The 57,671-nt window shown below is 64.4% G+C and carries 54 protein-coding genes and 1 pseudogene (2 of these 55 running past the window's edge); 31 read left to right on the top strand and 24 right to left on the bottom strand.

What is annotated here, in order from left to right; all coding sequences use genetic code 11:
• From OG430_RS33560 to OG430_RS33545, 4 genes are all read right to left on the bottom strand, one after another.
• Positions 1–491, bottom strand: partial view of a hypothetical protein gene (locus tag OG430_RS33560; RefSeq protein WP_327356400.1) — the start only. It extends 2,104 nt beyond the left edge of the window; the window shows 491 of its 2,595 coding nt (coding positions 1–491); the start codon lies at positions 489–491; the stop codon falls past the left edge of the window.
• A 32-nt stretch (positions 492–523) separates the two neighbouring features.
• Positions 524–982 carry a DUF6507 family protein gene (locus tag OG430_RS33555; RefSeq protein ID WP_327356399.1) on the bottom strand — a complete coding sequence of 153 codons (459 nt, stop codon included), beginning with the start codon at positions 980–982 and terminating at the stop codon, positions 524–526.
• A 92-nt stretch (positions 983–1,074) separates the two neighbouring features.
• Positions 1,075–1,383: a pore-forming ESAT-6 family protein gene (locus tag OG430_RS33550; RefSeq protein ID WP_327356398.1), complete on the bottom strand. Its 309-nt coding sequence runs from the start codon at positions 1,381–1,383 to the stop codon at positions 1,075–1,077.
• A gap of 18 nt (positions 1,384–1,401) precedes the next feature.
• The gene (locus tag OG430_RS33545) at positions 1,402–1,734 is read right to left on the bottom strand and encodes a hypothetical protein (protein WP_327356397.1); all 333 of its coding nucleotides are present in this window, start codon (positions 1,732–1,734) and stop codon (positions 1,402–1,404) included.
• Positions 1,735–2,442: 708 nt separating this feature from the next.
• Between OG430_RS33545 and OG430_RS33540 the strand changes: the two genes are divergently transcribed.
• Positions 2,443–2,727 carry a hypothetical protein gene (locus OG430_RS33540; RefSeq protein ID WP_327356396.1) on the top strand — a complete coding sequence of 95 codons (285 nt, stop codon included), beginning with the start codon at positions 2,443–2,445 and terminating at the stop codon, positions 2,725–2,727.
• Between the two features lie 192 nt (positions 2,728–2,919).
• Positions 2,920–3,633: a hypothetical protein gene (locus OG430_RS33535; protein ID WP_327356395.1), complete on the top strand. Its 714-nt coding sequence runs from the start codon at positions 2,920–2,922 to the stop codon at positions 3,631–3,633.
• A 217-nt stretch (positions 3,634–3,850) separates the two neighbouring features.
• On the opposite strand, the gene OG430_RS33530 is transcribed toward OG430_RS33535, so the two are convergent.
• Complete coding sequence (locus tag OG430_RS33530) at positions 3,851–4,270, bottom strand: MmcQ/YjbR family DNA-binding protein (protein WP_327352811.1); 420 nt, start codon at positions 4,268–4,270, stop codon at positions 3,851–3,853.
• Between the two features lie 159 nt (positions 4,271–4,429).
• Between OG430_RS33530 and OG430_RS33525 the strand changes: the two genes are divergently transcribed.
• From OG430_RS33525 to OG430_RS33505, 5 genes are all read left to right on the top strand, one after another.
• Positions 4,430–4,762: a hypothetical protein gene (locus OG430_RS33525; protein ID WP_327356394.1), complete on the top strand. Its 333-nt coding sequence runs from the start codon at positions 4,430–4,432 to the stop codon at positions 4,760–4,762.
• 18 nt (positions 4,763–4,780) lie between these two features.
• Positions 4,781–5,080 (top strand): hypothetical protein, encoded by a 300-nt coding sequence (locus OG430_RS33520; protein WP_327356393.1) that lies wholly within the window; start codon positions 4,781–4,783, stop codon positions 5,078–5,080.
• 216 nt (positions 5,081–5,296) lie between these two features.
• Positions 5,297–6,814, top strand: a complete 1,518-nt coding sequence (locus OG430_RS33515) for a methionine--tRNA ligase (RefSeq protein ID WP_327356392.1) — start codon at positions 5,297–5,299, stop codon at positions 6,812–6,814.
• Between the two features lie 224 nt (positions 6,815–7,038).
• Positions 7,039–7,590 (top strand): hypothetical protein, encoded by a 552-nt coding sequence (locus OG430_RS33510; RefSeq protein WP_327356391.1) that lies wholly within the window; start codon positions 7,039–7,041, stop codon positions 7,588–7,590.
• On the top strand, positions 7,577–9,112 hold the full coding sequence (locus OG430_RS33505; RefSeq protein ID WP_327356390.1) for a terminase large subunit domain-containing protein: 1,536 nt from the start codon (positions 7,577–7,579) through the stop codon (positions 9,110–9,112). Before OG430_RS33510 ends, OG430_RS33505 begins: the two co-directional genes overlap by 14 nt.
• 17 nt (positions 9,113–9,129) lie before the next feature.
• Here the strand turns inward: OG430_RS33505 and OG430_RS49530 are convergent, their stop codons facing one another.
• From OG430_RS49530 to dndB, 10 genes are all read right to left on the bottom strand, one after another.
• Entirely contained in the window at positions 9,130–9,663 is a 534-nt protein-coding gene (locus OG430_RS49530) for an HNH endonuclease (RefSeq protein WP_442816748.1), read from the bottom strand.
• Positions 9,664–10,083: 420 nt separating this feature from the next.
• Positions 10,084–11,778 (bottom strand): hypothetical protein, encoded by a 1,695-nt coding sequence (locus OG430_RS33500; RefSeq protein WP_327356389.1) that lies wholly within the window; start codon positions 11,776–11,778, stop codon positions 10,084–10,086.
• Between the two features lie 154 nt (positions 11,779–11,932).
• Positions 11,933–13,195: a restriction endonuclease gene (locus OG430_RS33495; protein ID WP_327356388.1), complete on the bottom strand. Its 1,263-nt coding sequence runs from the start codon at positions 13,193–13,195 to the stop codon at positions 11,933–11,935.
• Between the two features lie 226 nt (positions 13,196–13,421).
• Entirely contained in the window at positions 13,422–15,500 is a 2,079-nt protein-coding gene (locus tag OG430_RS33490) for a DNA sulfur modification protein DndB (protein ID WP_327356387.1), read from the bottom strand.
• 312 nt (positions 15,501–15,812) lie between these two features.
• Positions 15,813–17,552, bottom strand: a complete 1,740-nt coding sequence (locus OG430_RS33485; protein ID WP_327356386.1) for an ATP-binding protein — start codon at positions 17,550–17,552, stop codon at positions 15,813–15,815.
• 400 nt (positions 17,553–17,952) lie between these two features.
• The gene (locus tag OG430_RS33480) at positions 17,953–18,423 is read right to left on the bottom strand and encodes a hypothetical protein (protein WP_327356385.1); all 471 of its coding nucleotides are present in this window, start codon (positions 18,421–18,423) and stop codon (positions 17,953–17,955) included.
• 296 nt (positions 18,424–18,719) lie between these two features.
• Positions 18,720–19,097, bottom strand: coding sequence for a DNA sulfur modification protein DndE (gene dndE, locus OG430_RS33475; protein ID WP_327356384.1), 378 nt, complete (start codon positions 19,095–19,097; stop codon positions 18,720–18,722).
• Complete coding sequence (gene dndD, locus OG430_RS33470) at positions 19,087–21,078, bottom strand: DNA sulfur modification protein DndD (RefSeq protein ID WP_327356383.1); 1,992 nt, start codon at positions 21,076–21,078, stop codon at positions 19,087–19,089. Before dndD ends, dndE begins: the two co-directional genes overlap by 11 nt.
• Positions 21,065–22,558, bottom strand: coding sequence for a DNA phosphorothioation system sulfurtransferase DndC (dndC, locus tag OG430_RS33465; protein WP_327356382.1), 1,494 nt, complete (start codon positions 22,556–22,558; stop codon positions 21,065–21,067). The genes dndD and dndC overlap by 14 nt, the downstream gene beginning before the upstream one ends.
• Complete coding sequence (dndB, locus tag OG430_RS33460; protein WP_327356381.1) at positions 22,555–23,685, bottom strand: DNA sulfur modification protein DndB; 1,131 nt, start codon at positions 23,683–23,685, stop codon at positions 22,555–22,557. Before dndB ends, dndC begins: the two co-directional genes overlap by 4 nt.
• A gap of 125 nt (positions 23,686–23,810) precedes the next feature.
• Here dndB and dndA point away from each other — a divergent pair, with 125 nt between their 5' ends.
• Positions 23,811–24,905, top strand: a complete 1,095-nt coding sequence (dndA, locus tag OG430_RS33455; protein WP_442816598.1) for a cysteine desulfurase DndA — start codon at positions 23,811–23,813, stop codon at positions 24,903–24,905.
• Between the two features lie 4 nt (positions 24,906–24,909).
• On the opposite strand, the gene OG430_RS33450 is transcribed toward dndA, so the two are convergent.
• Positions 24,910–26,349 (bottom strand): DNA phosphorothioation-associated putative methyltransferase, encoded by a 1,440-nt coding sequence (locus OG430_RS33450; RefSeq protein WP_327356379.1) that lies wholly within the window; start codon positions 26,347–26,349, stop codon positions 24,910–24,912.
• Between the two features lie 176 nt (positions 26,350–26,525).
• Between OG430_RS33450 and OG430_RS33445 the strand changes: the two genes are divergently transcribed.
• From OG430_RS33445 to OG430_RS33425, 5 genes are all read left to right on the top strand, one after another.
• Positions 26,526–28,325, top strand: a complete 1,800-nt coding sequence (locus OG430_RS33445; protein ID WP_327356378.1) for a hypothetical protein — start codon at positions 26,526–26,528, stop codon at positions 28,323–28,325.
• A 151-nt stretch (positions 28,326–28,476) separates the two neighbouring features.
• Positions 28,477–29,148: a hypothetical protein gene (locus tag OG430_RS33440; RefSeq protein ID WP_327356377.1), complete on the top strand. Its 672-nt coding sequence runs from the start codon at positions 28,477–28,479 to the stop codon at positions 29,146–29,148.
• Positions 29,149–29,291: 143 nt separating this feature from the next.
• Entirely contained in the window at positions 29,292–29,690 is a 399-nt protein-coding gene (locus OG430_RS33435; protein ID WP_327359327.1) for a head decoration protein, read from the top strand.
• Entirely contained in the window at positions 29,687–30,736 is a 1,050-nt protein-coding gene (locus OG430_RS33430; RefSeq protein ID WP_327356376.1) for a major capsid protein, read from the top strand. Before OG430_RS33435 ends, OG430_RS33430 begins: the two co-directional genes overlap by 4 nt.
• 284 nt (positions 30,737–31,020) lie before the next feature.
• Positions 31,021–31,338 (top strand): hypothetical protein, encoded by a 318-nt coding sequence (locus OG430_RS33425; protein ID WP_327356375.1) that lies wholly within the window; start codon positions 31,021–31,023, stop codon positions 31,336–31,338.
• A gap of 17 nt (positions 31,339–31,355) precedes the next feature.
• On the opposite strand, the gene OG430_RS33420 is transcribed toward OG430_RS33425, so the two are convergent.
• Complete coding sequence (locus OG430_RS33420; protein WP_327356374.1) at positions 31,356–31,913, bottom strand: GNAT family N-acetyltransferase; 558 nt, start codon at positions 31,911–31,913, stop codon at positions 31,356–31,358.
• 145 nt (positions 31,914–32,058) lie between these two features.
• Positions 32,059–32,958 carry a replicative DNA helicase gene (locus tag OG430_RS33415; RefSeq protein ID WP_327356373.1) on the bottom strand — a complete coding sequence of 300 codons (900 nt, stop codon included), beginning with the start codon at positions 32,956–32,958 and terminating at the stop codon, positions 32,059–32,061.
• Between the two features lie 196 nt (positions 32,959–33,154).
• On the opposite strand from OG430_RS33415, the gene argS reads away from it, so the two are divergent.
• The 3 genes from argS to OG430_RS33400 all read left to right on the top strand — a co-directional run bounded on the left by argS (position 33,155) and on the right by OG430_RS33400 (position 36,442).
• The gene (argS, locus tag OG430_RS33410) at positions 33,155–34,879 is read left to right on the top strand and encodes an arginine--tRNA ligase (protein ID WP_327356372.1); all 1,725 of its coding nucleotides are present in this window, start codon (positions 33,155–33,157) and stop codon (positions 34,877–34,879) included.
• A 60-nt stretch (positions 34,880–34,939) separates the two neighbouring features.
• Positions 34,940–35,761: a serine/threonine protein kinase gene (locus OG430_RS33405; protein ID WP_327356371.1), complete on the top strand. Its 822-nt coding sequence runs from the start codon at positions 34,940–34,942 to the stop codon at positions 35,759–35,761.
• A 204-nt stretch (positions 35,762–35,965) separates the two neighbouring features.
• Complete coding sequence (locus tag OG430_RS33400; protein WP_327356370.1) at positions 35,966–36,442, top strand: NUDIX domain-containing protein; 477 nt, start codon at positions 35,966–35,968, stop codon at positions 36,440–36,442.
• A gap of 238 nt (positions 36,443–36,680) precedes the next feature.
• Here the strand turns inward: OG430_RS33400 and OG430_RS33395 are convergent, their stop codons facing one another.
• A complete protein-coding gene (locus OG430_RS33395; RefSeq protein ID WP_327356369.1) occupies positions 36,681–37,265 on the bottom strand; it encodes a hypothetical protein in 585 nt (194 codons plus the stop codon).
• Between the two features lie 235 nt (positions 37,266–37,500).
• Here OG430_RS33395 and OG430_RS33390 point away from each other — a divergent pair, with 235 nt between their 5' ends.
• Positions 37,501–38,289, top strand: a complete 789-nt coding sequence (locus tag OG430_RS33390; protein WP_327356368.1) for a phytanoyl-CoA dioxygenase family protein — start codon at positions 37,501–37,503, stop codon at positions 38,287–38,289.
• Between the two features lie 144 nt (positions 38,290–38,433).
• Complete coding sequence (locus OG430_RS33385; RefSeq protein WP_327356367.1) at positions 38,434–38,856, top strand: HIT family protein; 423 nt, start codon at positions 38,434–38,436, stop codon at positions 38,854–38,856.
• Between the two features lie 117 nt (positions 38,857–38,973).
• Here the strand turns inward: OG430_RS33385 and OG430_RS33380 are convergent, their stop codons facing one another.
• On the bottom strand, positions 38,974–39,636 hold the full coding sequence (locus OG430_RS33380) for a TMEM175 family protein (RefSeq protein ID WP_327356366.1): 663 nt from the start codon (positions 39,634–39,636) through the stop codon (positions 38,974–38,976).
• 645 nt (positions 39,637–40,281) lie between these two features.
• On the opposite strand from OG430_RS33380, the gene aspS reads away from it, so the two are divergent.
• Entirely contained in the window at positions 40,282–41,604 is a 1,323-nt protein-coding gene (aspS, locus tag OG430_RS33375) for an aspartate--tRNA(Asn) ligase (protein ID WP_327356365.1), read from the top strand.
• A gap of 41 nt (positions 41,605–41,645) precedes the next feature.
• Here the strand turns inward: aspS and OG430_RS33370 are convergent, their stop codons facing one another.
• Together OG430_RS33370 and OG430_RS33365 are read right to left on the bottom strand one after the other, a co-directional pair.
• The gene (locus OG430_RS33370; RefSeq protein WP_327359501.1) at positions 41,646–41,999 is read right to left on the bottom strand and encodes a hypothetical protein; all 354 of its coding nucleotides are present in this window, start codon (positions 41,997–41,999) and stop codon (positions 41,646–41,648) included.
• Positions 42,000–42,003: 4 nt separating this feature from the next.
• Positions 42,004–42,123, bottom strand: a pseudogene (locus tag OG430_RS33365) (restriction endonuclease); the annotation flags it as partial.
• Positions 42,124–42,559: 436 nt separating this feature from the next.
• Here OG430_RS33365 and OG430_RS33360 point away from each other — a divergent pair.
• From OG430_RS33360 to add, 8 genes are read left to right on the top strand one after another with little or no spacing between them, the layout of a single operon-like run.
• Positions 42,560–43,849 (top strand): hypothetical protein, encoded by a 1,290-nt coding sequence (locus OG430_RS33360; protein WP_327356364.1) that lies wholly within the window; start codon positions 42,560–42,562, stop codon positions 43,847–43,849.
• Positions 43,850–43,854: 5 nt separating this feature from the next.
• The gene (locus tag OG430_RS33355) at positions 43,855–44,937 is read left to right on the top strand and encodes a hypothetical protein (protein ID WP_327356363.1); all 1,083 of its coding nucleotides are present in this window, start codon (positions 43,855–43,857) and stop codon (positions 44,935–44,937) included.
• A gap of 5 nt (positions 44,938–44,942) precedes the next feature.
• Positions 44,943–46,637, top strand: a complete 1,695-nt coding sequence (locus OG430_RS33350; protein ID WP_327356362.1) for a carbamoyltransferase family protein — start codon at positions 44,943–44,945, stop codon at positions 46,635–46,637.
• An 8-nt stretch (positions 46,638–46,645) separates the two neighbouring features.
• Positions 46,646–47,596 (top strand): phosphotransferase, encoded by a 951-nt coding sequence (locus OG430_RS33345; RefSeq protein ID WP_327356361.1) that lies wholly within the window; start codon positions 46,646–46,648, stop codon positions 47,594–47,596.
• On the top strand, positions 47,593–48,888 hold the full coding sequence (locus OG430_RS33340) for a DegT/DnrJ/EryC1/StrS family aminotransferase (protein ID WP_327356360.1): 1,296 nt from the start codon (positions 47,593–47,595) through the stop codon (positions 48,886–48,888). Before OG430_RS33345 ends, OG430_RS33340 begins: the two co-directional genes overlap by 4 nt.
• The gene (locus OG430_RS33335) at positions 48,885–49,349 is read left to right on the top strand and encodes an NUDIX hydrolase (protein WP_327356359.1); all 465 of its coding nucleotides are present in this window, start codon (positions 48,885–48,887) and stop codon (positions 49,347–49,349) included. The genes OG430_RS33340 and OG430_RS33335 overlap by 4 nt, the downstream gene beginning before the upstream one ends.
• Before the next feature lie 6 nt (positions 49,350–49,355).
• Complete coding sequence (locus OG430_RS33330; RefSeq protein ID WP_327356358.1) at positions 49,356–50,636, top strand: nucleotide sugar dehydrogenase; 1,281 nt, start codon at positions 49,356–49,358, stop codon at positions 50,634–50,636.
• Between the two features lie 40 nt (positions 50,637–50,676).
• Positions 50,677–51,699 carry an adenosine deaminase gene (gene add / locus OG430_RS33325; RefSeq protein WP_327356357.1) on the top strand — a complete coding sequence of 341 codons (1,023 nt, stop codon included), beginning with the start codon at positions 50,677–50,679 and terminating at the stop codon, positions 51,697–51,699.
• Positions 51,700–51,774: 75 nt separating this feature from the next.
• Here add and OG430_RS33320 read toward each other — a convergent pair whose 3' ends face one another.
• Together OG430_RS33320 and OG430_RS33315 are read right to left on the bottom strand one after the other, a co-directional pair.
• Positions 51,775–52,503 carry an HAD family hydrolase gene (locus OG430_RS33320; RefSeq protein ID WP_327356356.1) on the bottom strand — a complete coding sequence of 243 codons (729 nt, stop codon included), beginning with the start codon at positions 52,501–52,503 and terminating at the stop codon, positions 51,775–51,777.
• Positions 52,500–53,555 (bottom strand): XRE family transcriptional regulator, encoded by a 1,056-nt coding sequence (locus tag OG430_RS33315; RefSeq protein ID WP_327356355.1) that lies wholly within the window; start codon positions 53,553–53,555, stop codon positions 52,500–52,502. The genes OG430_RS33320 and OG430_RS33315 overlap by 4 nt, the downstream gene beginning before the upstream one ends.
• A gap of 1,007 nt (positions 53,556–54,562) precedes the next feature.
• On the opposite strand from OG430_RS33315, the gene OG430_RS33310 reads away from it, so the two are divergent.
• The 4 genes from OG430_RS33310 to OG430_RS33295 form a co-directional block, all read left to right on the top strand.
• Positions 54,563–55,114, top strand: coding sequence for a class IV adenylate cyclase (locus OG430_RS33310; protein ID WP_327356354.1), 552 nt, complete (start codon positions 54,563–54,565; stop codon positions 55,112–55,114).
• Positions 55,115–55,682: 568 nt separating this feature from the next.
• Positions 55,683–55,877: a hypothetical protein gene (locus OG430_RS33305; protein ID WP_327356353.1), complete on the top strand. Its 195-nt coding sequence runs from the start codon at positions 55,683–55,685 to the stop codon at positions 55,875–55,877.
• 250 nt (positions 55,878–56,127) lie between these two features.
• Positions 56,128–56,991 carry a hypothetical protein gene (locus tag OG430_RS33300; protein WP_327356352.1) on the top strand — a complete coding sequence of 288 codons (864 nt, stop codon included), beginning with the start codon at positions 56,128–56,130 and terminating at the stop codon, positions 56,989–56,991.
• A gap of 71 nt (positions 56,992–57,062) precedes the next feature.
• Positions 57,063–57,671, top strand: partial view of an amino acid permease gene (locus OG430_RS33295; protein ID WP_327356351.1) — the 5' portion only. Its footprint extends 918 nt past the window's final position; 609 of the gene's 1,527 nt are visible here — the first part of the coding sequence; it begins with the start codon at positions 57,063–57,065; its stop codon lies off the right edge, out of view.

The raw sequence follows: 57,671 nt of genomic DNA, 5'->3' as shown, positions 1-57,671 counted from the left end.
GGCTTCTTGCCCTGGCCGTCGTCTGGGACGAGACGGAAGCCGGTGTACAAGGCGTAGATCTTGTTGGAGCAGGCCCGCTCGGCATCGGTGAACGCCTCCCACACCCGCTGCATCTCGGAGCGGCGGGCGGCGTTCTCATTCGCCTTGGACTCGTCGTCCTTCCAGTGCTCGTCGCCCGCGATGCTCGTCCGGAACGCCCGCGCCTCTTCCTGGAGTTCCTCCAGCCTCTTCACCAGTGGCCGGACCTCGGCGGCGTAGGCGGCCAGGGCCGTGCCCACCGTCTCCAGCTCGGTGGCGAAGTCGTCGCCGACGGTGGCAACCGGACCGGTGGTGGCGAACAGCTGCTCCGCCTCCGGGGCGCTGTAGTAGGAGTCCAGGCCGCGGAAACTGGAGTCGATCAAGTTGCCGGCCGACCACAGTGCGCTGCCATCAAAGATCAGATCGGAGGCGTCGGTCTCCAGCTCTTCGAGATTGCCGGTGAACTCCAGCATCTCCTCCGGGCGCAGGGCCTCCCCGCTGGGGCTCACTTCGTAGCCCCCTGGCCCCCGGCAGCGGGCGGCTGATACAGGCCGGGCCCCTGCGGCATATCAGGCATGCGCGGCGCCCGCACTGCCTCGCTTTGCGCGTTGGCCGCCTGCTCCAGGTTGCCCTGGCTGTAGGCGTTGACCGCCTCAACGGCCCCCTTGTAGGAGTTCAGGGTCCTGGTCGCCATGAACTCCAGCTTCGGCCGCCGGTTCTCCATCCATCGGGACAGCGCGACGGCGATGGGCCCCATCGGTGAGCCGGGCCGGGCCTGGCCCGGGGCCACCGGACCGGTGAAGTCGAAGTGCGCGGAGCCCGGCACGACCGTCCCTGCATTGGCGGCCGCGCTGGCAAGATGCTTGAGCAGGTCCCCGGCGGCCTTCTCGAGCTGCTCGGCGCCCTGCTTAGTCACGCTCAACGAGCCCTGCACCCCGAGGGGCTGAATGTCCCAACGCGTCACGAAAATCCCCCTACTGACTGCCGTCCATCAATCCGGGACAGCGTGCAGCCATATCCGGCTGCCGAGGCCCGTTCATCTGCTGCCCTCGGCGATCAGCCGATGTTGTCGACCGCGGCCTTGGCTCGCGCGAGCGTGGACCGGGCGGTCTCGTCGTTCTTCTCCAGCGCCGAGCGCACCAGCTTGATGATTTCGCGTACCTCGTTGGCCGCCTTGTTCCAGCGGACTTCCTTGCCGTGGTACTCCTCGGAGACCCCGTCGGCCTGGAACTCGGCCATCGCGGCCTTCACCGCGGCATCGCGGTCGCCGAGCACCAGCTCGAGGCGGCCGACGATCGCGAGCAGGCTGCCCTGCACTTCGGTCGAGGCGGCGATGTCGTACGAATTACGGTCCTGGTTAGCCATGTTGGAAGTCCCCCTCGCTTAGCGCGCGCCGAACCGGGCAGCGTCGAAGTTGGCAGCACCCATGTGCTGGTTGACGACGTCGGCCTGCTCCTGCATGCCCGTGTTGAAGGACTCGTTCATGCCGCCCTGGCCGCCCAGGATCGCGGACAGCGACCCGTTCAGCGCGGCCGTGATCTCGTCCGAATTGTCTTTGAACGCGTCGAACGCGGCCCGGCCGGCCCCGTTGAACTTGCCCTCCAGCGGCTGCGCCGCGGCGACCAGCTGCTGGATCAGCGCACCCAGGTCGTCGCTGGATCCCACCGTGCTCTTGCCGAGCTGGGCCAGCGTCGTCGACCCCATGTCGAACTTCATGCAGCCACCCCCGTAACTGAGTTGTGAACCGAGACTGTTCACTCGTCCCTCCTGTGTCATGTGTTCACAGAGGTCACGAGTCTGGCCAGTTCTACCAGTGAGACATTGCGACCGCAATCCGTTTCCAGCCAGACCCCGTACCTGCCACACGCGAGGACTCGGCATGACGGCGGTAAACGGACGTTCCCCCTGTTAGCGGGAAGCCCCAGCAGCATGAGCCACCAGCGCGTCGAACCCTCCCTGACTCAGACGGGACGCAGCGACTCTGTTTCCTTTCGCATCGTGGAAACTCTCGGGGTCGGCCACCACGCCAGGTGTGCCCCGTCGGCCTGAATGATCGCTGTACGCTGCCTCTCGGGGCGGCCGCGTCGCTCATCATCAAGTGCGAACCTCATCCGCGGCCGCCCCTACTGTCACTAGTCCTCGCCGACTTGGATGAGGATGGCAAAGCGTTCGCCGCCGGTGCCGACGATCACACTGTCGCAGGTGCAGGCCGTGACCCACCGCCAGGAGTGATGTCCGCTTGTGGTTCATTCCGGCCGTGGCGGCGGACTTCACCGACTACGGCGTACTCATCACCCCCGCGACCCGACCGCGGCGGTCCAGGCGGAGCGGATGAGCATTGTGAGCGGGACATACGCTGCCGCTGCCCACGGGGCGTCAGCCGCTCCTGTCCACTGGGTACACGAGGCACCTGAGGGAGAACCCATGATCTGGCCCGAGATCGAAGACGTCCCACACCCTTGGATACCAATGCCCTTTGCTCTTATGGAGGAGGTGTACGGAACGCCGGCCAAGTGGGCGGAGGCGTGGGCCCCCGTACTTCAGGAGGTCTCAGAGGCCGCCCGGTGGGCAGAGACCACCGTCGAGAGCCTGACCGAGGTCCTGCTCGCCTACTACGAGTGGTACGCCCAGCAGGACGCCCCAGGCGAAGAGGTCTACCTCTGGTGCCCCTTGGGTCATCACCCCGAAGCTGTCGTCGAACTCACCTAGTGGCCAGTTCTCGACGAGTCGGATACCGACGCGCGCGAGGCCGTCGGCGCCAGCGACCCCGAGGCCCTCAAAGCCCCGCTCGTCAGCGACTTCCACACGGAGGAACTGGGAGTCGGCCTGCGATGTGTGCGCCTGCACGCCCTCCGCCCCAACCGCACCACGATCCGCGCCCACGTGGATTACGCCTGGCACGTGAAAGAGCATGACTCGGTGGTGCACCTGGCCACTTCCCGCAACGTCCCAGCTGATGAACTTCCGTCCCTAGTAGGCGACTTGGACGAGCTCGCCCGCTGCATCCGGTTGGACGTCATCGACGACGCCGACGAAGAGCAGGACGCTCCGGAAGGAGACGAGCCTGCCGACGCCTCCCTGATGAGACCGCCGCCCTCGCGCCACAGCCTGCTCGAAGGCAGTGCGCAGGCCTGGCACCGGGCCCTGGTGGAGAGTGCCCTCGACCATGACGGTGCAGGATTCGTCCCCGTCCTAGGACGGCTCTGGGCGCGTCGCCTCGTCTGGTCTTGGCTCTGGGAGACGGCTCTGTTGGTGGCAGGCGTACTGGTCTTCGCGATCCTCAGCATTGTGCCCTTCGTGCTCATCGAGGCCCTGTTGCATCCTCAACTTCCCGCCGGTGCAGGGCTTTACCTCCACATCGGCTACTCAGCCTGGTGCATCTCCGTCTTCGCGCTCGTACTCGCGATGACCTTCCGCCAGGGCATCCCCGGACCATCCGCCCTCCGCTACTGGAAGACCACCAGGGCAGCCAAGGCCGGACTCCTCCTCGCCCTGCTCACTGCCTACCCCGGGGCGGCACTGGCCCTGCTAACCAAAGCCTGCGGGAACTTCCCTGGCCTGCGTCAAGCAGAGGCTCTGCGCGACGCGTTGCGGGCGGAAGCAGCCATCGAGTGAGGCCTGCTGTCGGATCCTGCCGAGCCGGCCGCGTCCGACTGCCCATGGCTCAGACATCAATCCTGTGGTGTTTGGAGGACGGTGCGGCGACGATACGCAGGCGGGCCATCTATCGGTCGTGACCTGTCGCAATGAAGGTTGAGTGATTCTCGGCGAAGGTTGAGCGGCTGCTTCTGCGGATTCGGTCCTTGTGGCGGGAGACGAGGCCCACCGCCGGTCAGCTGATCGGTGGCAGGAGGGGGACCCGCGCGGCGAGGAACTTCGGGGCCATCTTGCGGTAGCTGTCGGTGATCAGTTCCGCAAGCTCGGTCCAGTCGGTGTGGTCACCGAGAACGGCGGCGACGACGTTATGGCCCCAGTCGGCACGGAGGAACGGGAACCCACCGGCGGTCAGGCCGAGCAGGTCGTCGACGGGTACCCGAAAAGTCATCACGACCAGTTCCTGATCTGCGGTCGCATACGAGGCGTAGACCGGGTAGCGATCCACGTCCGGCGTGTAGACATGGACGAACGTCCGCGTACGGATCCGCCAGCGCACGCCGATCCAGGCTGGTTCCTCGTACGACTCGGGCAGTTGCCGGCAGATCGACCGCGACCGGTTCAGGATCTCCGGCGGCACGTCTCCAGGACTGGACATGGGCCGACACTAGCGACCGCCGGAAAATTCCGCGCCGGAAGCGGCTGGGCAGGGAAGCCTGCGGTCACCAACCTTCGCTGAGAATCACTCAACCTTCATTGCGACAGGTCAGGTCGTCGTCACATCGCGTAGCACGACACTTCACCTATCATCGCACTCATGTTCTATTTGGAGCCGCCGGGCACCGCCCCTGCCATCGACCCCATCGAGGCCCCAACTCGCGATGAGCACGAGGCTCACGGCGTGCGCACGGATGTGTACCCGGCCGGGCACGAGCCCGCTGCCTGGATCTGGAACGACGGCGCCTGGCGCTGGGCGTCGATTCACGCTCGCCACAGGCACCCGGACGGCGCTGTCGAACTCAGGGTCCGTATGACTTCCGGCATGGTGCCTGCCCGGGAGCTCACCTACCGATGGGGTCCCGGCATCGTCCTGGCCCACCCCGGCCATCGCGCCACCGACACGGCCCGAGCCGGGTCCAGGCGAAGCTGACGGTCCGGGTGCGCAGGGGTGGATGACGCACAACTCGCCAGGGTCAGACAGCACATGGCCGGCTGGGAGCATCGAGCTGGTCTACTGATCGGCGTCTTCGTCATGGAGCGTGACGACGTGCTGCGGTTCCTCGGCGACATCGTGGCTTGCGAGGACAAGACCTCGTATTACGCGAGCTACACCGTCAGCCAGGACTCGATCGAGATCACCGTGGGTGGCAGCAGCGACGACGGCTCCATCACGGACACCGAATATCTGCTGGCCTTGCGCATCTCTGCCGCGGCCGCGGTGCGAGGAGTGCGACTGCTCGGCTCGTAAATCACCGAGAGATACAGCGCCGCATCTCGGGAAATAATCCCTGCCGTGGAGCCTGGAGCCGCTGCTAGCATCGGCGCATGATCGCGCCTTCATTCCGAATCGAGATGATGCCCCGCCAGCGGGGCTGCTGATACCGGACGCGCATTTCCGAGGCCCCGAGACGGGGCCTCGATCTGTTTTCGGACTCGGAGCTCCGCCTCGCAACTGGAGGTTCCGATGACCGCACCACAGCACTACATCACCACGACGATCCCGTACGTCAACGCCCGCCCCCACCTGGGCTTCGCCCTGGAACTGGTGCAGGCGGACGTCCTCGCCCGGCATCGCCGCCACCGTGGCGATCAGGTCCGGTTCCTCAGCGGCACCGACGACAACTCACTCAAGAACGTCCTGGCCGCCGAGGCCGAAGGCATCGACGTCCAGACCCTCGTCGACCGCAACGCCGAAGCCTTCGCCGCACTACGCGAACCACTGGCGCTGTCCTTCGACGACTTCATCCGCACCAGCCGCGACCCACGCCACCGCATCGGCGTGGAGCGGCTCTGGCGCCAGTGCGCCACGGCCGGAGACCTGTACCGCAAGCACTACGAAGGCCTGTACTGCGTCGGCTGCGAGCAGTTCTACACCCCGGCCGACCTCGTCGACGGCCGATGTACCGAGCACGGCACCGAACCCCAACTGGTCGCCGAGGAGAACTGGTTCTTCCGCCTATCCCGCTATGCCGACACCCTGCACGATCTGATCTCCAGCGGGACCCTACGGATCGAACCGGCTGCCCGCCGCAACGAAGTCCTCGCCCTCATTAATAGCGGGCTGCACGACTTCTCCATCTCCCGGTCCCACACCCGGGCCCGTGGCTGGGGCATCCCTGTACCGGGCGACGCCAGCCAGGTCATCTACGTGTGGTGGGACGCGCTCGGCAACTACGTCACGAGCCTCGGATACGGCGACAGCGACGAGGCCTATGCGCAGTGGTGGGTACGGAGCGAGCGGCGCGTCCACCTGGTCGGCAAGGGGGTGGTGCGCTTCCACGCCGTGTACTGGCCGGCCATGCTCCTCTCCGCAGGGCTGCCGCTGCCCACCGACATCCTCGTCCACGACTACCTCACCGTCGACGGACGCAAGATCAGCAAGTCCAGCGGCAGCACCGTCGACCCTGCCGACCTGGTCGAAGAGTTCGGCACGGACGCGGTGCGCTGGTGGCTCCTGCGGGAAGTCCCCAGAGTCGGTGACGCCGACTTCACCCGGGAGCGGCTCATTGCCCGAGCCAACGCCGACCTGGCAGGCGGTCTTGGGAATCTCGTCAACCGGGTCGTGACCATGGTCCACCGCTACCGCAACGGCCATGCACCCCTGGCTGACGCTCCGGCCACCGAACCTCTAGCTGCGGCCTGCCGCGATGTCCCGGGCCAAGTGGATGCAGCCTTGTACGACTTCGACTTCCGCCGAGCAGCCGCCGCAGTCTGGACGATCGTGGAGGAAGCCAACCGCTGCATCGACAACGCCCGCCCCTGGGAGCTGGCCAAAGCCGAGCAGGGCGGCGACCACGAAGCCGGGGAACGTCTCGACGCAGTTCTCGCCACCCTCGTTCAGGCATGCCGCGCACTGGGCGACCAGTTGCAGCCGTTCCTCCCGGATGCCGCCTCCCGAATCGCCAGGCAGTGCACAGAGATCGATGGGAGTCTCCCTCCCGCGAACCCGCTGTTCCCTCGCATTGCCGAGGACAGCGCGTAGGGCGGCATCCAACCTCACCAGATGGCACTCCGGCGTGAGCGGCACCTCCGTCACTCACGCCAACACACCCCGATCTCTCTCTGACGCCACGTCCCGTGCCCGCGTGTGTCCGCTGTGTTCCTCCCCGCACCCCTGCTTGTGCTTTTGTGAACCAACAGGTCAAAGCGGTTCGCGGTTGGGTCAGGGATCATGGACAGCAGGCGCGGGGCCCAGGGAGTTGTGTCATGGGCCGCCCCAACCGCGCCACCCGGGCCGCCATCACCCAGCGCCGCGCCGACGCGATCGACCTGAAGCTCGCCGGCGTCGACTGGCTGACCATCGGCCGCAAGCTCGCCGCCGACCCAGCGATCAACTCTGACGGTGTCGCGTACCCGCAGGGGTATGGCATCGACAAGTACAAACGCGGCCTGGAGCCCCCCACCGACAAGCGGCTCATCGAGCTGGCCTGCAAGGACGTCTCCAAGGCCCTCGTCGAGCGCACCACCGCCCTGGACTCCAACACTGATGAGCTGCGTCAGCTCATGGTCGAGCGACTCGAGCGACTCTTCTTCGGCGTCTACCGCGCCGCGATCCGCAACGGCGACTACCAAGCCGTAGACCGCGCGGTACGAATCATCGAACGCAGCAGCCGCCTGCTCGGCCTGGACCGACCCGCCCGCACGGAACTGTCCGGGCCGGACGGCGGCGCCGTCCAGGTGGAGACCGCGGGCCTGGACGAACTGGAACGGCTGATCAACCTCGCCGGAGGCGATGCGGGCGAGGGTGACAAGAGCTGACGAGGCCGCGGTCCTCCACACCTACCGGTCGCTTCCCGCTCAGCGCCGCCGTGAGATAGCCGCAGCCTCCACCCCCGAACTGCGCGCCCGGCTCGTACGCATCGAGCGTGAACTGGCGATGGACCGCTCCCCCGGCGCGATGGCCTCCGTCCTCACGGACGGGCGGGAGATGCAGGCCCCGCACCTCGCCAAGATCGACGCTGCCTTCGAGCAAGTCGCAGCCGGTCATCCGACGAGGCTGCTCCTGACGATGCCGCCGCGGCATGGCAAGAGCCGCCGAGCCGCCCGCTGGGCACCCCTCTGGTACCTGCGGCGCCGCCCGGAACATCGGGTGATGATCGCCTCCTACTCCTCTGATCTCGCTGATGATCACGGCCGGTGGATCCGCGACGCAATCCTCAACTACGGGCCACAGCTTGGCATCAGCCTGCGCCCCGGCTCTTCTGCCGCCAATCGCTTCGACCTCACCGGCACCGAAGGCGGAGCCGTCATGGCCGGTGTCGGCGGCGGCCTCACCGGCAAGGGCGCCCACCTCGCGGTAGTGGACGACCCGATCAAGGACGCTGCCGAAGCCTCCTCCCCCACCATGCGCAAACGCCTGTGGGAGTGGTGGCAGGCCGTCCTGCTCACCCGCATCGAGCCCGGCGGCTCCGTCATCCTGATTCAGACCCGCTGGGACGAGGACGACCTTGCCGGCCGCGTTCTCGCCGATGAGGGCGACCGGTGGACAGTCATCGACCTGCCCGCCCTCGCCCTGTCCGAGGACGACGCGCTCGGCCGCGAGGTCGGGGCTCCTCTGTGGCCCGAGCGGTATGACGCCGACGCACTCTCCGAGATCCGTCGATCCGTGGGTGAACGCGTCTGGTGGTCGTTGTACATGCAGCAGCCCCGCCCGCAGGACGGCGGTGTATGGCAGTGGCCATGGATCACCAACAACCGCATCAGCGCCGCCCAGTTCCGGGGCATCGACCTCGCACGGATCGTCGTCGCCGTCGACCCCGCTGGCGGAGAATCCGCTGTCGGTGACGAGACCGGCATCGTGGCTGCCGCCAGCGACCGTGAGGGACACCTATACGTCCTGGACGACCGCTCCGGTAATCGCGGCGCCGACTCCTGGGGCCGGGAGACGTGTCTACTCGCCATCGAGTTGAGGGCCGACGCGATCGTCGTCGAGTCCAACTATGGCGGAGACATGAGCCGTCAAATCCTGCACCAGGCGTGGCAGGAACTGGGGCGGGAGCACCGCACCGAGAACATGGTCATGCCCGCCGTCTTGCCCGTCACGGCCAAGCACGGAAAACGATTGAGGGCTGAGCCGATAGCCCAGCTCTACGAACAGGGGCGCATCCACCACGTAGGCGAGTGGCCCACATTGGAGCAGCAGATGGTGACATGGGTCGCCGGCATGGACTCGCCGGACCGCATGGACGCGGCCGTACACGCTCTGACGCAGCTCGCTGCTCCCGGCGCCACCACCATGGCAGAGTCTTATACCGACGGTCGCCTGCATGGGCGGCGATAGCCCGGCAGAGCACGCCGCTACCTCCTCCTCGCTAGCAAGGTGGGGCTGATGAGGCGGTGCGCCGCCCAGGGGTCGTGCTGCCGACAGACGACCATGAGATTGGTTGGCGTCAACGCTCCTTTGAGGTTGCGAGGAGCAACGAAGAGTTCGTTTGTGGTCAGACGTGCACTACACCCCCCGGCCGACTCGCATCGCGCGCGCGTTGCCACTATGCGGAGCATCCAGAGTGGTTGGGGCACTGAAGTGAGGCCGAGAGACGGGTGATCTATCACTCCCGCTGACCAAGCCTTAGCGTCGTAGACACTCCACAGACTGCTCTTGACAATGTTGCACCAGCCACACGCCAGCTTGAGATTATCTTCATCCGTTCTGCCACCTTCAGCGACAGGGATTACATGATCCAGCTCCACACCCAGATGTCTCGGCTTTACCCCTCTTGGGCGAGTGAAGTCGACCAGGTTGTGGGTCTTCAAAGGAATAGCAGATCTCCCCAGAAATCGATCCTTCGCATGCGTCGAGAATCTATACCCGCACAGATAGCAACGCTGCATAGGCTCATCTCGGAACCAGACAGCATTCTTAAGCGCACGATCAATATTTGGCCGCCCCGCCGCCCGCCTGGCTTCGACTTCCCTCCATGCAAACGACGCAAGCTGACGTGCAGTCGCCTTGACTTCGTCCTGTGGCGCGCTTGGGTCGAGCTCCCTCAGACAGGCAGACATCTCTTTAAATAGATGCCCAATGTTCTCGCTATTGCGCGCATACCTCCCGAGGTCGACAAGTCCCTCGATGAACCAGCGCCCTACAGTCATAGAGTAGTCGGCTCGGAGAATCCATTCATTCTTTCCTAGCAGACCCTCGGGGGTGGCCAGATGGGAAATCTTTCGCACGCCATCTTCTGACCACCGATTCGGCAGCGCCTCACCGAGCGCACCGTAGAAGTTTTTAATTCCCCGAGTATCCATATCGCGCTAGGGCTTAAATTTCCTAGGCAGGACATTCGACGGGACTTTTCGATATTCATGCCAGTTCTGCGACCACAGCTGCTTCACTATCAACTGATCCTTCTTCGCCCCTTCCAGCTTCCAATCCCTATTGAAGTATGATGCATTCACTCGCCCACCCATCAACCATTTGTCGAGCGAAGCTTCAAAATCTTCAAGACTCGCAAGCGGTTCACCCTGCGTATAGATGAAGTCGAAGTAGTCGCACGCCAGAATGGTCAATGAAATCTTATTGAACAGATTACTCTCGGATGTGCTACCCCATCCGTTGAACGTATCAACGTCGACGGGATCCCCAAAGTAGTCGCGGATCTTGGAATAGAAGCGAATGAACACTTCCCGCCATGGGCCGTCAGGACGCGACCAGTCTTCAAGGCGTTCCGATTCCGAATCTCCGGACACCAGGCCGCATTCAGGGAAGTAGTTCTCCCTCCATGCCTTCGCGTAGTCAACCTTCGCATGGTAAGGCCGGCCTCCCTGCAACTTCCGGAAAATCGACACAAGCCCTTGAAGGACACTCCACTTGAGCAGGTCGGGGCGATCGCCGCCCATTCCAGTCTGAACAACGTTCCGGAACGGACTCGCTTCGTCCCTCGTCAAGTAGGCGACAGCTTGGGAGTCCTCTAGCTCGATGCCCGCACCTTGAAGACGCTTAGCAACCTGTTGAAGCTCGTCGCGACTGAGGCTGGTCGAGACAATGGTCCCAAGCAGCGCCTTCCCCATGGGAATCGCCTTCTGGTTCACGACAACAAATTGAAACACGTGCTCGCTCGGACTCTCATCCATGAGGAGTGAGACTGGCAGCTTCCGCGACAACTCACGGATTACCTGCCGCTCGGCCTCGGCCGGATCCAAGCCATCCTCAACTGCGTTGAGAATGTTGTCCTCTCCCTGAGCGGTCTTCGACAAGGAACGCGCCGACATAACGGCCCCGCGCAGCCTGTGCTGCCCGTCAACAAGCACCACAGGCTTCAGGTATCCCAGCAGGGCGCTCTTCGTGAATCCCTGGACGGCATCGGCATCTTCGATGCCCAAATGCTCCAATACCTTAATTCTCCCCTTGAGCTCGGTATAGAATTCTACGATGCGCGTCTCTTCGGCAAGCAACACTGTGGCGGCGTCATCGCCATCATCGCCACCAGTGTATTCATTTGTGACATCTCCGTTTAGCTCTTCGCCCTCATCGCCGTTCTCCGCATCGATGCGCTGACTCTCCAGTTCGAGCAGTCTGGCCACCCGAGTCTGATCCACGACGCTATCGTTAAGCGAGTCAACTCGCTCTTCAAGGCGAACAACAAGCCGCTTTAGGAGTTTCAACATGGACACCTTCGAGTAGTCCTCGTAGGTAATCCTCAACTCGCCAAACGGAGAGCCTGGCTCAAGCTCTTCGAACACAATTCTCTTAGAGTCTTGGAGCGCGGCAAGGAGTGGATTCTGCGCAACATTATGCCGGTCACCGAAGAACCTGGTCAGTTCTCGAATCCGACGCGGGTCTTCTTCACGCTGGAATCCGGAAGTCTCTTCATCTCCGAGTCTGCGGCGCTGGGGGACCCCTACCCATTCGTCAATGTCTACAGCCGGGGCAGCGAACAGCACCAACGGCTTACTCTCAGAGGTCTGTAGTGTACGAAACGCCTGATAGGTGCGAGTTATCTCGCTCACCTATTCCCCCTACCCGTGCTCCGACCGTGATTCAAACAGGTCCGATGCTAGCAGTTTCACCATCCTGCTCGTTTTGCCTCGAACTACTCATATGGCCGCCAATACGCCCCTGCCGCCTCGGATCAGCCGTGCCTGACATCCGCGCCGGCGCGCTTCACAAGCCGAGTTGAGTGAGCCACCTGAGCACCAGTGCGGCTTGGGTTGAGCTGAGCCCGGCGGGCGGATCATCAAGGACTCGCTGCCTTCTTGCTCGGTCGTCGGCAGCGTCTGCGACGAGCGCCCGCACCTCGGCCGCCCCCGCGATCCGGGCCAAGAAGGCTTCGCGCAGCAGTCGCGGATCTCTGTCGTCGAGGAAGCGTCGTCCAAGGAAGGTGAGTGTGACGTGATTGCTCTCGACCTCGGCCAGGCCCAGGGAGAGGAGGACTCGCATCCGGCGTCGTGCTTCATCCACCCGCGAGATGTTTGGGAAGTGCTCTTGGAATACTGCGATGTATTCGTCTAGCGTCGGCTGCTCCTCCGCCAGCTGAGCCATGATCGCCAGTGTGGACAGGTAGTCGGCGTTTCGGCCTCCTGGCAGTTGGGCTAGGAAGTACATCTGGCTCCCTTGCCGAAGTCCAGGCGATACCTGGTCACCTTCAGCGGTTGCCCTAGCCGCGGCCGCAGGTGAACCGCCCGTCAGGCGTTGCTCGTCCAGGGAGAAGAACGCAACTCGAGCTGTCTGGACCCCCAGACCGTGTTCGACCATCAAGTCTGCGAGCATTTGTCCGTCAATCAGATGGACTGGGCTACCGTCCTGGCGGGCTGCATCCTCAAGGGCAGGTCTCGAGAAGCTGCTGGTCGTGACTATGACGCCTTGCTGGGTGGATTTGAGGGAGCCGCGCAGTTGTTGTACGTCCGGCCGCCCCACAGGCTTCCGCCACCGCTTCACCTGCAACGCAGTGGGGACACGCGTCACGCCGCGGGCAGACAGGATGGCGTGCACATCGACGCCGCCGTCGTTCGATCGCTTGGTGACACGGACCTCTTCGTATCCGATCGCGATGAGTAGCTGCGCCACGATGTGTTCGAACACGATCGGGTCGCACTCCCTGAGCTGCTCAAGGAGGTCCAGCTTGACCCTCTCGTTCCACTCTTCTACCGCGGCTTCTGCCGGGTTGCCCGGTGGACGAAGACGCACCGATTCCCCGTCGGTGATACCGAAACGGGGGCGCTTGCCGCGCGCCGCGCGCCTGAGCTCGTCTTCTCGGAGGGCCTGAACCAATTGATGTTCTGCTGCCAGGGTCGTGGCGGAGGTGTCTGTCTCCGGACCGAGTTCCGTAATGAGCTCTTTCACTGAGAGCGGGCCAAGTTGGCGTTTCCTCAACACGTGTTCAACGCGGTCGGCAAGTGTTTCGATGAACCGTGCGGGCTCGGCCATTGCTTCTCTCCCCGGTACTGAGGTGGCGGGTCGAGTACATGACGCGCGGGGCCGCGTACTCGACACCAAAGGTGGTCTTTCACCTCACGAGACTCGGACGTCACGGTGAGGGGGGTATGTAAGGCCCGCCGATGGACGGACCTGCGGGCTGGGCAGCTGCGGCACGCGGAATGGCCGAACCTGGCCGACGTGCCGCTTCGGACCTGCCGTCTCGGGCGTGCTCCGGCTACTCCGCTTCCCTACCAGCATCGTCCAGGTCGAGTTCCCCCTGCTTGCTGCGGCGGATCGGCTCGCTCAGCCACGCTTCGAAGTCGTCCTCCGACACCTCGAACCAGTCCTTGAGGGCCTTCTTGAGCGCGGTGTTCGCTTGCTTCTCGGCTACAGGTCGGAGATCGCTCTCCTGCGCGGTGGGCTGGTTCGTCTTGAGGGCCTTCAGCTGCTGCTTGATGCACAAGTCCAGGTACATGCGCCGGGCTTCGCCGAGCTTAATGTCGAACTCTTCGCGGTCCGGCAGCCACTGGGCCACGTGGGGCCATGCTGTGGGGACCGCCAGTGCCTGCAGCCAGAAGTAGCGGAAGTAGACCGCTTGGGCGGACTCCATGCTCCCGATCTGGTTGATCGGGTTCGAGATGCCAGTCTTGTTGAAAGCGACCTTTCGGTCACGAGTCCGGCTGTGCTCGATCTGGAAGAAGGCGTTCCATGCCTCGACAAGGGCTTCCGCGAATGCCGGGAGATCCTTGAGTTCGACACCGCCGGGTTGCGTCTTTCGCACTTCCCAGAGTGAGCCCATCGTCATGACGAGGCCGAGCTGGCAGGCGTGAGTGTTGAGGACTCCGTACGCATCTTTGCAACGCTTGACGCGCTCGGGACGGGTCGACCGCAGATACTCTTGCGCACGGTACTGGTCGAAGTCCTCCTCTTTGCCTTTGAGTGCTTCCCAGGCGCGGATGACGTCCGACTTGGGCAGCCGGCGATCCGCGTTGTCCCTGTGCTCCATGTAGTGGTCGTAGCTGTCACGCAGGGTCCAGAACACGCCCACCCCGCCGAAGAGTGCATCGTGAGCCAGAGCCGCAAACGTATCGGCGACATGCCAGTCATCTTTCAGCTTGGTCAGCGCGCTGGCGTGTGCCGCATACGGGGTGGTCCTCGACAACAGCGTCAGGATCGCCCTGCCCCACGTCTCCTTGAACCTCGCGCTGATCGCTTCCATCTTGCCGAGGGGGAACTGCTTGTCTCCGAGAGAGTCCCGGTCGAAGGGGATGCCTCCGTCTTCGAAGTACCTCTCGAGAAGGGTGTCCACCTCAAGCTGACTGCGCATGAAGTCATCGCGCTGTTGCTCGCTCTCCTTGCCCGAGATCCCCTGCGCGACGTTGGTGAGGTACTTCGACGGCCCGAAGATGCAGCGATTTACGGCCATCTTGAGCAGGTTGATGTTGGTGAGCACCGACCATCGTGCCGGGCGGTGGCTGTTGACTTCCGGGTTGTCGTACTCCACCGCGTACAGCGGAACGTAGGAGGCATCGTTACGGCTGCGCAGCTCGCTGAGCATGCTTCGTGTGAGGACGTTGGAGAGTTCAGCGTCCGAGAGCAGGATGATGCGGGACTCGCTCGGCGGGCGCGCCTCCTTGTTGACATCAACGAATAGCTTCCGCGCAGCTTCGTGGGGCCGGGAACCGGCCCCGGTTTGATCCGGGAACCAGCAAACAGTGACCGGTACTTCGACCTTCGACAGGTCAGGTTCGCCAGCCCCGTGTTGCTCCAGCACGCGCCGTACCTGATGTTCGTAGAAGGAGCGGTACTTGACCGCGGAGGTGTCCTGCCACGAGTTGGTCAGGGTGCGCTCGATCGCAAGAAGTGCCATGGCACGGTGCTGCCCGTCAAGAACAACGAGACTTGACTCGGCACGGTTCCACCACAGCTTGCCCACATTTGCCCCGTGCGGTTGTCCATCGGAGCCGAGGAGACGGTGGACCTGGAACGCAGTTCCCGCACGTTGCTCCTGCCAGTTGGCGTCATCGGCGCTTATGGACGTCACCTCCCCCAGCATGGGAAACGCTGTGGGGCGCTTGTTGTGGAAGGGAAGCACCACGGCCACGATCGGCGGGAAGAACGCGGGCCCTGTGGTCTGGGGTTTGAGCAGGTAGGGGATCAGATTGACGGCTACGCGGTGGTCATCGAGGTCGCGTTGTAGGAGCTGATTGAAGTCAAGATCGCCGGCATCCATGACTTCTCGAACAGGGGCCAGGTTCTTGGTGAGTTGCCGCTCGGGGGTGTTGGCATCACCACCAAGTCGCGCCTTCGTCATGATGTAGTCGACCCTCCCCGCCGGAGTGTCGAAGCTCCCCCACGTTCCCTGCACGTAGTCGCGGAACGTGAGTCCATTGCCCGAGCCAAACATCCTTCACTGCCTTCCTACGCTGCTTCAGTTGCGATGCCAGCGGCCGTCGCGCCGGCTTACGGCGCGATGCTTGCTGCGCCCTCCCACGACATCCTGCAGGTCGCCCCGCGCCTCCGGGACCTGATGCAGAAAATGAAACGATCTCCGCCACAGAACACGCCAAGGTAGACGCGCCCCAGAGCGGTGACGGATGGCGCCAGGCCGTCCGTCACCACGGAGTCACTGATCCTTAAGTTCTTCCTTGAGCATCGCCTCGGTGAACATGCCCCAGTGGGTGCGCAGTTGGCTGTAGTCCTCTTCTGGGTTCTGCGACATGGATTCCGCGCGTGCGTAGCCCATGAAGAGCAGGTCGATGGCAGTCTCGGCGCGACGAGCCAGGTCGAGCATGTCCTCGGGGGTCATCCCTTCTGTACCTTGATCGGCGAGCTTCTTCAGGGGAACGTAGACCTCTTTGAAGAACGCATGCCGAAGGTTGAACTTGACCAGTGCCTTGCCGTTGAGGTGTTGGACCACGATGAACTCTTTGCCGGGCCAACTCGCATCGAAGAGGGTGATGGGCTTAGTCCGGATCTGTTCGCGTAGTGCGTCGACCTTCGCTACATCGACCTCGGGGTCGAGCCCCATGTCCTCCGCGGCGTCCAGGACGATCTGCTCTTCTTGTTCCGGAGTGACTGTCCGGCCGGCAAGCCCGTGAGGAAGGCTTGGATTCGCCCGCGCCGCGGTAGCCATGCTTGCGTCGTGAGGGCCACTCTCGAGCCGCTTGCGTGTGTCCACCTCAATCCAGTGCTCGTGGATCTGCTTGCGGGCTACGCGGACGGGCCTCTTCAACCAGTCCTTCAGTTGATTCCGAAGCTTGGTTACCGGCTCGGCTCCGCGCTTGACGTTGCGAACCTGGAAGTACTCGTCCAGCTCCGCAGGGAACGTCACTTCAATGGCGACATACCGGATGGCCTTGTCGTTCCGTGTCGCGTCAAGGAACCGAGGGATGGTGTCGTAGAAGATCTCGCGGCCGTTGCGCAGAATGCTGATCTTGCCCGCGTTCTCGGCGTTGATCTGGAAGTCCCGGATGTCATCGCCCCGGTGGTCTACCGCACCGCCTGCTCCAGCCCAGGGCCGGAATTCCACGGGGACCAAGGCGACTGTTACGTGGACCTTGTGGCCGTCGATCTCGATATCTTCGTCCTCGATGATCGTGCCTCGAGGGTCAAGCTTCTGCGACTTGTACTTGCTGATGATGCGGGGGTTGTCTCGCTGGAAGAGGGGGTCGTGGAGCGTGACCTCCTTGCCTTCGAGTTCGATGGTGCGCCCCGTGTCGATGTAGGTCCGGAATGCGCGTGCGATGAACTTGCGAAGGTCAGAGATCTTCTCTTCCAGCGACGTGCCGTACGTGCCGCCGGTGGAGAGTCGGTCGATCTTGCTGAAGATCACAACTGTGCCGGATGCGAGTGGGCGGCTGTCCCTGCCGACCATCTGCCTGGCAGCCTCTTCAGGCCAGCTCTGGACCTCGTCAGTGCTGATGTACTGCTGCTTACCTTCGCGGACCTCTTCGAGGTCTACGTAGCTGTGGTGGATCGTGGGGCTGTTGGCGCGCTTGCTGTAGATGTCGATGCGCTTGCCCAGGCTCAGGCCGGCGAGCTTCAGCCCCATGCCGAAGCGTCCCAGGCCGTCCCGTTCGTTGTATCGGGCGCTGTAGCCGATGGACAGCACGTTGTGCATGATCGATGGATCGATACCGACGCCGTTATCGGAGATGATGAGCTTCTCGATGCTCTTCTTGCGAGCGCCGTACACCGGGATGACACGCATCAGAGTGGCTTCCGCCTGGATGGAGTTGTCCAAGGGCTCGCCGATGGCAGCTGTGAGATCAAAGCCGGCATCACGCATGGATTCCAGGGCACGGTCAACCTGGATGATGTTGCCGCGGTGGTCATCTGGGGCCAAGAACAGGGGGGATGTCATCGGAGGTCCTCACTCGGGCGTTTAGATGGATCGGTCTTTGGTGCCTGGGGTGCAAGGCGATGGCGACGCACGGTGCGCTGCGTGGCACGGCAGTACACGCAGCAGACCTTTTGGTGGGCGGGGCGGTCCGGGTGTATGCGATTGGTGATCGCGGGCGCCAGCGTGTGGAACAGGGCGCATTCCACCTCGAAGGCGTTCAGGGCGCTGTGGTGGACGTCGTAGGTGAAGTACGTGCCTCGCCGGTTTGTACAGTGCCGGAGAAGCCGTCGCCTGAGGTCTGTATCGCTGCGGCCGATGTAGCTCGGGACGCCATCCGCCGTGTAGAGCACGTACGTACCAATGTGCTGCGGCGGAATGAGTGCGCGTACAAGCCATGGGCGCAGACCGATGAGTCTCGGTTTCATGCAGCCAGCACCGACGTCTTCCAGAGCTGACGGCCTGCTCTGCGGGCGCGGCTGATCCGTTCTCGTACTCGAGCTACAGGAAGCCCCTCACGCTGCGCGAGGGTCGTGGCGTCCTCGCCACGTGCGAGCGCCTGGAGCAGAGCTCGCTGCTCCAGGGAGATTCCGGGTTCGCTGCACAGCCATTCGTTGATCTCGATCAGCGAATAGTCCCAGTCGAGCACACCCTGATCGGTGTGCTCTGCGCAGAGGGAGACGAGAGGTGTGATGGTCTTGCGGCGCTCGAGTACCTCGTATGCGTGTCCCATGGCTGACCGAACGCGGTACTCCGCCGGCGTCGATTCATCAGAGGGGTTGCGCAGAAGCTCGTCGAGGGCTCGGTCGATCCTGTCGAGTTGATAGCTGTCGAAGGTGCGGAGCGCGCTCTCTTGCAGCGCGGCAATAGCCCCCTCGACGGGGTGGCTGATCATGATCGCTCCAGAGTGTCTGGTGGCGAACCCCATACGGTGGCTCGCGTCCGTGTGTTGAAGCGGTGCTCATTCAGTTGTCCTGCGAGGCTACTGGACGCCACTGACAGGCGTGGCGAAACTGCTGAATCTGTCAGGCGCCCGGCTGCCCTCACATAGATAGGTCGGCCAACTGGGCCTGATGTTGCAGGCGGTTGCTGGGAAAATTTGCCAACACTGCGCAGCGTTGGCCTCACCCATACCGACGTGCAGAAGCCCGCCCCGCCTGCAGGCGGGGCGGGCCATCCATCAACCAGGCGCTATCCCGTGGCGGTGGAGACGAGCTGTTCGACGGACCGAAGGTCGGGACGACCGTGCAGGTAGCCGATACCACGGTGCAGATGCACCGTCAGCGTCCGCGCGATGGCTTCGTCCGACAGCTCTTCACCGTCCATGAGGCATCGCTGCTTGAGCAGGGCGAGGTAGATATCTCCGTACGGGTGAGTGAACGTCTTCCAGGTCATCTCGACGTTGGAGTCGGTCACGACTTCCTTTACCAAGGGCGTGGACGAGTCTCGAAGTGACAGCGCCAGAGCCCACCTGCACAGGTCGTTCCACTGAGTCATGCCGGTGTTGCGCTTCAACCAGACGAGTTGGTCCTTCGCCGTCTGCGAGAGGCGAACTGTCTCAAGCGACATGCGGGGCTCCTGCTGTCCACCAGTACCCAGCCTCGACGGTGGTGGTGAACGACGTGTCGTCGTGAACAAGGGTGTAGGTGTGTGCGAGGGATGGCTTCAGACGGCTGAGGAGATTCTCGTCGATCTCCTCATCTGTGGACAGCAGGAGTACCTGCCGACCAGCGTTCGGGAAGTAGCGGTCGACCAGGTGCTGACGGTGTTGGCTGTCGAGGCGTCCCAGAGGCGTGTCGATCACACTGGGCAGCTTGTTCCCGGCAACCTTGGCCAGGCCCCAGAGCAGCGAGATGGCAAGTAGCTGCCGTTCGCCCGCGCTGAGCCGTCCGGGGTCGACGGGTTCCCCGTCAGCGTCCGCGAGGGTGAGGTTGGACTTGGCGGTGTCGATCCGCAGATCGTGGATGAGGCCGCTCTTGCGCATCAACGTCTTGAAGCTTTGGAGGACAGCGACTTCGAGACGGCTGATGTGGCGCCGCAGCAGAGCCTCGCCGAACTTCTCCAGCGTGTCTCGTGCCTTCCCAGCGAACGTGACGATTCGCTCGAGCTCCTCGATCTCAATGAGCGTCTTGACCCGCTTCTGCTGCGCTCGCTCCAGGTCGGCACCGATTCGAGCGTGTCGGGTCTTGAGCTCCTCCAACTGCTCTTCGCCACGCCGGAGTTTGTCCTTCTCAACGGCGAGGGCGTCAATCGCTTCGTTGCGCTCCTCAACAAGATCCTTGATCAGCTTCTTGTCCGGGACACCAGCCAAGAGACGATCGGCGTCGTCGAGACGGTCAGTCGTGTCCGCGGACTCCTTGAGGAGCTCGCGAGCTCGGGATGCATCCCGGGAGAGTGCTTCATCGAGAGCCGAAAGCTGCTCAAGCGCGTCACTCGGAAGGTCGAGGCTCTGCTTGAGTTCCGCTGCGCTCTCGCGCTTCTGACGATCCGATGCCAGCTTCTTCTTCAATGCCGTGCGTGCGGCAGCCGTCACAGACGCAGGAAGGTGGTCGAGAAGCCACGCATCGCGATCCTCCAGGACGCCTACGACCCGCGTGGCATCGTCAGCATCCTTCTCGCGGCCGGCCTGCTCGCGGAGCTTGGCCAACTGCTGCGGAAGCATCAGAAGAGGCAACGGTCCTGCAGCAAGGGACCGCAGGGCAGCACGCTGGGCTGCCAGACGCTCATCAATTGCTTTCCGATTGCTCTCGAGTTCCTTCTGGCGCTCAAAGAGCTTTCCGCCAGCGCGCTCGAATGCCTTCTCTACCTTGTCGAGTTGCACCTGCAGCCGATCACACCGGGACCGGACACTGCCCAAGGTTTGCTTCCGGTCCGCGATTTCCTGCCTAGCCGCTTCGTGCTCGGCTTCCTGGGCGCGGATCTGGTCGAGGACGGCCTGGTCCTCGCTGGAAAGCCGCTGTCGTCGTACTAGCGCGACAAGATCTGTTCGCAGCTGCTCCACTGTGCTCACGCCAAGTAGCGAGTGAACAGCAGATTCGATGACGCTAGCTGCCCGCTCAGGGTCTGCGAGCGACTCAATCTTTTCGCCATCAAAGAAGAACAGCGAGGCTACTTCGAGCGGAAGGATGTCTTCTACGTGGTCAGCCCAGCCCTCACTGAGGATCCGGTCATACTGGCCATCGACGATGACGTTCAGGAATTCTTTGAGCTGCTTACCACTGATGTGCCAACTGCGGACAACCCGGTAGTGCCGCTCCTGAGCATCCACAACGACGGAAAACTCCAGGGCGATCTCCGCGCCCTCAGCTGCGTTCGCCTTGCGGTTGATGCTCTCGCGTAGGTAGGCGTCGTAGGAGCGATTCCCGCGTCCGCTACACCTTGCCCGATGGCCGTACAGCACCAACTGGATGGCATCCAGCAAGGTTGTCTTGCCGCACCCGTTGAGGCCTCCGATCAAGACGATCGGCCTCCCGGGCTTAACGCTCAGGTCGAGGGACTGCTTGCCGCGGTAGGCGCCAAAGTCATGAAGTGCAATGTTATGAAGGAGCATCGGTGGTCTCTTCGTCCAGCGTCACGTAGGTCGGGGCGGTGTCTCGGATCTCCTGCTTACGCTTCGCGAACTGAAGGGCGTCGTCTTCGTTTTCGTAGAACCCCTTCTTAACCGTCTTCTCCAGTTCCTTGAAGAGCCCAGAGCGGCGCGTCATGGTCCGGTGCTTCCGCTCGACTGCGAGGAGTTCACGCGTCATCGTGAAGTGGATATCGTCGCCGTCGCACACTTCCTTGAGGAGGTCGATCTCCTCCGCCCCGAGCACCAGTTGCTCGTCAAGAGGTCGTCCGGGAAACTTCTCGCTCGTCTCTGCCTCATAGATCGCCGGCAGCGTGTCTTCGACTTCATGCTTGTCGAACACCCAGATGCGGCGGATCTCATGCAGCTCTGCCTCCGAGATCAGCTCGATACCCTTGACGCTCTCCGGTGCGGTCTGCCTCACGCGGGTCTGAGCGTTCAGAAGCTTCGTCAGCCACTTCTGACGTGCTTCCTGCGTGTATGGGCCCTGAATAACTCCGTCGTGGAAGAGTTGAACGTTGCCGTTCATCCGCCGGAAGTCGCGGTCCTCCTTCTCTGTCGACACGTCGTCCAGCAGATTTCGGAGTTCCAGGAGGGGACGCATCCACTCCTTCTCCTCATCGTTGCGGATCATGGCAGTCATCGACTTGTCCTTGTCCACAAGGGTGCAAGTCCAGCATCCAAAGCGACTGTCGCCACAGGAAGGCGTGGTGTCGTCCACTACCAAGGGGCACTCCGAGTCCTCGGAGGCGCCCTGGTACATGGTCAGCAGATCCTTGTTCCGATGCCCCCACGCGTTGGAGTACTGCATCAAGAACATCCAGACCTCTTCTGTACCCCACGCTTCGATAGGGCTGTAGACGAGGGAGTTCGGCAGATTGCCGTTGGGAGAGAGCCGGTCACGCACACGGCGCTTCTCGTGCTTCGCCATGGCGCGGGCACGAGCCTGACTCTCGGTCTTTCGAATGCCGAGGACGAGGATCGCCTCACCGTGCCGGCGCACGACTCGACGAATGAACGCGTTGGACGGCTTGATCTTCAATCGTTCCGTGCACCACCGGAACTTGGGGCGGGGAGCTGGGTAGCCCTTGCCAATGAGGTTGACCCAGAAGGTGTCCTTCACCTCAGGGATCAGGCGGTGCGGCTCAATCGGCAGCCCTTGCTCCTTCGCTGCCTTCCCCATCGTGTCGAGGGACTGGGAGACCCAGGCGGCCACCACCGGATTTTCGACCAGTGTGTCCGTACTGATGACGTGCACGGGCTTGGTGCGCTGTTCATCAGTCAGCCCCTGAAGGGCAAGCCAAACGAGTTGGAGTACAGCAGTGGAGTCTTTGCCTCCGCTGTAGCCGATGACCCAAGGCACCTCGTCAGCCGTATAGAGCTCACGGATCTCTTCCGTGAGCTCGTTGACCACTTCGGCGAGAGCCCTGCCCTGGAAGGGGGCCGACGGCTTCGGGGTGCTCATGCATCTCCTCGCGAGTATGCGTCCTCAACACGCTGCTCCTCTGGGCTGAGTTGGAGCTTCATGTGACGGCGCAGGTAGTTCACAGTCAGGGTCAGGTTCTGGTGGCTCTTCGACACACGTCCACCGATCAGCGCGCGCCCTTCCCAATCTGGGTTGATACGGGACCAGTCAACCGAAGTCAGGAGCTTGAGCTTCGAATGCCACACCTGGGGCGATTCGGAATTCCGCAGGAGCGAGTTCCCGATCCGGCCAAGTGCGTGCAAGGCGATGCCGTGGCTGTGGATGTAGTCCTTGCGTACCTCGGGAGCCGCGAGCTCACGCTTGCGTACCATCCCCCACTCTGGGACCACAAGGTCGACAGCCTCCCAGTATGCCTCTGCCAGCTCCTGCGCCTTCTCCTTCTTGATCTCCAGCCCTTGCAGGAGGGACTGGGTGGCGGAGTAGACGGCACTCAGGGTGAACAGCTTGCGGGATCGTTGAGCAAGGGTGCTGCTCTCCATCTCGACGTGCCCTTTGAAGACAGGGGACTTCATCGCCAGGAGTCGGGCCATGATCGCCAGGTCGTCTCGATGGTCATACAGGACGCCAATGGAACGGGGTGGGCGTACTGCGTGCCGGTTGAGGTCGGCGAACATCTGCTGGCAGCGAGCCAGCCCTGCGTCGTGGAAGAAGACGACGGCGATCGTCTCCTCTCCGAGGTCGGGGTTCTCCTTCAGGGCCTCTTCGATGGCTGCCCGTCGATGTTGCCCGTCGTTGATCAGGAAGCGGGCAGCCATGGGGATGCGGATCTGGCCAGCACGCATGCCCATGCCAGTGTCGGCGATGCTCTCGAAGTACATCTCGCCATCGACAGATGCAGTGAGGGCGCTGAAGACGTAGTCGTCTGGGTTCTCGACGATGTAGCGGGTGAGGGCTGGAAGTCGCCCCTTGTTCAAGACACGTTGGGCGCGAACCTCTGGCGCCAGCTCGTCCTCATCGAAGAGGAAGATCTTCGGGATGAGCCGCAGCGGGCACATGGACACGTAGAACTCGCGACCCGCCTGAACGCCCCGGATGGCTGGAAAGATGTAGTCAAAGCCGGCGGAGGTAGCGGTGTCGACAAGCTGCGAAGATGACGGTGATCCCACTCGCGTAACGCTATCGTACGTCAGAGATAAGACGTACAGAACGTGCTGGATTAACGCTCAAAGGTGTGGTGGGGCTAGTGGTGACGTATCTCGATGCTGCGGCTACAACGCGTGTGGACCCGCGCGTGGCCGAAGTGGTGCTGCACTGGATGACCGAGGACTTCGGGAACGCCGGGTCACGGACGCACGACTACGGGACCCGAGCGAAGCGTGCAGTGCAGCAAGCGCGCGACTATCTCGCCAGCACTGTCGGCGCCGAACCGGACGAGTTGATCTTTACCAGTGGCGCCACTGAGAGCAACAACATCGCGTTGCTGGGTCTTGCACCCCACGGCGAGCAGAGTGGTCGGCGTCACATCATCACGTCGGCGATCGAGCACAAGGCGGTGATCGAGCCCCTGGAGCACCTGCAGTCACGTGGCTTCGAAGTCGACTTCATCAAGCCTGGCGTATCAGGCAGGGTCTCGGTCGAGGCAGTGATGGAGCGGCTACGCCCTGACACGCTCCTCGTCTCTCTGATGCACGTGAACAACGAGACGGGTGTCGTCCAGCCAGTGGCCGAGCTCGCTGGGCTGCTGCGTGAGACCCCGACATACCTGCATGTGGATGCCGCACAGGGATACGGGAAGGTACCTGAGGACCTGACCGCTCCGATCGACATGATCAGCATCAGTGGTCACAAGATCGGCGCACCGAAGGGCGTCGGGATGCTGGTCACCCGCCGTCGGAGCTCAGGCAGGCTGCCACTGCAGCCGATCATGTTCGGTGGCGGTCAGGAGCGGAAGCTACGCCCCGGAACACTGCCTGTACCGCTGATCATGGGACTGGCCGAGGCCGCGAAGATCTTCCAGAAGGAACACAGAAAGTGGAGCAAGGACGCAGCGGATCTCCGCTCCCGGCTCCTGGCTGCCCTCGCTAAGACCCGATTCCAGATCAATGGCGATCAGGACCACACTGTCCCCCACATCCTGAACCTGTCCTTTGACGGCGTTGATGCCGAGGCACTCATTGTCCAGTTGAACCACCACGTAGCCGTCGCTACGGGCTCCGCGTGCACGAGCGCCTCGTACACCCCCAGCCACGTACTGACCGCCATGGGTCTGCCCGAAGACGCGGCAGAGAACGGGCTCCGCATGTCCTGGTTCCCGAGCCAAGCAGCTGACCTGGATGTCGAGGAGCTGGCGAACCTGATCGCGACATTGCAGCCGGATTCGGTCTGATCGCTCATCCTGCCGTGCGGCGTACTAGCCGATGTCCGCGAAGGGCCCGGCCGCAACGAACGAGTTCCTTCTCCCAGCCATCCTCCGTCCCGATGAGGTGAGGGTGCTCATAGAGGCCCGCCCTCACCTCTGACGCCGTCAGCCTCTTGTACCGCTCGACGTCTGGGTCGTCTTCGGCCAGAAATTCGTGCTTCCGATGGAGTAGGGGTCGGTTCAGGGACTCTGCGTACGAGGTGAAGGACGTCTCCAGCGTCTTCAATTCCACGTGATAGGAGGACAGCGTCCGCGGGTGCGGGTCAGTGTCAAAGTCCGGGTAGTGCAGCCAGCTCACTCCACGGCCCTGGTGGCGGAGTTTGGCCAAGGTCCATTCCTGCGGACGGCCGGCGGCGATCGAGGCGCAGTGCTCGTAGAGGCGTAGCACTGTGGGAATCCGGTCGATTGCTCGCTGGTGGACGTAGAGGGCGGTCGGGGTCAGCTTCCCGACGGCGGAGGCATTCATTGCTCCGCGAATGTACGTGTCGTCACGCAGCTTGAGCAGAAGCCGGTCGGATCGCTGGCAGGCTTCCTTGTAGGAGGAGAAGAACGCGCGGACGTCGAGTTGGACACTGAGCGGGAGGCTACTGAAGGGGCCGCGGCCGTTGAAGAGTTCGACGGCGAGGAAGAGCAGCGTGTTGAGGGTGGTTCGCTTCCCACCTTCTTCAACTCTGCCGACGTCGGCAGAGTCGCGTACGAGCCGTCGTACCTCGTTGGGGCGTAGGTGGCCGAGGAGCTCAGCCATGGGCTGGGGAACTTCTTCCATCCGGGGCAGCCGCCCGCGGCGTTCGACGTGATCAACTACTGCTGCGATCGCTGAGGTCGTGTCCTCGGATGCAAGCCACTCGGCATCCGGAACGATCCGTCGAGCAAGGTAACTGAGCCGCGCTCTCTCGTCCTTGAAGGCGTAGACGATGCCTGGTGCTGCGGAGACTGTCCGTACGCCGGTCACCTCCTCGACGTAGGTGCGGAGCTCGCTTGCTCCGAAGAGGTGTTGGAAGGTCTGTCGGCTGGTGAGCAGGCCGTCACCGAATGCCTCTCCCCTGACCTTCGACCTTTCCCACGTCAGTCGTGCAGAGGCGATGAGGACTGTTCCGGCGAGGTCCCACGCATCCTGCAGGGTCTTGCGTCGCTCTTGTGGGTCTTCGATGACGTTGAGGACGTAGGTGAGGAGGACGACGTCAGCCGGCTCCAACCTGGTGTCGGCTTGGTAGAACGGGTCCCAGCCGGTTACTTGGCAATCCAGTTGCTGGAGCGCGCGTACATCGCCGCCACGGCCACAGCCGTAGTCAAGAACGGCGAGGCCGGGCAGGACCTGCTTGTCGACTATGGCCTGCCGCGCAGGGACCGAGAGACTTGCTCTGCTGATCGCCGTCAGTCTGCGATCGCTGCTCCATGTCTGCTGGACCATGCTCTCGCCCTCCCGCAACTGGCCGACAAGCGGAGGGTAGCGGCGGGCCCTCATGCGGGTGGGCCCGATCAGGAGAACCTGCACATTGCTCGGGTCACAGCCCCTGAGATCGGGAAGCGGGTGACAGGCTCACCTACGCTGTAGGTGGCGCGGGGCCGACGTTACGGACCTGTCCCGTGCGCCTTCGCACCTTCCTGACCGACGCCTGGTCGTGGCTGAACTACAAGCCAGTGATGGCTAGTACGCATGATGGTCGTCCTCATCGGGCGCTCGCGCCGGAGCTGCAGGCAAGCTGGCTGCCGGGCGATGCCGTGCGCCGCCTGGCCGCGTACAAGCTGCTGTCCGCGTACGACTCCAACCAAGCTGGCGAACTGGCCACTCTGGCCGGCAATGAGGCTGCGGCTGAGCGCCGGGAGTTCGGTGATCCGTCGACGTTCGTCGACACGATGCTGGCTCATCTGCTGGGGAAGACACAGCAGATCATCGTGCCCGGCGCCGAGCACGCGGGTGACGACGATGTCACCCCCGAATTCGCAGCCGCGGCCGCCGTACAGCAGCGTCTTCGGGACTGGGCTGAGTCCGAGTTGCTACCTCTGCGGATGCAGGCCGCGGAGCGTAAGGCCGTACTCCTGGGCGATGGGCTCTATCTCCTGGCCTGGGACCCTGAGAAGGGTCGGGTCCGGCTCAAGACCTACGACCCTGGGTTCTACTTCCCCGTCCTCGAGGATGACGCCGACCCAGGCGACTATCCGCGCCGGGTGCATCTGGCCTGGGAGATACCTGAAGATCCAACGCGCGGATTGAAGGCGAAGGTCCGCAGGATCACCTACGAGCTGGGGCCCGTAGCTCCGGCCTCCCGCAGCGGCGAGGACAGAAGCGGCCGAGCGGACCGGCATCCTGTGATCAGCGGAGCCGGTGAGCAGGAGCTGGAGCTCGGTGACCGGTACGTTGCGGAAGCGGGCAGTGTCGAGCGCATCTATCCATGGGCACCAGACCGGCCGTCGAGGACCACCTGTTACCTAACCGACGCTGAATGGTTCTTCGATGACCTTCGCCATGGGCAGAGCCTGGACGATCTGCCCATGGGCAAGGCGCACTTCCGCACCCGCGCCGATGGCGAGGTCCTACACCGGCTGGATCTGCACCTCGACTTCATTCCGCTCGTCCACATCTCCAACACCGTCGCTGATGGTGAGCACTTCGGGCAGTCCGCCCTCGCGAAGGTCATGCAGGCCCTCGACGAGCTGGCGGAGACCGACACCGATTCCGCCCGTGCCTCCGCCACCACCGGGGCGCCGATCATCGGCCTGGCCGGAGCCCGCGCCGAAGTCGAGCGCGTCACCGGCCGTCCCAAGCCCCTGGTCGTCGAACCCGGCACGGTGTTCCAGCTCGCCGACGGCGGCCGCATGGACGTCCTCGACACATCCGGCCAACTCGCCGAACTGCGAGCGCGCGTGGAGGAGATCCGCGAACGAGCATCGGTCAACGCCCGTCTGCCCGCAGTGAGTCTGGGGACAGTCGATCCATCCGATGTACCCAGCGGCTATGCCCTCCAGCTGTCCCTCGGACCGTTGGATTCTCTGGTGGACTCCATGCGGCTCGCGCGCGCCCACAAGTACGCGCTGCTGCTGAAGATGGTGCAGCGCATCCACCAGGCCGGCCGAGCCGACGGCTGGACCACGGGGACAACGCTGGCTGCGCGCATCGTGTTCGGCCCGCACACCCCGACCGACCGGCCCGCGATCCTCGACGAAGTCGTCAAGGGTGTGACAGCCGGGGTGTTGTCACTGGAGACCGGGATTCGGATGCTGCAGGACGCCGGATACCCGATTGAAGATGCACGGGAGGAGGTCACGCGGATCACCTCTCGGGAGGCAGCTCGGGTACGGGAGCGTCGCCCAGCGGAAGCTGCGTCGTCCGCATCGCTTCCCCCGGCTGATCCACGGGCCGATGGAAATGCGCTCCCTCGACCGTGACCAGGGCCGCAGTGTCTCGACGTCCAACAGGACCGCCTGACTCTGTGTGATTGCGGCATGGCGGCGCATTGACACCGTATGCACCGGGTCTGTTCTTGGGATACGTAGACTCGATCTTGGCGCGGGGCCGTCGTGGGAGTAGCACCACTTGATGACCCGCACTCTGCCCACTCCGCGTGCCGTGCTCGGCTACCGGCGTGACGGCCGTCCCATCCTCCCGGTTCTCGGTGCATCTCCGGATGATCCGTCGAACGACGAAGTCACCGTCAACATCAGCCAGAAGCAGTTGAACACGCTGATGGCCCGCGAGAAGGACCAAGGTGGCCGAGCGGCTGTGCGCAGCCTGATTGAGAAGCTCGGCTTCTCCAATGCGGGGGCGCTTGAGGAGTATCTCGCCGGTGTCCGGCAGGCGGAGCAGGAGCAGCTGTCCGAGGCGGAGCGTCGCGAGCAGGCGCTGGCCGCGCGCGAGAAGGACGCTGCCGCTCGTGAAGCCGCAGCCCGGGTCCGCGAGCGTGACGCAACCCTCCGCGCCGCACTCTCCGGTGTCGGGGCGACGGGCCATGACCTGGATGATGCCGTGGCGCTCCTGCGCGTCCCGGACGACGTCACCGGCGACGCGCTCAGCGAAGCCGTGGAGGAGCTGAAGGAGCGACGCCCCGAACTGTTCACCACGATCCGCTCGAGCGTCCAGCCGCTGCCCGCCGCCCCTGGTGGCGCCCCGGCTTCCGTTCCCCCGCCACGCCCCGGTGGCATCGACAACAAGCCCGGCTCCGCCGGACTGGAAATGGCCCGACGCCGAGGCATCCTCGCTGCCTCCGAGTAGCAACGACTGCCGTTGAAGAACGGCAAGTTGGGGACCACGCCCCGCTTCTCCTCGTGGACGGCTCCACCATCCGGTGAGTGCGCGACAGCACCGCATCACCAGGAGAAACGGCGTTGATCCAGCCGTACACCACCTCCGTGACAATGACCGCTGACCGGGACTGGCTCGCCTCCCGGCACGGCACCGACTCCACGGAGACCATCACCCTCGACCTGACCAAACTCACCAAGAACACGCACTACGTCGAGCCGACGGCCACGCAGCCGCACGGCTACGTGCGCTCCGGTGTTCCGGTCGGCCGTATCACCGCCTCCGGTCTGTACGGGCCGTACGACCCGGCGGCAAAGGACGGCCGTGAGACCCTCGCCGGCCTCGTGTACGCCGAAGCGCCGTTCACCCCCGGCACGACGAAGGTCCCGGCGGCGCTGTTCTGGCACGGCACGGTGAAGGCCGCGAAGATTCCGGGCGGAATTGATCCCGCGAAGATCGCCTACAACGCGACGGCAGCACAGATCCGCTTCTTCGGGGCGGTGAGCGCATGAGTGTCGCCGACCTCCTCAAGGGTGTATCCGTAGCCGACCTGACGGTCTACGCCCGCTCCATTCCCACCCCCGCGGACTTCCTCCTCACCCAGTCGGTGTTCGCCGAGACGCAGGTGAAGGACGTGAAGTGGCGGGTGCGGCAGTCCAAGCGCCGCGTGAACGCCGCCTCCTACCGCGCCTACGACGCATCCGTGCCATTCGCGAAGCGGCAGGCCGAATCCACACAGACTGAGGGCACTCTCCCCGCACTGGGCCAGAAACTCCTGGTCGGCGAGATGGAGCAGCTGCTCCTCGATGCTTCCCGCGGTGCGGACGAGGACCGCCTGGTGGAGCTCCTGTACGACGACGTGGAGCGTCATGTCGAAGCCATCCGCTCCCGCCTCGAACTCGCGGCCGGTGATGTGCTGCTGGACGGCAAGTTCAGCCTGGCCGGCGAGAACGGGCTGACCGTGGAGGTCGACTACGGCGTACCGCAGGCCAACATGCCCACCGCGCCGAAGCCGTGGTCCGCTCCGGACGCGGATCCGATCGCGGATGAGCTGCGGTGGATCGACTACCTCGACTCCATCGGCGCCCCGGCCCCGGAGTTGGTCCTCACCTCCCGCAAGGCGTGGTCACACCTGGCCAGCAATCAGTCCTACCGCGCCGCCTACTACGGCACCCCTGCAGGCGGTCAGACGCCGACCGCGACTCTGAACCCGGAGCAGGTCAACTCGGTGCGCGGCACGTACGGGCTTCCGCCCGTGACGTTCTACAAGGCGCAAGTGTGGCAGGACGACGTCTCGAAGCGTGTCCTGCCGGATGACCGATGGATCATGCTGCCGCCCGACCGTGCGAAGTGGGGCCAGACCCAGTACGGCACCACCACCGAGTCCCTGGCCCTGTCCCGCGGCACGAACCCGCAAATCGAGCGCGAGGATGCCCCGGGCATCGTCATCACCCGCGACGTCCAGGACGACCCCGTGCAGATTTGGACCAAGGGCGCCGCGGCGGCGATGCCGGTCCTGTACTCGCCGGACTGCCACATCACCGCCACCGTCCTGTGAGCGCCGCCGTGAGATCGCTCGGCGTCCTGTCGGCCACCGTCCATGTCCTCAACCCGGTCGAACGGGTCCCTGTCGTACTCCTCGCCGGCGAGGAGGTCTCGGATCCGGCTGTAGTGGAGCAGATCACGAATCCGCGCTGCTGGGAGGGCGGACAGCCGCCCTCCCATGACACAGCACCCGATAGGCCGTCTGCCCGGAAGGCGAAGCCCGCCTAGGGCAGACCCGCGCGGTGGGGAGAAGCGGGGCAACCGCTTTTCCCCACCGCCCCTTCGATCAGGACCCGTATGAACGAAGATGTACTGCGCTGGCTCCAAGCCCAGCTCGGCCCCGACACCGACGGCAACGACCTCGCCGCCCGCTACGAGCGGCTGCGCTCCGCCAAGGCTGTCGCGCTGGAAGTGCTCCACGAACGCCTCGCCGCGCTCGTCGCCGAGCCCTTGAAGGTGACGGTCAACGGCATCGCGACCATCGACAACTCCGCCAACGTCACCGCCCTTGAACGGCACCTCGTACAGCTCGAAACAGTGGCCGCACCCGATGCCCCATCCACTGCTTCATCCGAGCTAATCGCCGTGCCCCTACGATCCCGTCCGCGGCGATAGCCACCCGGGCCAGCGGCCTATCCGCAAATACCGTTGCCGAAGACAGAGCGTTCGATGCGCCAGACCACATCGACTCCAGTGTCGGCAGGCGCTGACGGGGCCGATACCGGACGGGATTCGACGCGGATGAAGCCGAGGCGCCGTGGGACAGCCGCGCTGGCCTCGTTGGCTTCGTCGTGGATGATCTCCACGCGGCCGATGTCGCGCAGTGCGAATGCCTGACGAGTGAGGGCGGAGGCTGCCGATGTAGCAAGTCCGCGGCCAGTGAAAGCCGGGTGCAGCCAGTAACCGATCTCCATTCCACCGAACCCGCGATGGACCAGGGCACAACAGCCGGCCACCGAGTCCCCATTCCAGATCGCATACTTGTACCCGGTCCTGCTGGACCAGTCTGCTTCGCAGCGTGCGACGAAGTCCGCGGACTTCTCCCGGCTGTGCTCTGCCACCCAAGGCATCCAAGGCCGCAGGTGCTCCACTGACTCCTCAACGAGCTGGTACACCGTCTCGGCATCGCGACTTCTCCAGCGGCGTAGCTGGGCTGGGCCGCGGGAGAGCCATTCGGCGGGCTCATTCATGACTTCAGGATCATGTGCAACTCCCGTATATGGAACCGAATTTCCGTGGGTTCAGCTTCTTCTTCGCCGAGATGGCTGTGGTCACCGCCGCTCACCGCAGATGAAGGCCCGCGGCGGCCACTTCGCGCAGCAGCCGCGGGCAAACTCACTCGTGCGTCGGCAACGGTGCCATGTCGACCAGCCGACCGTAGTGCTGCTGGAACGCGGCCGTGATCAGGCACTCCGGGCCGTACCGGTTGCGCGCGATGATCAGGTCGATCTCGCCCGCCCTCGGGGATTCCTTCTCGTAGGCGTCTTCCCTGAACAGCAAGATGATCATGTCGGCGGCATACGTGACCGCCCCTGACTCGCGCAGGTCGTCGAGCTGCGGCCGGTTCCCGTACCGCTGCTCAGGTCCGCGGTTGAGATGAGACGTAGCCACGACAGGGACACGAAGTTCGCGGGCAAGGGTCTTGAGCGCCCGCGCTGTATCGCCGACTTCACGTTCTCGCAGATCGTTGCGTTTGTCCGGGCGGATGTCCTGAAGTCCGTCAACGGCAATGAGGCGTGCTCCCCGGTCCCGGACATCTTCACGGGCTTGGTCCAGGAATTCGCTCAGCGTCATGGAGGCAGGCGTGTGAACTGTCAGTGGAGCCGTATGGATATCGGGTACACGCTTCGCTACCCGAATCCAGTCCTCGTCGGCCATTGTGCCCGACCGCATGCGGTGCAGAGCCACGCGGCCCTCAGCCGCCATGAGTCGCCGGCCGAAGTCCTCCGGGGTGTCTTCGAAGGTGAAAACGGATGTGGGATGGCCTTGAGCAATGGCAGCGTGGCGGCAGATGCCACTCAGCATGGCGGTACGCCCCATGCCGGGACGGGAAGCGATCACAGTCAGATGCCCTGGTTGTAGACCATGGGTGAGGGCATCCAGATCCCGAAATCCTGTCGCGATACCCGTCATCTCGATGCCCGCCTCCTCCATGCTGTCGAGGGTTGTCTCCAGCAGGGCTGCGAAGCTGCCCTCCGCTTTGTTGGCGTCTTCTGCCCTGTTCATGTCGGTCATATATGTATCTTCCAGGAGAGTTCTGGCACTGCCAGCCTGGGGGTGCGTGCATCGCATGATCGGGGAGGCGGCATCGTGCGCAAGGGACACGGCCGGCATCTGCCGTCCTTCGCCTTCAGCACATACCGCAAGCCCTCACGTGCGTGAGTGGCTAATTCCATGGACGGCCACCGTCCCGGCCGAATAGCGTTCCGGGATGGCGAATCTGGAAGAACTACTGCACCAGAGGTTGGCTCCGGCGTTCGAATCAGTGGCGGGTCTCCCCGTAGATCCGGCCGTCCGTCGATCCCAGCGAGCAGACTTCCAGTCCGACGCCGCCCTTGCTCTCGTTCGCAAGATCGGCGGCAACCCCCAGGACATCGCCACCCAGGTCGTGAAGGTTGCTTACCTCGACGACCTCTGCTCGTCCGTCGAGGTCTCCGGCCCCGGTTTCATCAACATGACGATCGCGGATACGACTCTGGGCTCCCTGCTGGCTGCGACCTGCAGGGACGAGCGTCTCGGGGTTCCCCAGGCCGAGGTACCGGAGAGGATCACGGTCGACTACTCCGCGCCGAATGCTGCCAAGGAGATGCACGTCGGGCACCTTCGGTCGACGATCATCGGCGATGCCGCGGTACGCCTGCTGGAGTGGCAGGGCCACACCGTCATCCGGCAGAACCACATCGGCGAGTGGGGCACGCCCTTCGGCATGCTCGTCGAACACCTACTGGACATCGGCGAGTCCGAGGCTGCCCACGAACTGTCCGTCGGTGACCTGAACGGCTTCTACCAGGCGGCCCGGCGCAAGTTCGATGCCGACGAGCAGTTCAAGGATCGCGCTCGCAAGCGGGTGGTGCTGCTCCAGAGCGGCGACGAGACGACGCTGCGCCTCTGGCACACGCTGGTCGACGAGTCGAAGAAGTACTTCATGACCGTCTACGGGCTCCTGGGTGTACGGCTCACCGAGGAAGACTTTGTCGGCGAGAGCGCCTACAACGATCACCTGCAGCAGGTCGTAGACGAACTCGACGATCGTGACCTTCTACAGGAGAGCGAAGGCGCACTGTGTGTCTTCCCCGAGGGCTACACCAACCGTCACGGGGATCCGCTGCCGATCATCGTCCGCAAGGGCGACGGCGGTTTCGGCTACGGCGCCACCGACCTGGCCACTATCCGGCACCGCCTTCACAGCCTGCACGCGACCCGGCTGCTGTATGTGGTGGGGCTTCCCCAGAGCCAGCACCTCGACATGATCTACGCCGTAGCGCGGCATGCTGGCTGGCTCGTGCCGCCTGCGAGGGCGGAGCACGTCGGGCATGGGTCGATCCTCGGCGATGACGGCAAGATGCTGCGTACCCGGGCCGGCGCCTCGGTGAAGCTAGTTGATCTCCTTGAGGAGGCGGTGAGCAGGGCGGCCGCGGTCATCGCCGCCAAGAACCCGCAACTCGATGAAGCGACGCGTGCCGCGGTCGCCAGGGCGGTGGGCATCGGGGCGGTCAAGTACGCCGACCTGTCGACGGACCGGCTCAAGGACTATGTCTTCGACTACGACCGGATGCTGTCGTTCGACGGCAACACCGCGCCGTACCTGCAGTACGCGCGGGCCCGTATCTGCTCCATCTTCCGGAGGTTGGGAGCTGAGCCGCCGCGGGACATCGCGGCGCTGGCCCTTACCGAGCACGCGGAGCGGGCACTGGCGCTGGAGTTGCTCGCCTTCGGCAGCTTGGTGACTTCGGTCGCCGAGACTCTCGAATTCCACAAGCTCGCCACCTACCTGTACTCCCTGGCCAGCACGTTCACCACCTTCTACGAGAAGTGCCCCGTACTTCGCTCGGAGGGCGAGACCCGGCAGAGCCGCCTGGTCCTGTGTGATCTGACGGCACGGACTCTCGAACTCGGGCTGGGCCTGCTCGGTATCGAGTCTCCTGACCAGATGTGATCGGAAGCCGAACGAGCAATGCCGGCACGGCTACGCATGTGTGCTGGCAGGATCGTCAAAATGCCGACGCATCCGCTGCTGGACGTTGATTTCGTCGAACTGCTGGAGCCGTACCTGGAAGACGTGGGCCACGTCTTCCAGGTATTCCGGGAGCAGGACTCGGGCTGCGTGTCGTACGGCGTCGCGGTCGGGAGTGAGCAGTGGTTCGTGAAGAGTGCGGCCCATTCGGCCGGAGTAGCTTCGCTGCGTCGCGCTCTGGATGTGCACGACGCGGTGCAGCATCCGGCGGTCGTGCCTCTGCGCCACCATATTCCGATCAAGGACGGTTTGGCGCTGGTCTATCCGTGGGTTGAGGGCGAGGTTCTGTACCACCCGACGGTCGCGCACCACGGCGGTCGCTCCGCTCCGGGGAGTCCGATGGCTCGGTTCCGCAGTCTGCCTGTTGCGGAGATTCTGCGGTCCCTGGACTCGATCCTCGGCGCGCACCTGGCCGTGGAGGAGGCCGGGTTCGTCGCAGTCGACCTGTACGACGGGTGTTTCCTCTACGACTTCGGAGCGCAGCGCATGGCCCTGTGCGATTTGGACGAGTACAGGCCGGGGCCGTTCATCCTGGAGGCCGATCGGCTGCCAGGCTCGCGACGTTTCATGGCGCCGGAGGAGTTCTCTAAAGGCTCGACCATCGAAATCCGAACGACGGTGTTCGTGCTCGGCCGGGTCCTGCGTCTGCTGCTGGATGCAGGCGATGACGAGCGGGAGTGGCGCGGTTCGTCGTCTCAGCTGAAGGTCATCGACCGTGCCACTGCCAGCGACCCTGCTGACCGGTTCGCGTCGGTTGAAGCTCTGGTGCAGGCATGGCGTGGCGCATGCAGTGGGCGCTGTTGATCTCACTACTGTCGTGGTGAGCCGAAGCAGCCGCTTGCCTCCCATTCGCGCCTACTCAAGAGCTCGAACACGATCAACGGTCACAGGAGGCAACGGACAACAGTGCGCCCGCACCGGGTGCAGTGGAAGTCCGTGACTGGCTGGGGCGGGCTGCGGTGACCGGGATCGACTCCGTAGGCGGCTCGTCGGCTCTACCGTGGAGCGATGACTGAAGCTGCGCAGAGTCGCGCTCCATTCCAGGTGTTGGTACTGCCGTACCGGCAGGCTGAGGGAGGGCTGCTCTACGCCTTGTTCCGCCGCTCCGAGGGCGGCTACTGGCAAGGGGTGGCTGGTGGTGGTGAAGCGGGAGAAGCACCGCTTCAGGCCGCCCGGCGAGAGGCAGCTGAAGAAGCTGGCCTGGCCGGCGACTTCGAGTTCATCGAACTGGATGCGCGGGCGACGATTCCGGTAGTGAGCGTCACGGGCGAGTTCACGTGGGGGCCGGAGGTCTTGGTGATTCCTGAGCATGCCTTCGGTGTCCGAGTCGACGCATCGGAGTTGGCGCTGTCCAGCGAGCACACCGAGTGCAGCTGGTTCTCCTTCAGCGAGGCGAAATCGACGGTGCGTTGGGATTCCAACCGCACTGCGTTGTGGGAGCTCGACCACCGTCTTCGCCGCAGCTCGTTGGCCGCAGAGTCTTGATGGCCATGGAGACGTCGGAGCGGTTCCGTCGTCCCCATGGCCATGGCGGCCGTCGGCCCCGCGGAGTACGGCGGCGAAGCCGCTGGTGAACCCGCTTCCGGCACTCGGCCCTGCATCCACCACGCCGCCGAGGTGTTGGGAGACGAGCCGACGGATGTCTGGCGGGAGGTCGGGCCAGCTCGGGCGTACGGCTGTGGTGCAGTACTCGAGACGCGGGGTGATGTTGTTCGGCACATGGTCAGGGTGAGTGCAGCGCATCCGTCTGCGCGACGGATTTCGTGTGTGTGCCTTGGTCGATCCAGCCGGTGGTGGCGAGTACCTCGCGGGCGATGTCCACGACGGTTCGGCCGTCGGTCATCACCCGCACGGTGTCCGAGGGTGCCTGTTCGTCCAGAAGCCGTGCCTTGTAGGCGCTGCTTGCGCGCTCCTTCTCCAGCTCGGAGCCGAGTTCCCTGCCGGCCAACCGCTCGTCGGTGGTCGCATCGGAGGCAGTGAGCAGGACGCGTGTGAGCCGAACGTTCGGCCCCAGGGTGCGCTCGAACATGGGGGCTGCATTGGAGAGCACGCTCACGGTGTGGGTGTAGATGAGGCGGTGGTATCCGAGGTCCTCGTAGTTTCCCCAGATGGCTGCGAGGTTGCGCTCGACGATCCCCGAACGGCGTGGATCACCCGCTGGCGCTGGATGGACCTGGCCGAGGAAGTCCCCCTCCAGGATCACGTGGGCGATCTTCGTTGCGCGTAGCTGCGCGGAGACCTCCCATCCCACGGTCGTCTTGCCGACGCCAGCACGTCCGCCGATCAGCAGCACCTCACGTTGCTTCATGAAGGCAGCGTGCCAGTTGTCGGCCCGCGGAGGGGATGCAATATCCCTCACGAGGTGCCACATCCCGCTCTGCGGGGCCACGGGTCGATTGAACTGCCTCTGATAGGCCGAGATACTCTCGCCGCAAAGACCAGGTTCATTCCCGTCGCAGGCCTCAAGCCGAAACTCATTCGACAGCCGGCACCCCAACCCGCTTTCCTCACAAGGTACTTACTTCAACAGGTGAGGACTGGGCATGTCGAGCAGAGCACTTTCCGCAACGCAAGTGGATGAGTTTCTCGAGCATGGCTTCATTCGGGTAGAGGGAGCGTTCTCTGGTGAGGTGGCGGCCGAGTGCCGTGCGATTTGCTGGCAGGAGACGGGGTGCGACCCGAACGATCCGGCGACGTGGAGTGAGCCGGTGATCCGGCTGGGTTCCTGCGCTCAGGAACCGTTCGTGGAGGCCGCGAACTCGCGCCGCCTACATCGCGCCTTCGACCAACTTGTCGGTGTGGGCGGGTGGTTGCCCAGGAAGAGCATGGGCACCATCCCCATTCGCTTCCCGCATCCTGCGGACCCGGGTGACGACGGATGGCACATCGACGGCAGCTATCACCCTGAGGAGCACAAGAGCGGCCCGCCGTGGGTCAATGTCCGCTCGCGGGGGCGGGCTCTGCTGATGCTGTTCCTGTTCTCCGACACGACGGAGAATGACGCGCCCACCCAGATTCGAGCAGGCTCACATCTGCATGTCCCCTCGCGTCTGGTAGCGGCCAGCGAGCAGGGAATGAGCACCGGCGATCTTGGTGCTGCGGGGCTGTTCGATGCGACCGCTGACCTGCCTCAGGTTCTGGCCACTGGGCAGGCCGGGGACGTCTACTTGTGCCATCCGTTCCTGGTTCATGCGGCCCAGTCCCACCACGGGACGAGCCCACGGGTTCTGGGTCAGCCGCCGCTGTACCCGGCCGAGCCGTACCGGCTCGACCGCCCGGATGAGGACTACTCGCCCGTCGAGATCGCCATCCGGCGCGGCCTGGGCCAGTGAATATTGAGGTGGAGGTGAAGTGTGGGAAGGCCGGTTGCCGGTCTTCCCTTACCAATCCTCCTGCACCGACCACAGCGATCGCAGCGGTGTACGAGCGGTGAATTCAATGGCAGCCCGTGCGCAGCGTCTGGGAGTGTCTTCGGTATGGACTGCGTGTTCTGCACTCTCATCCGCGAGAACTCCGCCCGCTGGATCGCGGACGAAGAGGTCGCTGCTGCCTTCGCCCCGCTCTCGCCGCTCGCGCCCGGGCACACCCTCGTAGTCCCAAAGGGCCATCACCGGGATCTGTTCGACATCCCGCGCAACGTGCTGGACAAGACGATAGTCCTCGTCCAAGAGGTGGCCGAGGCGATGCGGTTCGCGCTGAAGGCGACCGGGGTGAACCTGCTCCACGCCAGCGGACCAGGGTCTGAACAATCCGTGCCTCATTTCCATATTCATGTCGTGCCGCGTTGGCCGGATGACGGGTTCTCGACCTGGCCCAAGGAGCAGTCCGTCCATCAAGTCCCAACAGATCCGGTCCTTCAGCTCGCTGCGGCGATGAAGGCTCGGCGCCAGGTCCGTTGACTCGACCGAGTGATGGCAGAGCCCCGAGAATTCCCCAATGGCGGACCGCAGTACGAGTGTCCGCACCCGTCGCTCTCAGTGAGCGTGTCCTTCTGCCCGGCTGACGATTCGAGGCGGTCAGGTGGGTGTGCCACAGCCCGGGTCGTCGTGTCGGTAGGCGGCTCTGGCCTGCCGTCCAGTGATGACCTTGAGGGGGATCAGAAGGAGCCACAGGCAGACCGCCGCCAGGGGGGAGGCGAAGGCCACGGGCAGGGACAGACCGAAGACGACGACGGTGGCGCCCAGGTCCCACACCACTGCGCGTCCCATCTGGTCGGTGATGCGCTTGGCCTGTAGGTCCTGGTGGCGCCACAGGGTTGCGGCGATGGCGAGGTGCAGCGTGACGATCGGGGTGATGACCCCGGCGTACAAGGCGACTGCTGGGGTCTGGAGGCGGTACTCGGCCAGCACGTTGGTGGGGAAGGGCAGCAAGGCCACGGCACCGAGCGAGGCGACCGTGAGGGCTCCCAGGGTTCCATCGATGCGGCGTACCCGCAGGAACAGCCGGCGATGGTCCTGCCAGAAGACCGCCAGCAGGGCGAAGCTGGATACGTAGGCGGCCAGTTGCGGCCACAGGCGGACGAGCTCATGCCCGAGCCGCGAGGCATGCACCTCACCCGGCAGCTTCAGGTCCAGGACGAGGAGGGTCATGGCGATGGCGTAGATCCCGTCCGAGAGCGCGACCAGCCGGTCCGGACTGCCTTCGATCTCCGCAATGCCGCTCGCTTCCCGCGCCGCCATGCCGATACCCGCCCTCACCGCTGGAGAAGTGGCTGACACGGGCAAAGGTATTGAACCCCACGTCAATCACCGGTGGGCCACGCGAGGCTCACCAGGCATGTGGCGTATCGCGGTGACCTGCGAGCCTCTGAGCGTTACTCGTCGTGATCACGTGTCCGCCAGTGGGGACTTGCCACGTCCAAAACCTGGCTACCTCGTGTCCGCCACCAGGGGATTTCCAGCGTCCGTCCACAACCGAGGCAGTTGTCCTCCGGCGCGCGCAACGCCGACTTCTCGCTGCTGTCAACGGCCTCTTCTTCTCCCCGATCATGCTGCCGCCCCATCGGGCTGCCTATTCCTGTTGCCGCTGCGTCTGGAGTCCTCCTACCCTCGATGGCAACGCGTTGATGGAGACAATTAGCCCAGGGTCACGTGAGCTGAGAGAGCTGCCGGTAGCTGCGAAGGCAGCCGCATGGCCCTTGGTGAAGACCCTCCTGAGCGCGGGGAGGAACGACCTTCGGGTCTAATGCCCCGCCGGTTGGCCCTCGTCATCGGGCACGAATGAGGCCGCCGCTGCCTAGCGGTGGCAAAAGCGTGGTGGCACCGCGAGTCCCCTTCTCGCCCGCGCTCCCAAGGGATCATGACGACGCCCCTGGGAGGGCTGCGATGATCCACACGGTGAGCCGCGTTTTGGTCTCTGACCTGCGACAACACGTAGGCAAAACCATTTCTATTTCCGGCTGGGTGAACTCCCTCCGACTGCAAGCCAAGATGCAGTTCGTGGTCGTGCGCGACCACACCGGCCTGGTGCAGGTCACCCACCGCCGTGGCAGGGAAGGCGACGAAACCGAGTCGGCTCTGGAGGGTCTGACAACCGAGTCCGCGGTCCGCATCACCGGTCGCGTCGTCGACGCCGCCCAGGTCAAGCTCGGCGGCCTGGAGATCGTCCCCGAGCAGGTCGAGGTCCTGAACCTGGCCGCCACGCCGCTGCCGATCGACGAGCACACCGGCCTGGAGCAGCGCCTGGACTGGCGCTTCCTGGACGTACGCCGACGGCCCGCCACCCAGCTGATGTTCGCCGTGCAGACCACCCTGGAGCAGGGGATGCGCGAATACGCCTACGCGCAGGGCGCCACGGAGATGCACACCCCCAAGCTCATGGGCACCGCGTCCGAGTCCGGCGCGGAGGTCTTCAAGTTGGGCTACTTCGACCGCAGCGCCTACCTGGCGCAGTCGCCGCAGTTCTACAAGCAGATGGCGATCGCGGCCGGCATCGACAAGGTCTTCGAGATCGGCCCGGTCTTCCGTGCCGAGCCGTCGTTCACTTCCCGGCACGCCACCGAATTCACGGGCGTCGACGTGGAGTTGGCCTGGATCGACGGCGTCGCGGACGTGATGGCGTTCGAGGAGCAGATGCTCGCGCACGCGATCGGCAAGGCCGCCGACGCGCACGGTGAGGCGATCGCCGAGCACTTCGGCGTCGAGGTCACCGTCCCCACGACTCCCTACCCCCGGATCACCATGACCGAGGCGCACAAGATTCTGCGCGAGGGCGGTTGGGACCCGCAGGGGGTGAAGGAGGACCTGGACCCGGAGGGTGAGCGGAGCATCTCGGCCCACATCAAGGAGGCCACCGGGCACGAGTTCGTGTTCATCACGCACTACCCGGTCGGCATCCGGCCCTTCTACCACATGCGGCCGACCGACGACCCGAACGTGACCCTGAGCTTCGACCTGCTGTGGAAGGGGCTGGAGGTCACCACCGGCGCGCAGCGTGAGCACCGGTACGACGTGCTGCTGAAGCAGGCCGCCGAGAAGGGCATGAACACCGAGCCGCTGCAGGACTACCTGAACGCGTTCCGGTTCGGGTGCCCGCCGCACGGCGGTCTGGGTATGGGGCTTGGTCGGGTGCTGATGGTGATGCTCGGCCTGGACTCGATCCGTGAGGCCACGTTCTTGTTCCGCGGCCCGAACCGCCTGACCCCGTAGGCGCGTTCCGTCAAGAGTGAGGTGCCCAGGTGGCAGCGTAGTCAGCTGTGCACCGCCACCGGGCAGGTCTTTGCGGTGTCCGCCTCCGGCTTGCGGGTGGCCTTCGGATTTCGGCTGGGCCCGTCACCGGCTCCGTTGAGTGGGAGCAGGGGTTCCAGGGGTGCGCCGCTGTTCCAGGCGCCGAACAGGTCGCGGTTGATGCCGATGATGTCGTGCCGCATAGCGAGGTCTCGGGCGGCTTCCCTGAACGGGCGGGTGGCGACGGACAGCGCCACATCCGCTTTGTGTTCGAGTGTCTCGGTGCCGTCGAACTTCTGCATGTCGCCGCCGGGGATGTACCGGTGCGTAATGCTTGACGTGGGCGACCAGGTGCCGGCCGTCGGGGAGCGTGCCAACGACGTCTGCTCCGAGATCGCCCGAGCCTCCGGTGACGGTGACGTTCGTGCAGCCGTCTCGGCGGCACAGTTCGGCGACGTGGTGCTCAAAGTCTTGCCAGCTCACGGCGTCGATGGTGGCCATTGAGCGTTCGAGTTCCGTACGCCGGTTCTACTCGCGCCAGGCGCGGTCCCCCGTCCGCTCCCGCACCTCGTCCACACGAGGTTCGTCAGCTCCGCGGTGTGAAGGGAGTAGCGGAGGCTCGGAGCAACACTGCGCAGGACACAGGGCGTTGTTCCGGTGGCGGCCTGTGCCGCTTCGTGGGCAAGGGCACGGCCCAAGACAAGAGGGTCATCGATGTGGAGACCCGCGGAGAAGATGTGTACGTGAAGTAGCGGGCCCGAAGCGCGTATCACGCTGGTGATATCAGCCCTGGAAAGTGCAGCCTGCGAGCCATATCTCTCTAGTGATGTGCCCCGCCATCAGCGGGCCACTAGCTTGTCACGGCATCGCCAGCCCGGCTCCGACGCCGCGGCAGCTATCCGCGTGGCAACAGCCGACAACGCTCAGGGGTTTACGCATGGCCATTACTCCAGGGACAAATCCGCTCGCCCCGTATGTTCGCAGCGATCTCCCCGGCCGCTTCAACGAACTAGACGTGCTCCGACGGCACTGGTCGCGTTTCGCGGCGGTGTCGCAGGGGGCGATCGTCCCGCCGTACGAGGTCCTGATCCATCCTTCCAGTGGGTGCAACCTGCGATGCGCTTGGTGCATCGGAGACCATGTTCCCCTCGAATTGTGGGACGACGAGCGCGAGCAGCTAGTCATGCTCGACGCAGCCAAGAGTGCCGCGGATAGGCTCCCGGACCATCTGACGAACCCGGCGAACATGCTCAAACTTATCGGCGACATCGTCGACTACGAGGTGAAGGCGCCCTACCGGCAGAATGGCGAAGACCAGTCGGGGGACTTCAAGGTGGAGGCCGTATCGTTCTCCGGGTTGATCGGCGAACCGCTCGTCGCCCGCAAGGCGTTGATACCGGCATTCGGTCTCTTGGCAGAGCGTGGCATCCGCTACGGGATCTTCACGAACGCCGTGCTGATGGATGACGCCTGCATCGAGGCCCTGCTTTCAGCCGGATATGTGCACATCAGCATCGATGCGGGAACACCGGAGACCTACGCCCAGCTGAAGTACGGCGGTCGGCCAGCTGGCAAGGTCATGTTCGAGCGGGCCCTCGCCAATCTGGCGCGGCTTGTCCAGCGGCGTGCCGAGACTGGCTCGGACGTGGAGATCAACACGTCCTTCGTCATGTATCCGGAGAACTTCCACGAGGTGCATACGGCCGCCGGACTCATCCGTGCGGCAGGCGCCGACAGCTTGCGCTTGAAGCAGGACAATTCCGGGCAGCGTCCGCTGGATCCTGACCAGGCACGTCAGGCCGCCCGGTTGATCGGGCGGGTCCGCGGAGAGCTCGAGACGGAGGCCTTCCGGCTGTTCGAGATCCACCGGGTCGGTCAGACCGGCGAGATGGCCCGGTCGTGCTCGACATGCTCGATCACCGACCTGATGGCCGCGGTGGGCTCCGACGGCTGCCTGTACCCGTGCAACTACCACCCCCGCCCGGGCGGTTTCAGCTATGGCAGCGCCCTGGAGCGGCCGTTCGCCGCGGTCTGGGAGGGAGAGTTGCGCCGGCAGCTGCGCGGCAGGCTGCCTGTGATCTGCCCGAAGGTGTGCGACCCATTCAAGAACCGCTCCAACCGGCTCCTGGCAGAGGCCAAGAGCGTCGTGGCGGTCGACGGCATCGATCGGTTGGAGGAGCACGTGACCGACCTGGTGGACGGCGGCGCCTACGCGGTCGAGGGGTGACCTGCGTGCAGGGCAGTTTGTCGAGCGAGGAACTCGACTCCTGGGTGCACCGTCCTACCACTGCCTTGCGGCGGGAACACGTCGGTGTCGCAGAGGCCGTGGTCGAGATCTACGCGCCGTCGCCGATCGTCGACTACGTCGGGTGGTACACGGAGGGCTACTTCGGACCTCAGCAGTCCCCGGCCCAGGCACGGCTCTTTGTCCATGAGGTACCCCTGGAACTGTGGCACTCGGTCCATCAGGCACGGCTCTCCCCGCCGCTGCGGCGAGCCGTTCTGCCCACGGCACCAGACACGATCTGCCTCGTGGATGACGGGCAATCGGCAGTCCACCTCCTGTCGCCGACCGGTTCCGGGCCCCAGTCCATGCGGGTGGTGGTCCGGATCCTGCGCGCGCTCGTCCTGCGTGAACTGCTGGGGAGAGGACACCTGTTCTTCCACGCGGCGTGTTTCGTACTGCAGGGAACGGCTGTGGCACTGGTCGGAGCACGTACGGTCGGTAAGACGACGACGCTCCTGCACGCCCTGGAGCACCCGGGGACGGCGCTGGTCAGCAACGACAAGGTCGCCCTGCTGCCCGCCGAGGAGGAATCCGAGCGCACCGTGGCGCTTGGCTTCCCCATCCAGGTCGGGATCCGCGCGGGCAGCGTGCTCGCTCTGGCCGAAGGCCCGCTGCGGAGGTTCCTCACGCGCAAATGGTCGCAGCAGTACGGCGACCTTGGGGCCCGGTACGAGCCGGGCACCCGTCTCCAGGTGCGGCCGCAGGAGTTAGCGGCCGCCTCCGACAGTGGGGTGATACCTCGGTGTCGTCTCGGCATGGCCATCGAACCGCACCTCGATCCACGAGCGGTCACACCCCGCCTGGAGAAGCTCAACAGAGCTGAATCTAGGGCGGTTTGGGCCCGCAACCTGTTACTCCATCCGGCTGCGGTCTTCCCGCAGCAGGCCGCTGTGGCCGACCTGGCGCCCCGGGCCGAACTGCGGATTCCGCAGATTCCCACCTACCGTCTGGTCCAACCACCTGCCGCCGGCCCACTGACCGTTCGCCTACTCGAAGACCTCATATACCGCACAGCAGTGGGAGAGTGAGAAAGATGCGCATCCTCGGTATCGCCAGTGATCTGCATATTTCCTCAGCCGCGCTGATCGAGGACGGCCAGGTCGTGGCAGCTGCGGCCGAAGAACGCTTCACCCGGAGCAAGCACACGCGGGCCTTTCCCGCCCGCGCCATCGACTACTGTCTATCGACTGTCCCCGAGGGTCTGCGCGGCGTGGACCGGGTCGCGGTTAGTACGAACCCGGCGATCGACCTGAGCGTGCCCGACGGTCGCCACGCGGGGCGCGCCCGCTGGCACCCCGAGGGGCTCTACTCGGTGCCAAACAACCTCGCCACCCTGGTGGACGCGCCGTACCAAGGGCACGCGACGCAGATCCTGCAAACCGCAGGTAAGCCCCTGCAGATCGACTACGTCTACCACCATGACGCCCACGCGGCGAACGCCTTCTTCCTCTCTCCCTTCGAGTCGGCTGCGATCCTGACGGTCGACGGCCGGGGCGAGGACTGCACCGCGCTGAGCGCAATCGGGGACCGCAACGCTTTCGCCGCCATCGATACCATTCCCTACCCTCATTCGGTGGGGTTGCTGTACGGCGCGGTCACTCAGTACCTGGGCTTTCGGATCGACCGCGACGAGTGGAAGGTCATGGGGCTTGCCGCCTACGGAGATCCCGACTCAACCGCCTACAAGTCGCTCCGCGACCTCGTCGACTTCGAGGACGGCACAATCCGCGTCGACCTCAACTACTTCGGCTACTACCTTCGTCCCTCGCGTGGCGCAGTCAGCGAGGCGTTCGTCCGCCGGTTCGGCCCGGCACGGCAGCCGGGTGAGGCGATCACCAGTCGGCATCATGATGTGGCCGCGGCTGTCCAGCACGTGCTTGAGGACGCACTGCGGTACCTGCTCGTGAACCTGCATCAGCAGACCGGAGAAAGAAGGGTCGCCTTGGGCGGAGGGAGTTTCATGAACTCCGTCTACAACGGCAAGATCACGTCCTCGACCCCTTTCGACGAGATCTACATCTCCAGCTGCCCGGATGACAGCGGCACCTCGATCGGCGCGGCCCTCTACACCCATTGCGTCCTGCTCGGCGCGGATCGCGGCCCCGCGATGACGCACAACTACTACGGCCCTTCCTTCGCTCAGACCTCCATCAACGAGGCGCTGTCACGCGCCAAGCTACGAGCTCCGGCCCTGGACGATCCGGCAGAGGCCGCAGCGCGTGCACTAGCCGACGGGAAGATCGTTGGCTGGTTCCAGGGCCGCATGGAGCTTGGCCAACGAGCCCTAGGTAACCGATCGATCCTCGCCGACCCTCGCAGCGCGGCAATGCGCGACCAGGTGAACGATGCGGTGAAGTTCCGTGAAACATGGCGGCCCTTCGCGCCGGCCGTACTCGCCGAGGACTTCGCCACCTACTTCGGCCCGGAACCCGCCGTGCCGTTCATGGAGCGAACCCTGCCCGTACGGACCGAAGCACGGAGTCTCATCCCGGCCGCGGTTCATATCGACGGCACCGCTCGGCCGCAAACCGTGACCGCAGACACCAACCCCCTCTTCCACCGGCTGATCACCGCATTCCGTGACCTCACCGGCGTCGGTGCCGTCCTCAACACCTCGTTCAACCTCGCCGAGGAGCCGATCGTGTGCAGCCCTCAAGACGCGATCCGTACGTTCTACTCTTCGGGCCTTGACCTGCTCGTCCTGGGAAACAGGGTGCTCACCAAGTGACGACAACCATGGGCGCGGAGGAGCTATCCGCGTGCCTGCGCCAGTACGGGCTGCGGGCAAGCGGGCCCGCACGGCCACTGCCGGGTGGACACGTCGGTGTCACCACCGTGGTACCAACCGATCAAGGACCGCTCGCCGTCAAACGGTTCGGCAGACGCTTCGACACCGCGCGCACTCGCCTCGCGGCACAGGCACACCAGCACGCGGCCCTGGCCGGGCTGGCCCCGCAACTGCGGCGGTCACCGGACGGCCACTTGACCGCCGAGATCAACGGTGCCACGTACATGCTCGCCGAGTACATCCACGCGACACAGCCGCCCGGACTCACCGACTTCGCCGCTGCACTCGCCGCGCTGCACACCCGCTTGGACAGTTTCCGGCCCGGCGGTCGACACACGAACTTCCTTGAGCTGTCCGACCCTCCCACTGCAGGCCTGGAACACATTCTGCGACAGACTCAAGACAAGGCCCTCCGCGAGATCGTCAGCTGGCGTCTGCGGATCCTTGCGGAGTTCGGGCTCGGAGCGCAGGCGGTGGCGAGTGCGCCCAAAAGGTGGGTCCACGGTGACGCGCGTCCGGACAACGTACTCGCCAGCCTCACCCCGGAGCAGCAACTGTTCATCGACTTCGACCAGGTCTCCCGCTTCCCGCGCCCCTACGAGGTTATGCGGGCCTACGTTGCCTCCGTCAGCCCTGAGCTGCCCGCCCCACTGCTGGACTCAACATTCCGGTCCTATCTGAGCGCCTATCAAGCCATCACGCCGATCCCTGCGGCGGAGCGCGCACTCATGATCGACCTGTACATCACCGTCCAAGCGGCCGAGACCCGAACCTTCACTACGCCCGAGGGCGAGGTTCGCGACATGTCAGCCTTCGCCCATACCCGTCACCAGCAACTGATCTGGATCACCGAACATCGCGGCCTCCTGCGCACGGTCGCGAAAGAGGTACAGCCATGACAGCTCTCGCACTCCTCGGTGGATCACCCCTACGCACACGCCCCTTCCGGGCATGGCCGCAGTTCGACCAGGCAGAACTCGCCGCACTGGCCGAAGCCCTGGACAGCCGCCGATGGGGCGGCATCCACAGCGGATCACAAGGAGAAGCCTTCGAGACGGAACTCGCCGACTACCTGCAAGTGCCCCATGCAGTCGTGGTCGCCAACGGCACTGCCGGACTGATGATCGCCCTCAAGGCCCTCGGCGTACGGCCAGGAGACGAGGTCATCGTCCCCGCGATGACCTACCTGGCAACAGCCACCGCGGTCTCCCTGCTCGGGGGCGTGCCGGTCTTCGTGGACACCGATCCCGCCACCCACACGATCACCGGCTCCTCGCTGAAGGCCGCGATCAGCGAGAGAACGAAGGTAGTGGTCGCCGTTCACCTTGGTGGTCACCCGGCCGACATGGACAGCCTCGGCGACGTCGCCGGCACGTACGGCATTCCGATCGTCGAGGACTGCGCCCAGTCCCTCGGTGCGACCTGGAACGGTACTCAGACCGGGTCCATGGGCACGATCGGCGTGTTCAGCTTCGCCAGCACCAAGAACATCTCCGCAGGCGAAGGCGGGGCAGTCGTCACACATGACGATGCACTCGCCGCACGCATCGCCTCCCTGCGAGATCACGGCCGCCCTCGCGGGGTCGCCCATCACCCCGAACTCGGCTGGAACCTGCGTCTCAGCGAATTCCAATCCGCTGTCCTGCGCGTCCAGTTGAAACGACTGGAGCCCCACCTGGCGGCGAAGGCGAAAGGCGCGGCATTCCTGGCATCGGCGCTGTCCAGTCTGCCCGGGCTGACGCCCGTGCCCGCGACTCTCGACCCGCGGGTCACCGCGCACGGCCGGTTCTCCTTCGCCTTCACCTTCGACGGCGAAGCATTCAACGACGAGGCCAACAGCATCTCACCCGGGGCCTTCCGCGCCGCGCTGCGGGCAGAGGGCATACCTGTCTCCACTCGTGACCTCATCGCCTGCCCCGATGAACCGATCTACGCCGACATCACCAACCGCGACTACTCCAGCTCACGGACCGTCTCAGCCGAGCAAGCACGCGCGGCGTGTTCCACGCTGGTGTTGCTCGGGCAGGCAGCCGGATCAGGATTGCTGCTCGAGGGACCGAAGGAACTCGCCGATGTCGTGCGCGCTGTGGAGAAGATCCACGAGAACCGTCACCAACTGCGCCAAGAACAGCGCCGGCCCGCCCGCCCCCTGCGTCTCATCCGATCACTGGTCAAGGAGTACCCCCAATGACCCGAGCCCCCTTCCAGATCCTCGTCGTGCCGTTCCGCCGAGTCGGCGAACAGATCGAGTTCGCTGTGCTGCGACGCGAGGACATGAACGTATGGCAGGCCGTGGCCGGCGGCGGCGAGACTGGCGAGACCCCGCAGCAGGCCGCCGCACGTGAGGCCCGTGAAGAGCTCGGCCTCGACCGGCCGGTCCCGCTGTACCCGCTGCAGACCACGGCCAGCGTCCCAGCGCGGTTCTTCGCCGATCGCGACAGCTGGCCAGCCGGGACCTACGTCGTACCGGAGCACTCGTTCGCCACCGACCTCACAGACATCGAGATCAAGATCTCCCACGAGCACACCGCCGTCCAGTGGTTGGACTACAAGGCAGCCCAGGAGGTGCTGCGGTTCGACAGCAACCGCACGGCCCTCGGAGAACTCCATGAGCGCCTGCTGGCCGCCGATCTGCCCCTGCCGGTCGAGTGATCGCCAGTGGCTGACGCGATTCTCCGACCGCGCCGCACGGTCATACTCGGCCAAGGCTATGTCGGCCTTCCTCTGGCCATCCAAGCAGCTCGGGTCGGCCACCGTGTCGTGGGTTTCGATACCGACGTCCGACGCGTGAAACGGCTCCAGGCAGCAGAGCCATTGAGTCCAGACGTGCCAGCGGACCAGATCACGGCCGTCCTGACCAGCGGCAGGTACACGCCGACGGCGTGCCCGGGGGACCTGGCCGGGTTCGACGTCGCGGTCATCGCGGTGCCGACTCCGCTGCGGGACGGCGTGCCAGACCTCTCCGCGGTTGAGCACGCTGGCCAGATACTCGCCCCGCACATGCGGCCCGGCTGCATCATCGTCCTCGAATCCACCACCTACCCCGGAACCACCGAGGACGTCCTGAAACCCTTACTGGAGGCCGCGTCTGGACTCACCGCGGGCACGGACTTCCACCTGGGCTACAGCCCGGAACGCATCGACCCCGGCAACCGAACCTGGACCCTCCAGAACACACCCAAGATCGTCTCTGGGATCAACACAGCCTCTCTGGAAGCCATCAGCGCGTTCTACACCAGCCTCGTCGACACCGTCGTCGAAGTCGCCTCCATACGCGACGCCGAACTGGCGAAGGTCCTGGAGAACACCTTCCGCCAGGTCAACATCGCCCTGGTCAACGAAGTCGCCACCTACGCCCGGCAACTGGGCACGGACATCTGGGCGGCGCTGGACGCCGCCGCGACCAAGCCCTTTGGCTTCATGCGCTTCACTCCAGGCCCCGGTGTCGGCGGACACTGCCTGCCGATCGACCCCACCTACCTGTCCTGGAAGGTCCGGCGCCAGACAGGCAGCGCCTTGCGCCTCGTCGAAATGGCTGACGAGATCAACACCTCAATGCCGGCCCACGTCGTACAACGTCTGACCGAGGCGCTCAACCGCCGCGGCCTGCCGGTCAAGGGCTCGCGAATCCTCCTCCTCGGCCTCGCCTACAAGGCCAACACCGGCGATACCCGGCACTCTCCCGCCTTCACCATCGCGCGGCTCCTGATCGCCCAGGGAGCGCAGATCCAGGTGGTCGACCCTCATGTCGAGGAACCCTTCGACCTGGATGCACACGCTCACCATGCCCACCTCACAGCGGCCAACCTGGCGGCATCCGACGCCGTGGTCCTGCTGACCGATCACGATGCATTCGACCTCCAGCTCGTCGAGCGACACGCGGCCCACGCCCTGGACTGCCGGGCTCGCCTGAGCGGCGCGAACATTGAGCGCCTGTGACACCCCGCCCACTGACCGCGTTTCCCGCGAGGACACAGCCTTGGCCCAGAACCCCTTAGCCTCCGGCAAGATCACCGCGACTGGCCGCTGCCTGGCGCGGTTGCCCAAGGCTGATCTCCATCTCCATCTCGAAGGCGGCATGCGGTCCCAGACTTTCGCGGACTTGGCGGAGTCCCGCGGCGAGCCAACTCCGCAGCTCGGCTACTACCGCTCCTTCGACCAGTTCCAGCACTGCTACCGAGCCATCGTCAAGTTGATCCGCACGCAAACCGATCTGCGCCGACTCGTACGCGAAGTTGTCGAGGACGCGGCGGCATCCGGGGCCGTGTGGATCGAACCCCACTTCAACCCAACCACCTATGCCCCCCTTCTCGGCTCGGCTGAGGAGGTGCTCGATCTGGTTCTGGAGACTGGGTTCGCGGCAGGAAAGCCCCTCGGTGTCGGTTTCGGACTCACCCTCGGCGCCAGCCGCAACCGTGATCCTCGCCAAGCCACCAGCCTCGCGCAACTGGCCGCCGCATACGCAGGCCGCGGCGTAGTGGCCTTCGGACTCACCGGAGATGAGTCAGCCAACTCGCCGGCCACATTCAAAGAATCCTTCGCGATCGCCCGGGACGCGGACCTAATCATTGCGCCCCATTCAGGCGAACTCTCGGGCCCACCAAGTCTGGCCAGCACACTCGACGTGCTGACCCCGGACCGAATTGCCCATGGTGTCCGCGCCATTGAAGACCGCGCACTTCTGGATCGCCTCGCCGACGAACAGATCACCTTGGATGTGTGCCTGACGTCCAATTACGCATTGGGAGTCGTCAAGCACCTCGAAGAGCATCCGCTGCCACACATCCTGGAGGCCGGGGTGCGCTGCTCCCTGGGCTCCGACGATCCGCTGTTGCTGGGGACCAGCCTGCTCACGGAATATCAGCTCGCGCGCTCGCATCTGGCGCTGCCAGATGCGCAACTGGGGGCACTTGCCAGTACATCACTCCGTTCGTCCGGAGCTCCCGACGATGTCCTCGCCCGGGCACTTCGCGGCATCGAGGATTGGATGGCCGAACCGTGACAGTGACCTGTCTCCTCTAGGGAGATCGACAGCTCCAGGTCCGCAATGGAGCAATCCGCAAGCACGATCGTTCGTTCAGCACCCTTTACCCGTAAGGGAGTTGATAAATGCCAACAGTCGCACTTCGTCCTTGAGGCTGTCGAAGACGGCGTCCGCGCCCGCCTCTTTGAGTTCTTCGGTCGTGGTCTTCCCGGAGGCGATCCCGATGACTAGGGCTCCGCCTTCGAGCCCCGTTCGGACGTCCTCGAGGGAGTCTCCGATGATCACGGTATTCGTGCGGGTGAAGACAGCGCCGTGCTTGGCCTGAGCGCGTTTCTGTGCGACGGCGACGAGCGCGGGCCGGTGGTCATCATCGGAGGCGAACCCACCGATTTCAGCGTCGAGGTAGCCGTCGAGATCAAAGGCTGCGAGCTTCTGTAGCGCGTTCGGCTTGAGGTTGCCGGTGACGACAGTCGGAACACAAGTGGGGTGTTCGTGTACTGCTTGTAGCGCCACCACAGCTCCGGGCATGAGCACTCCCTGCTTCCGAAGGGCTTCTGCATGAGCGGCGAGACGCTCAGGTAGCAGCTTCACCATCCGCGGCAGCAGCTCAGGCACCTCGTTCTCGGGAACGCCGTTGTCCAAGAGTAGTGCGCGGATCGCGAGGGGCATGGTGACACCAGTCCCGCGCGCCGGGAGGCGCTCGGCCGGTCGGCCGACGACTTCGGCAAAGGTCTCGCGATACACCTGCCGGTCGATGTCACCGACGTACAGCAGTGTTCGGTCGATGTCCCACAACACCAGGATCTGCTTGGCCCCGATCACGTTCGGCTCCTTGCTCCCGTCACAGCGGCGGCACGTTCCAGTAGGTCCCGAGCGTACGGTGCGTGCGTCACTGGCGTGATCGCGTTGAGCATGGTCTCGATGTGTTCGTTCAGGCGGGCTGACTGGAGCCGTTCTGCAAGGTCCAGGGCTTCATGCGCGGTCACACATCCAGCTTCAACCTCTCCTTGCTCGATGTAGGCAGCAGCCGCTCTCGACAGAAATAGACCCTTGGTGCGCGCCGGATGGAGTATGTCCCGAGCCTGGTTGAAGCTGGTCACGGCACGTTGCGGGTCGCCCAGGTCGACGTAGCAACTGCCGGCCTGCCCATCGATCTCGCCCTCATTGATCCAGTACAACCAGTGCGGATCTCGCTCCGAGCGGCCCTGAGCGCAGAGTTCAGCAGCCCGCCCGAGCGCGGAATACGCAGCTTGACGCTCTCCGAGCTTGGCGTGTCCGCGGGCCTGCCTAGTGAGCAGCATGGCTTCAAGTGCGGGGGTACCTAGCCCCTTGATCTTCTCTCGAGCAGCTCGTGCGGCAGTAACGGCGTCACCAGGTTGCCCGGTTGAGTAGCCGAGGATCGCTATGTAAGACAGCGCGCCAGCTCCGAGGCGAATGTCCCCGGATGCCTTGGCGGCACGGAGTGCAGCCAGCAGGTAGGCGGGGGTTCGGTTGTGTTCCCCTGAGTCGAAAGTGAACCATCCAGTTTGAGTAGCGGTGTCGGCGACAATAGCTGCGAGACGTTGCCCAGTTGCGTCGTCGTACGTTGCCTGCTGCAAGAGACGTTTCAGAAACTGCAGGTGCGCGTCACCGAGATCTGCAAGGGTGCCGCTGCCGGCGCTCGCGTCCATCGTGCGAAGACTGTCGGTGGTTGCTTGCAAGGTATCGAGCAGGTCATTGGTAAGGCGACTACCCCGTGCTGCTCGGACTAGTGGCTCGGCCTCGGCTGTGCTCCATTGATGCACAAGAGCGGTGAGCGAAAGACCACTCACGGCGAGGAATTGTCGGCGGTCCATCTCGCTACCTCCAACTGCGGTGCCCAGTGCCGTCACCATACGGTGCGTTGTCCAGGGCAAAGCAGAGTCAAGGTCCCCTCCGAGTAGGTCGGTGGGCTCCTGCCGAGGCCTGCCAGCAGCAGTGCGTGGGAGTGACACGGGAGCGAGGTCCGCCGGGACACCAAGTCCTGTCAGGAACTCAATGATCTTGTCTATGTGGGTGAGGCGGCGGTTGCCTGCCTCCAGCATGGATAGGAACGCCTGCCCCAGTCCAGTGAGTTGCGCTAAGTCGGCCTGCCGCAGGGAGCCTCGTTGGCGTACGAGACGGCTTGCCTTGCCAAAGTCCCAGGTAGCGAGTGCCTGGCGGACATCCGGGTCGCTCCACACCCGGTCTGGCACCTTCAGGGCATGCTGGACCGCAGCAGCCCTGGAACGTTCGCAGGAAGAGCAGTAGCTCTCTGGGTTGTACCGACTCAGTGGATAGCTGCACTGTTCACAGCGCCTTGGCGCCTGCTGCAACACGTCATGCCTCCCCGTTCGGCGACGGCATATGACCTCAACTTCCATGCCCACAACCGGAATCACTCAAGTGATATCACCCACGGAATGTGCGCACGGGCCCTTTGCCCGCCAGCCTGAGGGCTCTTGCAGCACGCAGGCGGGGACGAAGCGCGTGATTGTGCTCATTTGGCCATGCAAGAGCGCAGGGATGCTGCGGCCATCGCGCATGTTCGTCGATGGTTTCTGCCATCGGAGCCTCCGTTGTCCACCGCCAAACGAGCAGAACCGATCCGGAAGTCGGTGCTGGTCGTCCTTGGCTCCGCCAGTCCGGCACAACAAGTCAGAGGCAACCGCAGAGGGCAATGACCGTTCGCGCTTCATCAGCCTCGAAGGCGCTATTGAGGCACCTTCCCGGAGGAAGCCGTGTTGCAGCACTTGTTCCCCTGCCGGCCAAGAGAGTGGAAGGCGTACCCGCCGCTCTTCCCTCGAGTACCCCGACGAGCAACTCCTGCGCACGTCCGCCACCCCGGCCCTGATCAGCGCAGGCCACGAGCAGGAAGAGAGAGATGCGTACTGAGTTCGAAGCACGGTTCCTCGAAATCGACCCGTCGAAGATCACCGAGTACCTGACGTCCCAATCGGCTGTCTGCGCGATGCCCCGCACGCTCATGCGGCGAATCGTATTTAAGAACAATTACATCGAGGCCCGCGGTGGCTGGCTCCGCCTCCGACAGCAGGGCGAGAGGACATTCCTCACCTACAAACAGGTGACGTCGAACGTGTCGGCAATCGACACCACTCTCGAAGCCGAGGTCGAGGTCGGCAACTTCGACTCGACGAAGACGCTGCTGGAGGCGATGGGCTTCACCGCTCTGCGCTACCAGGAGAACTACCGCGAGGAGTGGAAACTCAACAGCGTCGCCTTCGACATCGACACCTGGCCCGACCTTCCCACATTCCTTGAGGTCGAAGGACCAGACGAGAACTCGGTGCACAAGGCAGCTGCGGCTCTGGGGCTCGACGTCACCCAGGCCTCGTACGGCACTGTCGATGAGGTCTACCTGGCAGTCCTCGGCCGGGACATCCTTGCCGAGTCGGAACTCGTGTTCACTGCGTAGAGGATGTCGGGTAGGACAGCCACTCGGGACGCTGTCACATCCGTCGCCTGCCCGCCTCGGCCAAATGCTTCAAGGGCGCCGGCGGAATGGCGCTGCCTGCGCCCGCGGTGGGACCAGGCCGTGGCCGTGGAACATGTCGATGCGTGTTGTCGGACCCGCGGTGATCGCCATCATGACGGGTAGCTCGCTGCCGACACGACGACCTGGTGACAGACTTCCACAGCGGCCGATTTGCGAGTTCCCAGGCATTCATAGCCGCGAGGTGGGCTGCACTTGGCCACAACGATGCTCAGGCTGGAGGGTTCAGCATCGGCGGCAACATGGGTAATCGCCTCAGCGATATCACTCTTGAAATGTGCGCAACAACGCCGCATCGACGAGTCTTGGGCTTCGACCAATCCTGACCGAACTGCCGCACGGTCGCGGGTTAGTAACGACACGTCGAGATGCACGGGAGAACGCGTGCTAGCTCCTCATCAGCAGCGAGAGACCGGACGGGCCAAACCGCCCGTTCGATCCTCGCGCCCTTTCGACGGCTCAACGTCTGGTGCTGACCGGGGGGGTACCGGTGGCCATTAGCATCTCCGCCGTTGTACTACTGGCCATCCTCGTCTTCCTGTTCATCAAGAAGGGCGGGTTGAACGCCGGACACGCGATCATCTCCGTTCTTCTGGGCTTCTACCTGGCCAGCTCATCGGTCGCGCCGACGATTGCCCGAGCCACGTCACGCGTGGCGGAGATGATCGGCGAGATCAACTTCTAACAGCGCGGCAATCACTGTGAGTCGGCCACCTGATGGTTCGCCTTACCGCACTTCTACGTTGGATCCCGCAGTCGCGTACGCATCTCGGAGGACTCAAGATGTTCGCCAAAGTCGCCACGAAGCGCGGCGAATCATCGCTGCACCCTTCCAAAGCAAGGGTGCCGGAATAGCCATGAGACATACATCAGCGTTTGACCGGCATCCGGCGCGAGACGACACCCCGCTCCGGGCGGTCATGGAGGACGCAGCGATGGGCCGCTGGGAAGGTGTCCGGGAACTGCTGGCCGCGACCGGCAGCAACTGGGACCGGCGCATCTTCCGCCTCCAGGCCTTGGCCCGCGCCGGGGCGCGGCTGACCTTCGCCGACACCTGGGCTCAGGCCGAACCTCGATCTCCCCACGCCCTGTCGCTTCTGGCCACCGTCCAGGCCTTACGGTCGATGGCCGGCCCGCGGGGACAAGGTAACAACGCGGAGATGGCACAGGCGTGGGAATCGTGCGACGCCGCCTGCGAAGCCCTTCCCCCCGATCCGGCGCCGTACGTCGTCATGCTCGCCCTCCTGCGCTACCACTCTCCAGACCGTGACCGGCAATGGCGAGCGACCGTACAGAAGGTGTGGGAGCAACTGGTAGTGCGTGACCCGTGGAACAGGGAGGCACACCACGAGCTCCTCACCTACATGTTCCCCGCATGGCACGGCATAGCGGGCGAAATGTTCCACTGGGCACAGGAGCAGTGCGCTCATGCGCCCCGCGGCTTGCCGATTCACACCCTGCCCTTGGTCGCCCTCGCCGAATCCCATCGCGTGCGGATGGAGACGGAAGGGCACCGGTATGGGCTGACGGTTCACCCCTGGACGGACAACCCTTCGACACAGCAGGCGTGGGCGAACTGGTGGGATTTCCGGGCCCCCTTGAGCCCTCATGCCGCCATTCACGAGGACGCCAACTACCTCGTCCATGCCCTGTCCTTCGCGGGCCAGCACAGGGAAGCCGCGGAGATATTCGACACCATAGGCCCGTACGCCACGGATATTCCGTGGAGCTACTGCGGGGAAGCGCAAACGCTCTTCACACGCCACCGGAAATGGGCCATCAAGGCATCAGCGCCCTAGGCATCCGCGTGGTCGAGCCCTAACAGCCCCTATTCACCCTGCTTTTGCCATCACGGAAGAAGGTCACCGTCATGCCATTGGACATCCCGAGCGTCACACAGACCGAAGAGGAGCGTCTGGCTGAGCTCGGCATCAGTCAGACCCTGGACCGGTCCATGTCTGGGCGTCAGAACTTCGCCGTCTCGTTCACGATCATCAGCATCCTGTCCGGCTGCCTGACCATGTACGGGTTCGGCATGAACACCGGCGGGCCCGCCGTGATCATGTGGGGTTGGGTGCTCGTCGGGCTGATGACCCTCTTCGTCGGCCTGGCCATGGCCGAGGTCTGTTCCTCCTACCCGACCTCCGCCGGCCTCTATTTCTGGGCCCACAAGCTCGCCCCACGTAAGTCTGCTCCAGCCTGGGCCTGGTTCACTGGCTGGTTCAACACTCTCGGACAGATAGCCGTCACCGCAGGCATCGACTTCGGCGCCGCCTCATTTCTCAACGCCTACCTGAATCTTCAGTTCGGGTATGCCGCCACCCCAGGCCACACGATCACGCTCTTCGGCCTCATCCTCCTGCTGCACGCCGCCGTGAACACTTTCCGGGTGCGCATCGTGGGCTTCTTCAACACCGTCTCCGTGTGGTGGCATCTGATCGGCGTCGTCGTGATCGTCGGCGCGCTCCTGGTCATCCCC

This window comes from Streptomyces sp. NBC_01304, from assembly GCF_035975855.1.
Lineage (GTDB): Bacteria > Actinomycetota > Actinomycetes > Streptomycetales > Streptomycetaceae > Streptomyces.
This window is presented reverse-complemented; position numbering and strand designations above follow the sequence as displayed.

Coding starts and splice junctions, on each gene's coding strand:
- OG430_RS33440 (WP_327356377.1), top strand. CDS start 28,477: ATGACCCGCACTCTGCCCACTCCGCGTGCCGTGCTCGGCTACCGGCGT.
- OG430_RS33340 (WP_327356360.1), top strand. CDS start 47,593: ATGACAGCTCTCGCACTCCTCGGTGGATCACCCCTACGCACACGCCCC.
- OG430_RS33485 (WP_327356386.1), bottom strand. CDS start 17,552: ATGACATCCCCCCTGTTCTTGGCCCCAGATGACCACCGCGGCAACATC.
- OG430_RS33430 (WP_327356376.1), top strand. CDS start 29,687: ATGAGTGTCGCCGACCTCCTCAAGGGTGTATCCGTAGCCGACCTGACG.
- OG430_RS33415 (WP_327356373.1), bottom strand. CDS start 32,958: ATGACCGACATGAACAGGGCAGAAGACGCCAACAAAGCGGAGGGCAGC.
- OG430_RS33310 (WP_327356354.1), top strand. CDS start 54,563: ATGCGTACTGAGTTCGAAGCACGGTTCCTCGAAATCGACCCGTCGAAG.
- OG430_RS33420 (WP_327356374.1), bottom strand. CDS start 31,913: ATGAATGAGCCCGCCGAATGGCTCTCCCGCGGCCCAGCCCAGCTACGC.
- OG430_RS33400 (WP_327356370.1), top strand. CDS start 35,966: ATGACTGAAGCTGCGCAGAGTCGCGCTCCATTCCAGGTGTTGGTACTG.
- OG430_RS33525 (WP_327356394.1), top strand. CDS start 4,430: ATGTTCTATTTGGAGCCGCCGGGCACCGCCCCTGCCATCGACCCCATC.
- OG430_RS33385 (WP_327356367.1), top strand. CDS start 38,434: ATGGACTGCGTGTTCTGCACTCTCATCCGCGAGAACTCCGCCCGCTGG.
- OG430_RS33545 (WP_327356397.1), bottom strand. CDS start 1,734: ATGAAGTTCGACATGGGGTCGACGACGCTGGCCCAGCTCGGCAAGAGC.
- OG430_RS33315 (WP_327356355.1), bottom strand. CDS start 53,555: ATGGTGACGGCACTGGGCACCGCAGTTGGAGGTAGCGAGATGGACCGC.
- OG430_RS49530 (WP_442816748.1), bottom strand. CDS start 9,663: ATGCAGCGTTGCTATCTGTGCGGGTATAGATTCTCGACGCATGCGAAG.
- OG430_RS33515 (WP_327356392.1), top strand. CDS start 5,297: ATGACCGCACCACAGCACTACATCACCACGACGATCCCGTACGTCAAC.
- OG430_RS33450 (WP_327356379.1), bottom strand. CDS start 26,349: ATGGTCCAGCAGACATGGAGCAGCGATCGCAGACTGACGGCGATCAGC.
- OG430_RS33390 (WP_327356368.1), top strand. CDS start 37,501: ATGTCGAGCAGAGCACTTTCCGCAACGCAAGTGGATGAGTTTCTCGAG.
- OG430_RS33540 (WP_327356396.1), top strand. CDS start 2,443: ATGATCTGGCCCGAGATCGAAGACGTCCCACACCCTTGGATACCAATG.
- OG430_RS33335 (WP_327356359.1), top strand. CDS start 48,885: ATGACCCGAGCCCCCTTCCAGATCCTCGTCGTGCCGTTCCGCCGAGTC.
- dndE (WP_327356384.1), bottom strand. CDS start 19,097: ATGTCGCTTGAGACAGTTCGCCTCTCGCAGACGGCGAAGGACCAACTC.
- OG430_RS33490 (WP_327356387.1), bottom strand. CDS start 15,500: ATGACGAAGGCGCGACTTGGTGGTGATGCCAACACCCCCGAGCGGCAA.
- OG430_RS33345 (WP_327356361.1), top strand. CDS start 46,646: ATGGGCGCGGAGGAGCTATCCGCGTGCCTGCGCCAGTACGGGCTGCGG.
- OG430_RS33350 (WP_327356362.1), top strand. CDS start 44,943: ATGCGCATCCTCGGTATCGCCAGTGATCTGCATATTTCCTCAGCCGCG.
- OG430_RS33530 (WP_327352811.1), bottom strand. CDS start 4,270: ATGTCCAGTCCTGGAGACGTGCCGCCGGAGATCCTGAACCGGTCGCGG.
- OG430_RS33480 (WP_327356385.1), bottom strand. CDS start 18,423: ATGATCAGCCACCCCGTCGAGGGGGCTATTGCCGCGCTGCAAGAGAGC.
- OG430_RS33550 (WP_327356398.1), bottom strand. CDS start 1,383: ATGGCTAACCAGGACCGTAATTCGTACGACATCGCCGCCTCGACCGAA.
- argS (WP_327356372.1), top strand. CDS start 33,155: ATGGCGAATCTGGAAGAACTACTGCACCAGAGGTTGGCTCCGGCGTTC.
- OG430_RS33495 (WP_327356388.1), bottom strand. CDS start 13,195: ATGGCCGAGCCCGCACGGTTCATCGAAACACTTGCCGACCGCGTTGAA.
- OG430_RS33380 (WP_327356366.1), bottom strand. CDS start 39,636: ATGGCGGCGCGGGAAGCGAGCGGCATTGCGGAGATCGAAGGCAGTCCG.
- dndC (WP_327356382.1), bottom strand. CDS start 22,558: ATGAGCACCCCGAAGCCGTCGGCCCCCTTCCAGGGCAGGGCTCTCGCC.
- dndD (WP_327356383.1), bottom strand. CDS start 21,078: ATGCTCCTTCATAACATTGCACTTCATGACTTTGGCGCCTACCGCGGC.
- OG430_RS33360 (WP_327356364.1), top strand. CDS start 42,560: ATGGCCATTACTCCAGGGACAAATCCGCTCGCCCCGTATGTTCGCAGC.
- OG430_RS33300 (WP_327356352.1), top strand. CDS start 56,128: ATGGGCCGCTGGGAAGGTGTCCGGGAACTGCTGGCCGCGACCGGCAGC.
- OG430_RS33395 (WP_327356369.1), bottom strand. CDS start 37,265: ATGAAGCAACGTGAGGTGCTGCTGATCGGCGGACGTGCTGGCGTCGGC.
- OG430_RS33510 (WP_327356391.1), top strand. CDS start 7,039: ATGGGCCGCCCCAACCGCGCCACCCGGGCCGCCATCACCCAGCGCCGC.
- aspS (WP_327356365.1), top strand. CDS start 40,282: ATGATCCACACGGTGAGCCGCGTTTTGGTCTCTGACCTGCGACAACAC.
- OG430_RS33425 (WP_327356375.1), top strand. CDS start 31,021: ATGAACGAAGATGTACTGCGCTGGCTCCAAGCCCAGCTCGGCCCCGAC.
- OG430_RS33435 (WP_327359327.1), top strand. CDS start 29,292: ATGACCGCTGACCGGGACTGGCTCGCCTCCCGGCACGGCACCGACTCC.
- OG430_RS33405 (WP_327356371.1), top strand. CDS start 34,940: ATGCCGACGCATCCGCTGCTGGACGTTGATTTCGTCGAACTGCTGGAG.